Origin of the sequence: Amycolatopsis sp. VS8301801F10 (genome assembly GCF_046195355.1) — a bacterium.
GTDB lineage: Bacteria > Actinomycetota > Actinomycetes > Mycobacteriales > Pseudonocardiaceae > Amycolatopsis.
The window spans coordinates 2265745-2321708 of sequence record NZ_CP176065.1 but is presented as its reverse complement, the minus strand read 5'-3'; the positions used below and the strand labels follow the sequence as shown (position 1 = coordinate 2321708).

General features: G+C 68.9%; 56 protein-coding genes (2 of these 56 only partly in view). 26 read left to right on the top strand and 30 right to left on the bottom strand.

The window, feature by feature from the left end:
• Positions 1-982, top strand: the 3' portion of a protein-coding gene (locus F9C11_RS11250; protein WP_409184801.1) for an ABC transporter permease. The gene continues 197 nt to the left of window position 1, outside the view; 982 of the gene's 1179 nt are visible here — the last part of the coding sequence; the start codon falls outside the window, past its left edge; it ends in the stop codon at positions 980-982.
• A 12-nt stretch (positions 983-994) separates the two neighbouring features.
• On the opposite strand, the gene F9C11_RS11245 is transcribed toward F9C11_RS11250, so the two are convergent.
• The 4 genes from F9C11_RS11245 to F9C11_RS11230 all read right to left on the bottom strand — a co-directional run bounded on the left by F9C11_RS11245 (position 995) and on the right by F9C11_RS11230 (position 5508).
• Positions 995-2353, bottom strand: coding sequence for a cryptochrome/photolyase family protein (locus F9C11_RS11245; protein WP_409184800.1), 1359 nt, complete (start codon positions 2351-2353; stop codon positions 995-997).
• Positions 2354-2416: 63 nt separating this feature from the next.
• Positions 2417-3733, bottom strand: coding sequence for a citrate synthase (locus F9C11_RS11240; protein WP_051166523.1), 1317 nt, complete (start codon positions 3731-3733; stop codon positions 2417-2419).
• Between the two features lie 190 nt (positions 3734-3923).
• On the bottom strand, positions 3924-4865 hold the full coding sequence (locus tag F9C11_RS11235) for a carbohydrate kinase family protein (protein ID WP_409184799.1): 942 nt from the start codon (positions 4863-4865) through the stop codon (positions 3924-3926).
• A 55-nt stretch (positions 4866-4920) separates the two neighbouring features.
• Positions 4921-5508, bottom strand: coding sequence for a TetR/AcrR family transcriptional regulator (locus F9C11_RS11230; protein WP_037715779.1), 588 nt, complete (start codon positions 5506-5508; stop codon positions 4921-4923).
• A 103-nt stretch (positions 5509-5611) separates the two neighbouring features.
• Here F9C11_RS11230 and F9C11_RS11225 point away from each other — a divergent pair, with 103 nt between their 5' ends.
• Entirely contained in the window at positions 5612-6757 is a 1146-nt protein-coding gene (locus F9C11_RS11225; protein ID WP_409184798.1) for an acyl-CoA dehydrogenase family protein, read from the top strand.
• Here F9C11_RS11225 and F9C11_RS11220 read toward each other — a convergent pair.
• The 4 genes from F9C11_RS11220 to F9C11_RS11205 form a co-directional block, all read right to left on the bottom strand.
• Complete coding sequence (locus tag F9C11_RS11220; RefSeq protein WP_409184797.1) at positions 6754-6882, bottom strand: hypothetical protein; 129 nt, start codon at positions 6880-6882, stop codon at positions 6754-6756. The genes F9C11_RS11225 and F9C11_RS11220 overlap by 4 nt on opposite strands.
• Positions 6883-7073: 191 nt before the next feature.
• Complete coding sequence (locus F9C11_RS11215; protein ID WP_409184796.1) at positions 7074-8294, bottom strand: amidohydrolase; 1221 nt, start codon at positions 8292-8294, stop codon at positions 7074-7076.
• A gap of 11 nt (positions 8295-8305) precedes the next feature.
• Complete coding sequence (locus F9C11_RS11210) at positions 8306-8818, bottom strand: GNAT family N-acetyltransferase (RefSeq protein WP_409184795.1); 513 nt, start codon at positions 8816-8818, stop codon at positions 8306-8308.
• The gene (locus F9C11_RS11205; RefSeq protein ID WP_409184794.1) at positions 8785-9690 is read right to left on the bottom strand and encodes an aldose 1-epimerase family protein; all 906 of its coding nucleotides are present in this window, start codon (positions 9688-9690) and stop codon (positions 8785-8787) included. Before F9C11_RS11205 ends, F9C11_RS11210 begins: the two co-directional genes overlap by 34 nt.
• A gap of 88 nt (positions 9691-9778) precedes the next feature.
• Between F9C11_RS11205 and F9C11_RS11200 the strand changes: the two genes are divergently transcribed.
• Genes F9C11_RS11200 through F9C11_RS11185 form a run of 4 tightly spaced genes read left to right on the top strand, consistent with a single transcriptional unit; the run spans position 9779 to position 12775 of the window.
• Entirely contained in the window at positions 9779-10354 is a 576-nt protein-coding gene (locus tag F9C11_RS11200) for a TetR/AcrR family transcriptional regulator (protein WP_409184793.1), read from the top strand.
• Positions 10354-11169: an MBL fold metallo-hydrolase gene (locus F9C11_RS11195; RefSeq protein ID WP_409184792.1), complete on the top strand. Its 816-nt coding sequence runs from the start codon at positions 10354-10356 to the stop codon at positions 11167-11169. Before F9C11_RS11200 ends, F9C11_RS11195 begins: the two co-directional genes overlap by 1 nt.
• Positions 11166-12014 (top strand): MBL fold metallo-hydrolase, encoded by an 849-nt coding sequence (locus F9C11_RS11190; protein ID WP_409184791.1) that lies wholly within the window; start codon positions 11166-11168, stop codon positions 12012-12014. Before F9C11_RS11195 ends, F9C11_RS11190 begins: the two co-directional genes overlap by 4 nt.
• Positions 12015-12022: 8 nt before the next feature.
• A complete protein-coding gene (locus F9C11_RS11185; RefSeq protein WP_409184790.1) occupies positions 12023-12775 on the top strand; it encodes an MBL fold metallo-hydrolase in 753 nt (250 codons plus the stop codon).
• Here the strand turns inward: F9C11_RS11185 and F9C11_RS11180 are convergent.
• On the bottom strand, positions 12762-13487 hold the full coding sequence (locus tag F9C11_RS11180) for an SDR family oxidoreductase (RefSeq protein ID WP_409184789.1): 726 nt from the start codon (positions 13485-13487) through the stop codon (positions 12762-12764). The two genes, F9C11_RS11185 and F9C11_RS11180, sit on opposite strands and share 14 nt — an antisense overlap.
• 87 nt (positions 13488-13574) lie before the next feature.
• On the opposite strand from F9C11_RS11180, the gene F9C11_RS11175 reads away from it, so the two are divergent.
• Positions 13575-14138 (top strand): TetR family transcriptional regulator, encoded by a 564-nt coding sequence (locus F9C11_RS11175; RefSeq protein WP_409184788.1) that lies wholly within the window; start codon positions 13575-13577, stop codon positions 14136-14138.
• On the opposite strand, the gene F9C11_RS11170 is transcribed toward F9C11_RS11175, so the two are convergent.
• On the bottom strand, positions 14139-15569 hold the full coding sequence (locus F9C11_RS11170; RefSeq protein ID WP_409184787.1) for an amino acid permease: 1431 nt from the start codon (positions 15567-15569) through the stop codon (positions 14139-14141).
• A gap of 9 nt (positions 15570-15578) precedes the next feature.
• Positions 15579-16721, bottom strand: a complete 1143-nt coding sequence (locus F9C11_RS11165) for an aminotransferase class V-fold PLP-dependent enzyme (RefSeq protein WP_409184786.1) — start codon at positions 16719-16721, stop codon at positions 15579-15581.
• A gap of 256 nt (positions 16722-16977) precedes the next feature.
• On the opposite strand from F9C11_RS11165, the gene F9C11_RS11160 reads away from it, so the two are divergent.
• The gene (locus F9C11_RS11160; RefSeq protein WP_409184785.1) at positions 16978-17775 is read left to right on the top strand and encodes a cyclase family protein; all 798 of its coding nucleotides are present in this window, start codon (positions 16978-16980) and stop codon (positions 17773-17775) included.
• On the top strand, positions 17772-19400 hold the full coding sequence (locus F9C11_RS11155) for a thiamine pyrophosphate-binding protein (protein ID WP_409184784.1): 1629 nt from the start codon (positions 17772-17774) through the stop codon (positions 19398-19400). Before F9C11_RS11160 ends, F9C11_RS11155 begins: the two co-directional genes overlap by 4 nt.
• Here F9C11_RS11155 and F9C11_RS11150 read toward each other — a convergent pair.
• The 4 genes from F9C11_RS11150 to pdxH all read right to left on the bottom strand — a co-directional run bounded on the left by F9C11_RS11150 (position 19360) and on the right by pdxH (position 23774).
• Positions 19360-20733 (bottom strand): APC family permease, encoded by a 1374-nt coding sequence (locus F9C11_RS11150; RefSeq protein WP_409184783.1) that lies wholly within the window; start codon positions 20731-20733, stop codon positions 19360-19362. The two genes, F9C11_RS11155 and F9C11_RS11150, sit on opposite strands and share 41 nt — an antisense overlap.
• A 46-nt stretch (positions 20734-20779) precedes the next feature.
• A complete protein-coding gene (locus F9C11_RS11145) occupies positions 20780-21340 on the bottom strand; it encodes a hypothetical protein (RefSeq protein WP_409184782.1) in 561 nt (186 codons plus the stop codon).
• Between the two features lie 36 nt (positions 21341-21376).
• Positions 21377-22654 (bottom strand): MFS transporter, encoded by a 1278-nt coding sequence (locus F9C11_RS11140; protein WP_409186874.1) that lies wholly within the window; start codon positions 22652-22654, stop codon positions 21377-21379.
• A 454-nt stretch (positions 22655-23108) separates the two neighbouring features.
• Entirely contained in the window at positions 23109-23774 is a 666-nt protein-coding gene (pdxH, locus tag F9C11_RS11135; protein WP_409184781.1) for a pyridoxamine 5'-phosphate oxidase, read from the bottom strand.
• Between the two features lie 246 nt (positions 23775-24020).
• Between pdxH and F9C11_RS11130 the strand changes: the two genes are divergently transcribed.
• The gene (locus tag F9C11_RS11130; protein ID WP_409184780.1) at positions 24021-25697 is read left to right on the top strand and encodes a purine-cytosine permease family protein; all 1677 of its coding nucleotides are present in this window, start codon (positions 24021-24023) and stop codon (positions 25695-25697) included.
• On the opposite strand, the gene F9C11_RS11125 is transcribed toward F9C11_RS11130, so the two are convergent.
• From F9C11_RS11125 to F9C11_RS11100, 6 genes are read right to left on the bottom strand one after another with little or no spacing between them, the layout of a single operon-like run.
• Complete coding sequence (locus F9C11_RS11125; RefSeq protein WP_409184779.1) at positions 25662-26390, bottom strand: urease accessory protein UreD; 729 nt, start codon at positions 26388-26390, stop codon at positions 25662-25664. The genes F9C11_RS11130 and F9C11_RS11125 overlap by 36 nt on opposite strands.
• Positions 26387-27088 carry an urease accessory protein UreG gene (gene ureG / locus F9C11_RS11120; protein WP_409184778.1) on the bottom strand — a complete coding sequence of 234 codons (702 nt, stop codon included), beginning with the start codon at positions 27086-27088 and terminating at the stop codon, positions 26387-26389. Before ureG ends, F9C11_RS11125 begins: the two co-directional genes overlap by 4 nt.
• Positions 27078-27764: an urease accessory protein UreF gene (locus F9C11_RS11115; protein WP_409184777.1), complete on the bottom strand. Its 687-nt coding sequence runs from the start codon at positions 27762-27764 to the stop codon at positions 27078-27080. The genes ureG and F9C11_RS11115 overlap by 11 nt, the downstream gene beginning before the upstream one ends.
• Positions 27764-29485 carry an urease subunit alpha gene (locus F9C11_RS11110; protein WP_409184776.1) on the bottom strand — a complete coding sequence of 574 codons (1722 nt, stop codon included), beginning with the start codon at positions 29483-29485 and terminating at the stop codon, positions 27764-27766. Before F9C11_RS11110 ends, F9C11_RS11115 begins: the two co-directional genes overlap by 1 nt.
• On the bottom strand, positions 29485-29790 hold the full coding sequence (locus tag F9C11_RS11105) for an urease subunit beta (RefSeq protein WP_409184775.1): 306 nt from the start codon (positions 29788-29790) through the stop codon (positions 29485-29487). Before F9C11_RS11105 ends, F9C11_RS11110 begins: the two co-directional genes overlap by 1 nt.
• Before the next feature lie 10 nt (positions 29791-29800).
• Entirely contained in the window at positions 29801-30103 is a 303-nt protein-coding gene (locus F9C11_RS11100; protein ID WP_409184774.1) for an urease subunit gamma, read from the bottom strand.
• 154 nt (positions 30104-30257) lie between these two features.
• Between F9C11_RS11100 and F9C11_RS11095 the strand changes: the two genes are divergently transcribed.
• From F9C11_RS11095 to F9C11_RS11085, 3 genes are all read left to right on the top strand, one after another.
• Entirely contained in the window at positions 30258-30764 is a 507-nt protein-coding gene (locus F9C11_RS11095) for a hypothetical protein (protein WP_409184773.1), read from the top strand.
• The gene (locus F9C11_RS11090; protein ID WP_409184772.1) at positions 30761-31312 is read left to right on the top strand and encodes a DUF3558 family protein; all 552 of its coding nucleotides are present in this window, start codon (positions 30761-30763) and stop codon (positions 31310-31312) included. Before F9C11_RS11095 ends, F9C11_RS11090 begins: the two co-directional genes overlap by 4 nt.
• Positions 31313-31789: 477 nt before the next feature.
• Positions 31790-32929 carry a citrate synthase 2 gene (locus F9C11_RS11085; protein ID WP_409184771.1) on the top strand — a complete coding sequence of 380 codons (1140 nt, stop codon included), beginning with the start codon at positions 31790-31792 and terminating at the stop codon, positions 32927-32929.
• Positions 32930-32970: 41 nt separating this feature from the next.
• On the opposite strand, the gene F9C11_RS11080 is transcribed toward F9C11_RS11085, so the two are convergent.
• Together F9C11_RS11080 and F9C11_RS11075 are read right to left on the bottom strand one after the other, a co-directional pair.
• On the bottom strand, positions 32971-33552 hold the full coding sequence (locus F9C11_RS11080) for a TetR/AcrR family transcriptional regulator (protein WP_409184770.1): 582 nt from the start codon (positions 33550-33552) through the stop codon (positions 32971-32973).
• Positions 33553-33566: 14 nt separating this feature from the next.
• Positions 33567-35273, bottom strand: coding sequence for an SDR family oxidoreductase (locus F9C11_RS11075; RefSeq protein ID WP_409186873.1), 1707 nt, complete (start codon positions 35271-35273; stop codon positions 33567-33569).
• 152 nt (positions 35274-35425) lie between these two features.
• Between F9C11_RS11075 and F9C11_RS11070 the strand changes: the two genes are divergently transcribed.
• The 7 genes from F9C11_RS11070 (at position 35426) to sepH (ending at position 42694) form a co-directional block, all read left to right on the top strand.
• Complete coding sequence (locus F9C11_RS11070; protein WP_409184769.1) at positions 35426-36265, top strand: ABC transporter ATP-binding protein; 840 nt, start codon at positions 35426-35428, stop codon at positions 36263-36265.
• Entirely contained in the window at positions 36262-37077 is an 816-nt protein-coding gene (locus tag F9C11_RS11065; protein ID WP_409184768.1) for an ABC transporter permease, read from the top strand. The genes F9C11_RS11070 and F9C11_RS11065 overlap by 4 nt, the downstream gene beginning before the upstream one ends.
• On the top strand, positions 37056-38243 hold the full coding sequence (locus F9C11_RS11060) for a sensor histidine kinase (protein WP_409184767.1): 1188 nt from the start codon (positions 37056-37058) through the stop codon (positions 38241-38243). The genes F9C11_RS11065 and F9C11_RS11060 overlap by 22 nt, the downstream gene beginning before the upstream one ends.
• Entirely contained in the window at positions 38240-38863 is a 624-nt protein-coding gene (locus F9C11_RS11055; protein ID WP_409184766.1) for a response regulator, read from the top strand. Before F9C11_RS11060 ends, F9C11_RS11055 begins: the two co-directional genes overlap by 4 nt.
• A 23-nt stretch (positions 38864-38886) precedes the next feature.
• Positions 38887-40233 (top strand): serine hydrolase domain-containing protein, encoded by a 1347-nt coding sequence (locus F9C11_RS11050; RefSeq protein WP_409184765.1) that lies wholly within the window; start codon positions 38887-38889, stop codon positions 40231-40233.
• 250 nt (positions 40234-40483) lie between these two features.
• Positions 40484-41608, top strand: a complete 1125-nt coding sequence (serC, locus tag F9C11_RS11045; protein WP_409184764.1) for a phosphoserine transaminase — start codon at positions 40484-40486, stop codon at positions 41606-41608.
• A gap of 249 nt (positions 41609-41857) precedes the next feature.
• Positions 41858-42694 carry a septation protein SepH gene (sepH, locus tag F9C11_RS11040; RefSeq protein WP_409184763.1) on the top strand — a complete coding sequence of 279 codons (837 nt, stop codon included), beginning with the start codon at positions 41858-41860 and terminating at the stop codon, positions 42692-42694.
• A 40-nt stretch (positions 42695-42734) separates the two neighbouring features.
• Here the strand turns inward: sepH and F9C11_RS11035 are convergent, their stop codons facing one another.
• From F9C11_RS11035 to F9C11_RS11025, 3 genes are read right to left on the bottom strand one after another with little or no spacing between them, the layout of a single operon-like run.
• Positions 42735-43088 carry an MmcQ/YjbR family DNA-binding protein gene (locus tag F9C11_RS11035; protein ID WP_409184762.1) on the bottom strand — a complete coding sequence of 118 codons (354 nt, stop codon included), beginning with the start codon at positions 43086-43088 and terminating at the stop codon, positions 42735-42737.
• Between the two features lie 18 nt (positions 43089-43106).
• Positions 43107-43697 carry a DUF2537 domain-containing protein gene (locus F9C11_RS11030; RefSeq protein ID WP_409184761.1) on the bottom strand — a complete coding sequence of 197 codons (591 nt, stop codon included), beginning with the start codon at positions 43695-43697 and terminating at the stop codon, positions 43107-43109.
• Positions 43698-43729: 32 nt separating this feature from the next.
• Entirely contained in the window at positions 43730-44551 is an 822-nt protein-coding gene (locus F9C11_RS11025) for a TrmH family RNA methyltransferase (RefSeq protein WP_409184760.1), read from the bottom strand.
• Between the two features lie 217 nt (positions 44552-44768).
• On the opposite strand from F9C11_RS11025, the gene F9C11_RS11020 reads away from it, so the two are divergent.
• From F9C11_RS11020 to F9C11_RS11000, 5 genes are all read left to right on the top strand, one after another.
• Positions 44769-46265, top strand: a complete 1497-nt coding sequence (locus F9C11_RS11020) for a glutamate-cysteine ligase family protein (protein ID WP_409184759.1) — start codon at positions 44769-44771, stop codon at positions 46263-46265.
• A 52-nt stretch (positions 46266-46317) separates the two neighbouring features.
• On the top strand, positions 46318-46920 hold the full coding sequence (locus tag F9C11_RS11015) for a TetR/AcrR family transcriptional regulator (protein ID WP_409184758.1): 603 nt from the start codon (positions 46318-46320) through the stop codon (positions 46918-46920).
• Positions 46921-46998: 78 nt separating this feature from the next.
• On the top strand, positions 46999-47673 hold the full coding sequence (locus F9C11_RS11010) for a heme oxygenase (biliverdin-producing) (RefSeq protein ID WP_409184757.1): 675 nt from the start codon (positions 46999-47001) through the stop codon (positions 47671-47673).
• A 114-nt stretch (positions 47674-47787) separates the two neighbouring features.
• Positions 47788-48411, top strand: coding sequence for a superoxide dismutase (locus F9C11_RS11005; RefSeq protein WP_409184756.1), 624 nt, complete (start codon positions 47788-47790; stop codon positions 48409-48411).
• Between the two features lie 80 nt (positions 48412-48491).
• On the top strand, positions 48492-49298 hold the full coding sequence (locus F9C11_RS11000; RefSeq protein ID WP_409184755.1) for an arylamine N-acetyltransferase family protein: 807 nt from the start codon (positions 48492-48494) through the stop codon (positions 49296-49298).
• A gap of 251 nt (positions 49299-49549) precedes the next feature.
• On the opposite strand, the gene F9C11_RS10995 is transcribed toward F9C11_RS11000, so the two are convergent.
• From F9C11_RS10995 to F9C11_RS10985, 3 genes are all read right to left on the bottom strand, one after another.
• Entirely contained in the window at positions 49550-50806 is a 1257-nt protein-coding gene (locus tag F9C11_RS10995; RefSeq protein ID WP_409186872.1) for an MFS transporter, read from the bottom strand.
• A 164-nt stretch (positions 50807-50970) separates the two neighbouring features.
• Positions 50971-51402 (bottom strand): MarR family winged helix-turn-helix transcriptional regulator, encoded by a 432-nt coding sequence (locus F9C11_RS10990; protein ID WP_009083883.1) that lies wholly within the window; start codon positions 51400-51402, stop codon positions 50971-50973.
• 43 nt (positions 51403-51445) lie between these two features.
• Entirely contained in the window at positions 51446-52909 is a 1464-nt protein-coding gene (locus tag F9C11_RS10985; protein ID WP_409184754.1) for an NCS2 family permease, read from the bottom strand.
• 83 nt (positions 52910-52992) lie between these two features.
• On the opposite strand from F9C11_RS10985, the gene F9C11_RS10980 reads away from it, so the two are divergent.
• Positions 52993-53220, top strand: a complete 228-nt coding sequence (locus tag F9C11_RS10980; protein WP_409186871.1) for a DUF2530 domain-containing protein — start codon at positions 52993-52995, stop codon at positions 53218-53220.
• A 49-nt stretch (positions 53221-53269) separates the two neighbouring features.
• On the opposite strand, the gene F9C11_RS10975 is transcribed toward F9C11_RS10980, so the two are convergent.
• On the bottom strand, positions 53270-55964 hold the 3' portion of the coding sequence (locus F9C11_RS10975; RefSeq protein ID WP_409184753.1) for a sacsin N-terminal ATP-binding-like domain-containing protein. It continues 98 nt past the right edge of the window; 2695 of the gene's 2793 nt are visible here — the last part of the coding sequence; the start codon falls outside the window, past its right edge; its stop codon occupies positions 53270-53272.

Below are 55964 nucleotides of genomic sequence, written 5' to 3'. Positions count from 1 at the left end.
CGCCACGCAGCTGGAGAACAACGCCCGGAACCTCAAGATCGTCCTCGTACAGTCCGAATCGGACGGATTGACCCAGGTCCGCGACGACGAGGTCGACGCACTCGTCTCCGGCAGCGCTTCCCGGCCGCGAGTGGTCGTCAAGTCCACTTTGGACCCTCAGCTGCGGACGACCCTGGACGGCATCGCGCAGCAACAGGTCCTCGACGCTCAGTTGTACTCCGCGAACCTCGACCCCGCCGCCGTGCACCAAGCTGTCTCGGCCACCCATGCCGACGTCCAGGCGCTCGAACCGGCGGATCCGCAAGCCGGGCCGAAACTCGTGACCGGGATCGTGGTCGCGATTTTGCTGTACGTCAGCATCATGACCTATGGGATGTTCGTCGCGCAGGGCGTGGTCGAGGAGAAATCCAGCCGCGTGGTGGAGATCCTGCTCGCGACCGTGCGGCCGGTGCATTTGCTGCTGGGCAAGGTCATCGGCCTCGGCCTGGTCGGGCTGACCCAGCTCGCGATCCTCGCCTTCGCGGGTTTGGTGGCCGGTGGCGTGTCCGGGGTGTTCTCGATCTCCGGCGTCGCGCTGGGGACGCTAGGCTGGGGTCTCGTCTGGTACCTGCTGGGTTTCCTCCTCTACGCGATGCTCTACGGGGCGGCTGGGGCGCTCGTGTCGCGGCAGGAGGACACGCAGACGGTGGTCGGGCCGGTGAATATCGCGCTGGTCATCGGGTTCGTCGCGGGGATCAACCTGCTGACCCAAGCGCCCCAAGGGACAGCGACGCGGGTGGTGTCGCTGATTCCGCTGCTGTCGCCGGTCCTGATGCCTGCCCGGATCGCGCTCGGTACGGTCGAACCGTGGGAAATCGTGCTGTCGCTGGTGCTGACGGTCGCGCTGATCGCTGTGGTCACCTGGGCCGGTGCGCGGGTGTACCGGAATGGAGTACTGCGGGTCGGCAGCCGGGTGCGGTTGGCGGACGCGTTGCGCCGTTAGGGGCAAACCAGACTAAGAGCCCGTAATCGCCCCGTACCGCTGCAGCGCGATCTGCCGCTCTTCGGCATGGTCCACGATCGGCTCCGGATAATCCTCCGGACGCTCCTTCAGCACGTGCACCGCTTTCCCTTCCACGCCACGCAATTCCGGCACATACCGGCGCACGTAATCGCCGTGCGGGTCGAATTTCTGGCCCTGCGTGGTCGGGTTGAAGATCCGGAAGTACGGAGCAGCGTCCGTTCCGGAGCCGGCGACCCATTGCCAGTTGAGCTGATTCGACGCCAGATCACCGTCGACCAGGTGCTTCATGAAGTGCCGTGCACCCCACCACCACGGCAGATGCAGGTCCTTCACCAGGAAGCTCGCCACGATCATCCGGACCCGGTTGTGCATCCAGCCCTCGGCCAGCAGCTGCCGCATTCCGGCGTCGACGATCGGGTAGCCCGTCCGCCCCTCGCACCACCGGGCGAACATCTCCCGCGCGGTTTTCCCGGTGTCGTAGCGCATTCCGTCGAAACGACGATCGTAGTTCCGCCGCGCGGTTTCCGGCCGGTGCCACAGAACGTCAGCGTGAAATTCCCGCCAGCACAGCTCGGAGCGCAGCGCCGACGCGCCCTCGGACCGGTTCCCGGCCAGGTCGGCCAGCATCGTCCGCGGATGGATCGCGCCCCACCGCAGGTAGGGCGAAAGCCTTGTGGTGCCAGCGTGATCCGGACGATCGCGTTCGGTCGCGTAGTCCGCGAGCCCGGCGGAAAGAAACTCCTGCCACGCGGCCAGCGCGGCGTCCTCCCCCGCTGGCGGCAGCTCGCACTCCACCTCCGGAGATTCCGGCAACGGTTCCGACGAAGAAGGCTTGATCCAGTCCACAATAGACACATTGGTGTCCGCCGGGCGAGGCCAGCCATGCTGCGCCCAAGCCCGATAGAACGGGGTGAACACCCGATACGGCGTCCCGTCCGGCTTCGTGACCCGCCCCGGCGACACAGCATACGGAGAACCCGTCGGAACCCACTGAATGCGATGCTCTGCCAACGCGGAAGTCACCGCTTCGTCGCGCTCGCGCCCATATGGTGCGGTATCCGCGGACACATGCACTGCCGCCGCCCGGATTTCCCGTGCCGCGGCGACGACCTCGCGCACCGGATCGCCGTGGCGCACCATCAATCGGCCGGACAACGCTTTATCCAGTTCCCGCAAGGAATTGAGCAGAAACGCGATCCGCGGCGAACCGGCAGGCTGGAGCAATCGGTCGTCCAGCACGTACAGCGCCAGAATGCGCTTGCTGTGCTTGGCCGCCTCGAACAGGGCGGCGTGGTCCCGCAATCGCAGATCCCGGCGAAACCACAGCACGACCGGCGCTTCCATCGTCATGCCGCCCAACGATAAACGCCCCGCCGCGCGAAAGCACGGCGGGGCGTTTCCCTCAGCGGAAGCTCAGCGCTCCGACATCGGGGTGTAGTCCCGGGACGCGTGACCGGTGTAGATCTGGCGCGGGCGGCCGATCTTGGTCTGCGGGTCGTTGATCATCTCGCGCCAGTGCGCGATCCAGCCGGGCAGCCGGCCGAGCGCGAACAGCACGGTGAAGAACTTCGTCGGGAACCCGAGCGCGCGGTAGATGAGACCGGTGTAGAAGTCCACGTTCGGGTACAGCTTGCGCTCGACGAAGTAGTCGTCGGAAAGGGCGGTTTCCTCGAGCTTCTTGGCGATGTCGAGCAGCTGGTCGCCGCCCTTGAGCTTGCCGAGGATCTCGTCCGCGGTGTTCTTGATGATCTTCGCGCGCGGGTCGTAGTTCTTGTAGACCCGGTGCCCGAAGCCCATGAGCTTGACACCTTTTTCCTTGTTCTTCACGCGGTTGACGAACGTCGCGACATCGCCGCCGTCGTCGCGGATGCCCTCGAGCATCTCCAGCACCGCCGCGTTCGCGCCGCCGTGCAGCGGGCCGAACAGCGCGTTGATGCCCGCCGAGATGCTGGCGAACAGGTTCGCCTCGGACGAGCCGACGAGCCGCACGGTCGAGGTGGAGCAGTTCTGCTCGTGGTCGGCGTGCAGGATGAACAGCAGGTCGAGCGCCTTCGCGATGTCCGGGTCGACCTCGTACGGCTCGGCCGGGAAGCCGAACGTCATCCGCAGGAAGTTCTCCACCAGGCCCAGCGAGTTGTCCGGGTACAGCAGCGGCTGGCCGACGGACTTCTTGTACGCGTACGCCGCGAGCGTGGGCACCTTCGCCAGCAGGCGGATGGTGGACAGCTCGACGTTGGGCTCGTCGAACGGGTTCAGCGAGTCCTGGTAGAAGGTCGACAGCGCGGAGACGGCGCTGGAGAGCACCGGCATCGGGTGCGCGTCGCGCGGGAAGCCGGAGAAGAACGCCTTGAGGTCCTCGTGCAGCAGGGTGTGCCGCTGGATCCGCTCGGTGAAGTCGGCCAGCTGGGCCTCGGTCGGCAGCTCGCCGTAGATGAGCAGGTAGGACACCTCGATGAAGGTGGACTTCTCCGCCAGCTGCTCGATCGGGTAGCCGCGGTAGCGCAGGATGCCCGCATCACCGTCGATGTAGGTGATGGCCGACGACGCGGCGCCGGTGTTGACGAACCCGGGGTCGTAGGTGATGTACCCCGTCTGCGCCAGCAGCTTTCCCAGCTCGATCCCCGGCGCGCCCTCGACCGGGTTGACGACCTTGAACTCGTGCTCGCCACTCGGCAGGCGCAGCGTCGCGGTTTCGCCGCCGGACTGCCCCGCATTCGTCGCGTCGGACATGCAGGTCCCTCTCACGTTGGGCACGGGGCGGCGGCGCCTGCAGGTTCCGCAGTAGCCACGTGTTCACGCGAGGAAACACGCGCCTCGCTGCACACCGCCCCGCTGGGTATGAATTCACCACTACGCTAGTCGAAGGGTGGGTCAGTCCGCACTCGCTGCGTTGCCCCAAAAGGCCCCATTGGGACCAGATTCACACGGTGGCCGCCATGTCCGCCGCGGTCGGCGGCTCCGCTCCGCTGCGGGAGACCGTGATCGACGCCGCTTTCGCCGCATAAGCAAGCGCTTCGGTCCACGCGCCCGCGTCGAGTGCGGCCAGGTCGCGCACGGTGCGCTGGTGCAGCCAGGCCAGCAACGCGCCCTGCACGGTGTCGCCGGCGCCGATCGTGTCCGCGACCTCGACCTCGCGGGACGGAACGTGGGCCAGCTCACCAGCCGAGGTGATCACAGACAAGCCGTCCGCGCCCCGGGTGAGCACGACGGCGTCCACACCGGACTCCACCCACGTTTTCGCGGCGGCCACCGGGTCGGCTCCTTCGGCGAGCCACGCGGCGTCGTCGTCGGAGATTTTCAGCAGCCGCACGTCGGGCAGCCAGGAGGCGAAGCGCGCGCGATAGGCCGCCGGGTCGGCGATGAGCGCCTCCCGGATGTTCGGGTCGAGCACGGTCAGGGTCCCCCGCGCGGATTCGCGGCGCAGAATCCGTTCGTACGCGCTCGCGCCGGGTTCGAGCACCATGCCGAGCGTTCCGAGCGACAGCGCGGTGGTTTCTTCCGGCAGCGCACCAGGATCGGACACCAGCCGATCGGCGGTTCCCTCGACGTAGAACGTGTATTCGGCGGCACCGCGTTCGTCGAGCGCCACGACGGCGAGCGTCGTCGGCTCGTTGCCGCGCTGCAGCAACGAAGTGTCGACGTTCGAGGCGGAAAGGCGATCCACCAACGCGACGCCGAACCGGTCAGTGGAAATCCGGGACAGGAACGACGCGGGAACGCCGAGCCGGGCCGCGGCGAGCGCGACGTTGTATGGACCACCGCCGAGCCGGGGCAGCAGCGCGCGCACCCCACCGTCCACAGTGGAATCCAACGGTTCACCCGGAACGAGGTCGACCAGCGCCTCTCCACCCACCACGATCACAAGCGGCGAGTGTAGAGGAACCGGCGCTGACAATTCCTGTCCCGATGCGGACAAATCAGTTCTTGTCGAGTCCGCCGAGCAGAAGTTCTCCGAGCGCGGTGAACGCTTCCGCGTCGGACACGTCGGTGCGGCGGCCGAGCACGCCGGTCTGAATGCCCTCGATGATCAGTCCGGTCATTTCGGCGACGAGCCGCGCGTGCACGTCGCGGAACACTCCGTCGGCGACGCCCTTGTCGATGAACGCGCGGATCCGGCGCGCGGCGGCGCGGCTGTTGAGCTGATAGGTGTCGCGGGCGGGCGCGAAGGCGGCGATGTCGGCCATGAACTCCGGCGACGCCCGGTTCAGGTGCTCGGAGACCCCGGAGAGGTACTCGCCGATCAGCTCGCGCGCGTCGTCGATGCCCGCGATCCGCTTTTCCAGGCGTTCGGCGGCGTCGCGGAAGAAATGCGCGACGACCTTGACCGCGAGCTGCTCCTTGCTCGGCGCGAGCGCGTAGAGCGTCGACTTCGAGCAGCGGAGGCGGGCGGCCAGGTCGTCGAGCGTGAAGCCGGCGAAGCCCTCCGCCAGGAACAACGCCTCGAGGTCGCGCAGCAGCGCCTGCTGCCTCGCGGTGGGCCGGCGACGGGCTTCAGGGGTGGACATCACGTCACTATCTCCTACCGATCAGGGACAGTCCCGCTCCGCATACGGTACTCTCAATCATCCGTCAGTACTGTTTTCAGTACCGCCGTCTGGGAGGAAAGCCATGCCGGTCGACCGTCTGCTGCCGACGCCGGAGTCCGAAGACCTGCTCGCGCTCGTCACGGAAATCGCCCGTGACGAGCTGAAACCGCGTGCTTCGGCGGACGAGGAGGCCGAGAAGTTCCCGCGCGACCTGTTCACCCTGATGGGCAAGTCCGGCCTGCTCGGGCTGCCGTACCCGGAGCGCTGGGGTGGCGCTGAGCAGCCGTACGAGGTCTACCTGCAGGCGCTGGAGGAGATCGCCGCCGCGTGGATGAGCGTCGGCGTCGGGCTGTCGGTGCACACGATGTCCTGCTACGCGCTCGCGCACTACGGCACGGAAGAACAGCAGGACCGCTGGCTGCCGGACATGCTGGGCGGCTCGCTGCTCGGCGCGTACGCCCTGTCGGAAACGCACGCCGGCTCGGACGCGGCGGCGCTGTCCACCCGCGCCCGGCTTACCGGGGACGAGTACGTCGTCAATGGCACGAAAGCGTGGATCACCCACGCCGGCGTCGCGGACTTCTACACGACCATGGTCCGCACGAGCGACGACGGCGGCCGCGGCATCTCGTGCCTGCATGTCGACTCGTCGACTCCGGGCCTGTCGGCGGCTCCGCGCGAACGGAAGATGGGCCTCACCGGGTCGCCGACCGCGCAGATGCTGTTCGAGGACGCCCGCGTCCCGGCCGACCGCCTCATCGGCGGCGAGGGTTCCGGGTTGAAGATCGCGCTGTCGTCGCTCAGCTCCGGCCGGCTCGGGATCGCCGCGTGCGCGGTGGGCCTGGCGCAGGCGGCGCTGGACGAGGCCGTGGAGTACGCGAAGGGCCGCACGCAGTTCGGCCGCCCGATCGCGGACTTCCAGGGCTTGGAGTTCCTGCTGGCGGACATGGCGGCGACGGTCGAATCGGCCCGCGCGACCTACCTGGACGCCGCCCGCCGTCGCGACCGCGGACTGGACTTCCAGCGGCAGTCGTCGATCGCGAAACTGGTGGCGACGGACGGCGCGATGAAGGTGACGACGGACGCCGTCCAGGTCCTCGGCGGCGCCGGGTACACGCGGGACTTCCCGGTGGAGCGGTACATGCGGGAGGCGAAGGTGCCGCAGATCTTCGAGGGGACGAACCAGATTCAGCGGATGGTGATCGCGCGTTCCCTGAAGAGCGCCTAGTCTTTTCCGTCGTCGTAAGCCGCGCGGGCGGCGTGGATGCGGTCCGCGTCGGCTTTCGACCAGTCGGCGAGCGCGCCGGACAGCACTCCGACGTTTCGGCCGAGGCCGGTGAGCGCGTACTCCACGCGCACCGTGCGGCAGGTCTGCGTTGACGGAAAGTGTCGTACCCCTCGCTTACCGTGAGCGGCATGGACACCAGGACATTTCCGCGGCAGCTGCTCTCGATCAAGGAATGCCCCCGGCCCAGGGCACAACCGGGCGACCGAACGCCACGCTGCTGGGTTGAGGCGGCCGAGCAGGCCGCCTCAACCCAGCCTCAGCGAGATTCCCGGTACCGCCGGTCCGCCGAAACACCCTCGCCGGTCGACTCGTCGAAGTGGTAGACCTCCTGGCCCCGCACGAACACCCGCATCGCGCGGTTCATGACGTCCAGCGGGTCGCCCGACCACAGCACCACGTCCGCGTCCAAGCCGGGCGTCAGGGTGCCGATCCGGTCGTCCAGGCCGAGCATCTGCGCCGGGTGCAGGGTCAGTGCCTTCAGCGCCGTCTCCGGGTCCAGGCCGTCCTTCACCGCCAACGCCGCCTGGTACACCAGGAAGTTGATCGGGATGACCGGGTGGTCCGTGGTGATCGCGATCTTCACCCCGGCCCGCGCGAGGATGCCCGCCGAGCGCAGGGTTCGGTTGCGCAGTTCCACCTTGGACTTCGTGGTGAACAGCGGGCCCAGGATCACCGGGATGTCGCGTTCGGCCAGCAGGTCCGCGATCAGGTGGCCTTCGGTGCCGTGGTTGATCACCAGTTTGTAGCCGAATTCGTCGGCGAGCCGGATCGCGGTCACCATGTCGTCGGCGCGGTGCACGTGCTGGTCCCAGTACAGCTCGCCGTCCAGGACCTTCGCCAGCGTTTCGTTGGTCAAGTCCGTTTCGAACGGTTTGCCCTCGGACCGCGCGTGCTCCCGCTTCGCCTGGTAGTTGCGCGCCTTCGTGAACGCCTCGCGCAGGATCGCGGCCACGCCGAGCCGCGTCGACGGGGTGACCTTCTTTTCGCCGTAGACGCGTTTCGGGTTCTCGCCCAGCGCGCTCTTCACGCTCACCTGCTCGGCGAACGTCATGTCCAGAATGGACCGGCCCCACGTCTTCACGCCGATGGTCTGCCCGCCGATCGGGTTGCCCGACCCCGGTTTGATCACCACGCTCGTCACGCCGCCGGCCAGCGCGTCGTCGAACCCCGGTTCGTACGGGTCGATCCCGTCGACCGCGCGGAAGCGCGCGCCGTTCGGGTCGGTCATCTCGTTGGTGTCGTTGCCCGCCCAGCCTTCGCCGTCCTCGTGCACGCCGAGGTGCGCGTGCGCGTCGATGAATCCCGGCAGGACCCAGCTGCCGGACGCGTCCACCAGTTCCGCGTCCTCCGGGACCTCGACGTCGGCCTCAGTCCCGACTCGCGAGATCCGGCCGTCTTCGATGAGCACAGTGCCGCCCTCGATCGGAGCGGCGCCGACGGGGACGACATAACCACCGACAATCGCCTTGTAAGCCATAGTTTGACACGCTAACGAACTCGCCCCGGTTCGCGCATCCGGGGTTTTTCCAGATGCACCAACTGATAGTCCGCTTCCGGCGAGCGGTGCGTTTCGCGGTAACCGAGCTTTCCGTACAAATAGAGCGGCCCGGCCGAACGCTCACCGGTGAACAGCCGGAACACCGTCACCTCCGCCGGGGTCGCCTCCTCCGCGGCGGTCAGCAGCGCGGTACCGAGTCCCTCGCCCTGGCGATCCGGTGCCACCACGAGCCGGCCGATCTCGCCGACCTGACCGTCCACTCGCATCCGCACGCTCGCCACCAGCCGGCCGCCGTCGCGGAAGCCCCAGACCGTGGTCGACGGGTCGGCGATGGCCGCGCGCACGTCGTCGAGGGTGTCCAGCAACGGCGGCAGGTCGAAGTTCTGGTGCGCCCGCGCCTCGGTGACATAGGCGGCCTGCTGCAAGGTCAGCAGTTCGCCCGCGTCGGCGTCGGTCAGCGGTTCGAGGTTCACCGGACCCGGATTCCCCAGCTGCCCGTCCACGACGTGGCCGGTTCCAGTTCGATCAGGTCGGTGCGCGTGTTGAGCGCGTCCGCCGGGCAGGTCATCGGCTCGATCGCCACCGCGCGGCCGCGGCCGACCAGGTCGTCCGGCGTGAACACCTGCACCCAGCGGAAGTCCGGACCGGTCCAGACCACCAGCTGCCGGTCGCCGTGGGACAGCACGTAGTGGTGGGTGCCGTCGGCCGCCAGTTCCAGCCGGCCGAACGCGGTGTCCAGGTTGACGCCTTCGAGCAGCTTGCCCTGCCGGAAGTCGTATTCGGTGCCCTCGACGTCCTGCTCGTCCGCGTACGGCATCTGCTGGTCGCCCTCGTACGGCCGGACGCGCGTGGCGGGCAGCGTGAGGGTCAGCTCGTCGGTGGGCGCGTCGCCGATCCGGAAGTACGGATGGGTCCCGACGCCGACGCCGATCGGCTTCTCCCCCTCGTTGCGGATCTCGTGCGTCACGACCAGCTCGCGCGGCTGCAGGTCGTACGTGATGGTCGCGCGCAGCGGGACCGGCCAGCCGGGCTGGACCTCGACGTCGACGGCGAGCGTGATCGACGTTTCGGCGTGTTCCAGCAGCTCCCACTCAAGGTGCCGGGTCAGGCCGTGGATGGCGTTGCCGCGCGCCTCCTCGGTGATCTCCAGCTGCTGCTCCACGCCTTCGAACTCCCACTTGCCGCCCTTGGTCCGGTTCGGCCACGGCAGCAGCACCTGGCCGAGCCCCTTCGGCGGCTTCTCGTCCTCGGCGAACGTCTCGACATACGGCACTCCGCTGATCTCGAACGCGCGCAGCCCGGCACCGATCTCGGTGATGACGGCGCGCGCGTTGCCGCGGGTGATCTCGAACTGCTCTCCGGTGGGGTTCGCCATGGCGCTGAGGTTACCGATCGTCCGCGCCGCGCGGGCAGGCCGCGAAACTAAATAGACCGGTCGTCATAGTTTGAGCTACGGTGGGCACATGGTCAACCGCACCGACACGCGCCGCCGGATGCTCGAATCGGCGGCGGAGCTGTTTCGCACCCAGGGCTACCACGCCACCGGGATGACCCAACTCGTGTCCGAAAGCCGGGCCCCGAAGGGATCGCTGTATTTCCATTTCCCTGGCGGCAAGGAACAGCTGGCCGCCGAAGCGGTGCAGCTTTCCGGCGAGCGGCTGGCCGGGCAGTTCCGCGAAATCACCGCTGGCGCATCGGATCCGGCCACCGCCATCGATCTCATCGTGACCGCGCTGGCCGCCTCACTGTCCGAATCGGACTATCGCTGTGGCTGTCCGATCGCGACTGTCGCGTTGGAAGCCGCGGACAGCGAGCCCATCCGCGAAGCGTGCGACCAGGGTTACGAAGGCTGGCTCCGCGAAATTTCCGGTTACTTCGCCAAATGCGGCCTCGCCGAGGATCGCGCCGCTTCGCTGGCGACCGTCGTGCTGTCCGCGGTCGAAGGCGCGCTGCTGCTCGCCCGTACTCGGCGGGATACCGCGCCGCTGCGAGCCGTCGCCGCTCATCTGCACACCACCGTCGAACGGGAGTTCGCCTAATGCGCGTACACCACTTCAACTGCGGCACCATGCGTCCGATCGGCGGCAGGCTGATCGACGGAAAGCCCGGACTGCTGCGCCGCGCCACCCTCGTGTGCCACTGCATGCTGGTCGAGACCGGCACCGGATTGACGTTGGTCGAGACCGGAATGGGGTCGCCCACCGTCACCGACGCCGAGCGCTGGCTCGGTTCGCGCTTTCTGCGGGCCTCGAACCCGATGCGGGACGAAAACGAAACCGCGCTGAGCCGCATACGCGCGCTGGGCTTCGACCCGGCCGACGTGCGCGACATCGTCCTCACTCATCTCGACCTCGACCACGCCGGCGGGCTCGTCGACTTCCCGCAGGCCCGGGTGCACGTCTACGGCAAGGAACTCGACGCCTACCGCGCCGGAAACCCGCGCTACCGCGACGTCCAGTTCCGGCACGGTCCACAGTGGAAGTCCTATTCGGACGCTGGCGACCGTTGGTTCGGCCTCGAAGCGGTCCGCGAGCTGGACGGCGTCGAGGGCGTCGCGCTCGTGCCGCTCGCCGGGCACACCGCCGGACACGCCGGGGTGGCCGTCGACACCGGGTCCGGCTGGGTGCTCAACGCGGGCGACGCGTATTTCTTCCACCAGGAGATCGACGCCGAGCCCTATTGCCCGCCCGGATTGGCTATGTTCGAACGGCGGGTCCAGACGCTGCCCGGGCCGCGGCGCGAGAACCAGCGCCGGTTGCGCGAGCTGCGCCGGGACCACGCCGACGAGGTGACCGTGTTCGCCTCGCACGACCTGACCGATTTCGTCCGGCTCAGCGAGAGGAGCACGGTATGAAGGTGCACCACCTCAACTGCGGCACGATGCGCCCGCTCGGCGGCAAAGCGCTCGACGGCCGTCCCGGGATGCTGCGGCGCAGCACGATCGTGGCGCACTGCCTGCTCGTGGAGACCGCCGATTCGCTCGTGCTGGTCGACACCGGATTCGGCACCCGCGGCGTCACCGACTCGCGGCGCTGGCTCGGCGGTCCGTTCATGGCGATGGTCGGCGCGAAGCCGACCATGGAAGAAACCGCCGTGGCGCAGATCCGCGCGCTGGGCCACAATCCCGCCGACGTGCGGCACATCGTGATGACCCACCTCGACGTCGACCACGCCGGCGGACTCGCCGATTTCCCCGACGCCACCGTGCACGTCCGCGCTACCGAGCGACGGGCGGCGGACAATCCGAAGAGCTTCCCGGAGAAAACGCGGTACCGCGCCGAGCAATTCGCGCACAGTCCACTGTGGAGCACGTACGACGAGGCAGGGGACAAGTGGTTCGGCTTCGACGCGGTGCGGCCGTTGCGCGGTCTCCCGCCGGAGATCCTGCTCGTCCCGCTGCCCGGCCACACGCACGGGCACTCCGGCGTCGCGGTCGACACCGGCGACGGCTGGCTCCTGCACGCCGGCGACGCGTATTTCTTCCACGGCGAAGTCGCCCCGGTGCATCCGCATTGCCCGCCCGGCATGCGCGCGTTCGAGGCGATGAACCAGATGGACGGGGCCACCCGCCGCGCCAACCTCGCCCGACTGCAGGCCCTCGCCCGCGAACACCAGGACGAGGTGTCGGTGTTCAGCGCGCACAGCCCGGTCGAATTCCAGGCGCTGCGCCGGAATACCGCACAGCCGTCCGCGAGTTGACTACCCGCATGACGCGCATCCGGTACGTCGGCGGCCCGACCGCCCTCCTCGAGTACGGCGGGACCCGCCTGCTCACCGACCCCACCTTCGACGACCCCGGCGATTACCCGATCGGCACCCGCAAGCTGGCGAAAACCGCCGGACCCGCGGTCACCGCCGCCGAGATCGGCGCGGTGGACGCGGTGCTGCTGTCGCACGACCACCACCCGGACAACCTGGACGCGGCGGGGCGGAAGTACGCCCTCGACGCCCCGCTGGTCCTGTCCACCGCCTCGGCGAGGGAGCGGATCGGCGACCCCGTTCGCGCGCTGGCCAACTGGGAGTCCTACGACCTCGGCGGCGTCCGCGTCACCGGCGTGCCCGCGCAGCACGGGCCGGACGGCAGCGAGCATCTCGTCGGCGAGGTCACCGGTTTCGTGCTGGAAAGCGAGGGCCAGCCGACCGTTTACGTCAGCGGCGATAACGCTTCGCTCGACGTGGTGCGGCAGATCGCGGACCGTTTCGAGCGGATCGACATCGCCGTCCTGTTCGCGGGCGGGGCGCAGACTCCGCTGGTCGGCGACGCGTACCTCACGCTGCCCAGCGACGGCGCGGCCGAGGCGGCCCGGATCCTCGACGCGCGCCAGGTCGTCCCGCTGCACTTCGAGCAGTGGGCGCATTTCACCCAGGGCCCGGACACGCTGGGCCCAGCGTTCGAGCAGGCCGGGCTGGCCGACCGGCTGCACCTGCTCAAGCCCGGCGAACAGGTCAGCTTCCGGTAAGCACGAACCCGCCGTCGACGGTGATTACCGCGCCGGTGACGAAACTGTTCTCCATCAAGTACACATTCGTCGCCGCCACCTGATCCGCCTCGCCGACCGACTTGGTCAGCGTGCGCGCGGTGAACGCGGCGACCATCGCGTCCAGTTGCGGTTGCGGCAGGCTGTCCCACATCGGCGTGTGGACCGGCCCCGGGCGGACCGTGTTGACCCGCACCGGGGCCAGGTCGACGGCCAGGCCGCGCGCCAGTCCCTCGACCGCGCCGACGGCACCGGCCGCGAGCGCCGCGCCGGGCGTCGGGCGGAGGCCGATGATTCCGGACGTCAGCACGATCGAACCGCACGGCCGGATCCGCGGCGCGGCATGCTTCACCGCGCTGACGACACCCCAGTAACGGACGTAGAACCCGCCCTGCGCGTCGTCGAGCGACAGGTCAGCGAGCGGCTGCTGCTGGGGTGCGTCGCCTGCGGTGTACACGAGGTGGTCCAGCGCGCCGACGTGCTCGAACAGCGCCGCCACGTTCGCTTCGTCGCGTACGTCGGTGACGAATCCTTCGCAGTTATCCGGCAATTCGGCGAGTGCCGCGTCCAGTCGTTCCTTGCCGCTCGCCGCGATCGTGACGGACGCGCCTGCCGCCGCGGCGGCCCGAGCGGTCGCCAATCCCATTCCCGAACTGCCGCCGATGACGACAACCCGCTGGTCAAGCAAAGACATGAGGGGTCCTTCCGGAAGGTGATGACTCAGTGAGACATCAACAGTAGCAGTGATGTCCCACTGAGTCATCACTGTTAGGATCACCGCATGCCGCGCTGGGACCCCGAAGCCAAGGAGCGGCTCCGCGCGGCCGCGCTGGAGCTGTTCGCCGAACACGGCTACGAGAACGCCACGGTCACGCAGATCACCGAACGGGCCGGGCTGACCCGGCGCACGTTCTCGCGTTACTTCGCGGACAAGCGCGACGTGCTGTTCGCCGGGTCGGAGCGACTCCCGGACGCGATGGCCGACGCGGTCCGGCGCGCCGACCCCGCGCTTCCGCCGTTCCCCGCGCTGCTGGCCGCGCTCGTCGACGCTGGCGAGTTGTTCGCGGGCTTGGTTTCGCATGCCGCGCAACGCCGCGCGATCATCGCGTCCAGCCCCGAACTGCAGGAACGCGAGCGCACGAAACTGGCGGCCGTCACCGCGGCCGTGGTCGAAGCGTTGCAGGAACGCGGCGCGACCGAATCGAGCGCGAAAATGCTCGCCCAGGTCGGCATCGCGATCTTTCAGACCGCGTTCGAGCGCTGGAGCGAACAACCCGCGGGCCCGGAGTTCTCCGCACAGGTGCGGGAGGCGGCAGCCGAACTCGCCGCCCACCTGACCCGGTGATCAAGCCTTTTCGCGGACCAGCGTCGAATCTTCCAGTTCCGTTTCCGCGCCCCGGTTCGCGCGGCCGGTCATCCGCAGCACTAGATAGGCCACCACGAGCAGGACGAAGAACGGGATCCCGAACTTCCAGGCAGGGTCGAGCCCTTCGATCCAGAACGTCGAAATCAGTACCGCGGCAAGGAAAACGATCACCACGACGTTCACGACTGGCGCACCCCACAGCCGCACCGGCGACGGCGGCAGTCCGGCTCGGCGACGGCGAATCCGGAACGCCAGGTGCGTCACCAGAATGATCATCCACACCACGAGCGCGGCGAAGATCGAAATGCCGAACAGCACGAGGTACGCGCCGGAATCGGAATTCTTGGACAGGATGGTCGCGATCACCAGGCCCGCGGTGGACAGCACGAGCGCGTTGCGCGGTACTCCGGACCGGGTCAGCCGTCCGGCCCAGGCCGGGGCGAATCGATGCTCGGCAAGGGAATGCAGCATCCGCGTAGTGAGGTAGAGGTTGGTGTTCGCACTCGACAACGCGGCGGTCAGGACCACGAAGTTCATGATCGTCGCCGCCGCGGGGACTCCGGCGGCCTGGAAAACGCGGACAAACGGGCTGGCGGTGATCGAGCCGCCTTCGCCGGTGACCGTCCACGGCACTACCAGCACCACGACGAGCATTGCCGCGACGTAGAAGATCGCCAGCCGCACCACCATAGCCCGGGCCGCGCGCGGAATGTCGCGGGTCGGGTTTTCGGATTCGGCCGCGGTCACCGAAACCACCTCGGTGCCGATGTAGCTGAACAACACGAACACCATGGCCAGCAACAGTCCAGACACGCCGTTCGGCAGGAATCCGCCGCCCGCGCTCAAATTCGCGAAGCCGGGAGCGGGCGCCTTCGGCAAGCCGAAGAAGACGAGAATCAGGCCGAGCGCGACGAACACCAGGATCGCGCACACCTTGATCATCGCGAACCAGTATTCGAACTCGCCGAAAATGTGCACCGCCGCGCCGTTGACGACGATCACCAGCAGCGAGAACACCGCGACCGGCACCCACAACGGGATCTGCGGCCACCAGAACTGGACGTACACGCCGGCCGCGATCGTTTCGCCGCCGATCGCGATCACTTGCATGGCCCAGTACGCCCAGCGCACCACGAATCCGCTGCCCGCGCCGAGATACTTGTGCGCGATGCTGCCGAACGCGCCCGCGGCCGGGTGTACGACCACCATTTCCGCCAGTGCCCAGGAAATCACCAGCGCGACGAGTCCACAAAGGACGTAGGCGAGCACGACGGCCGGTCCGGCGTGCGAGATCGCCAGGCTCGAGCCGAGGAACAGACCGGTGCCGATGGCCCCGCCGATTCCGATCATCGTCAACTGCCTGCCGCGCAGCCTCCGCCGCAACCGGTTCGGGGACGGGGACTCGGCCATGTCTGCTCCCTACTGGCTCGCCCGGTACTCGGCGATCGCCGCGACGACGGCGTCGAGATCGGACTCGACGTTGTAGTAGTGCAAGGACATCCGCAGCACGTCGCCGCGGGCACTGCACACGATCCGCCGCCCGGCGAGAAACGCCGCCAGCGCGTCGGGATCCCGGTCGGCCAGCGCGACGAGCGGACCGCGCCGCGCGTCGTCCAGCGGAGACCGGAGCTTTTCCCCCGCCTCGAGCAACCGCTGCTGCAGCTGCCCGGTCAACCCGCCGAGGTGGTCCCGCACCCGGTGCGCGTCCACCTGATGCACCAGTTTCAGCCCGGCGACCGCGCCGTATGCGGACGGAATCGACGGCGTCCCGGTCTCGAAGCGGCGGGCGTGCTCGGGATAGTCGAGATGCCTCGGGTCGAATTCGAACGGGTTCGTGCGGCCGAACCACCCGGTCAGCGTCGGGGAAACCGCATCGCGCAAACCCGGGCGCACATAGAGGAACGCGATCCCGGAGATGCCGAGCAGGTATTTCAAACTGCCGCTGACGAGGTAGTCGCAGCCGAGTTCGGTCACGTCAACGGGCTCGACGCCGAGACCCTGGTAAGCGTCGACAAAGCTTCGGGCCCCGTTTTCCCGGGCCAGCGCGGCGACTTCGCGCACCGGGAACCGCAATCCATTGGCGTAGCTGACCAACGGGACGGAGACCAGTCGTGTCTGCTCGGTGATGAGCGCGGCGTAATCCTCGGCATCGACCAGCCCGTCGTGGTTCGCGACGAATCGGACGTCCGCGCCGCGACCCTGCTGCGCCAGCCAAACATGACCCAGCGACGGGAATTCGAGGTCGGTCGTGACAATTCCCGGCCGTTCGGACCACTCCTGCGTGGACGCGACCTGATACGCCCCTTCGGACGCGGACGGCACCACGGCGATGTCGTCCGCATTCGCACCGATCAGCCGAGCGAACAACGCCCGCGCCTCGGCGACCTTCGCCATCCACTTGTCCCACGGCGCCCCGTGTTCGCGGATCGTGTGCTGGAACTCGAAAAGCCCCGCGGTCAGCGCGTCCGAGAGCGCTCCCTGGCTGCAGCTCGCGAGGTGCACCGAGTCGGCGAAGGCGGGGAAATGCGCCCGGAAAGCGGCTGGGCTGGGCTGGTCGGTCACGACACTCCGTTCCTTGGCTGGCGGGCGAGACCGGTCCGTTCGCCACCGTAACGGCGCGAGCACCATGCGTCGATGCTCCGACCGGCGGCTGTGCTTCTCCGGAACCCCCGGCCGAGGATCCGTGTTCACCCTGACTGATCTCTGGCGGCTATTCCGTCAGTACTGCTGAAACCGGTACTGTAGATAGGGCCTTCCGCGCTGTCAACGACCGTCAAGGATCCGCAATAGCGCGCCCCGCGACCGAGAGGACGCACCGATGAGCACCCCCGCCGAAACCGGGGTCGACCAGCTCCTGACCCAGCTGGCGCAGGGCCGGCTGCAGGTCGTCGACCTCACCAACAAGCTCAGCGCCGCCACTCCGACCCTCCAGCTGCCCGAGCCGTTCGCGAACCTGATCGACTTCAGCCTCGAACCGGTCAGCGAATTCGACGATTCCGGACCGCTGTGGCGGCACAACAACATCCACACCGGCGAGCACATCGGCACCCACCTCGACGCGCCGCGGCACTGGATCTCCAACCGCGACGGCGCGGACGTTTCGGAGCTGCCGGTCGGCAGGCTGATCGGTCCCGCGCACGTCCTCGACATCTCCGCGCGCGTCGCCGGCAATCCGGACTTCCTGCTGGAGATCGCCGACATCCAGGCTTGGGAAGCCGAGCACGGGCCGCTGCGCGCGGGCGGCTGGCTGCTCGTGCACTCCGGCTGGGATCGTTACGCGCAGGACCGCGACGCGTTCCTCAATTTCTCCGACGGCACCAGCCACACTCCCGGCATCTCCGCCGCCGCGGCGAAATGGCTCGCCGAGGAAACACCGATCGCCGGCTACGGCGTGGAAACCGTCGGCATCGACGCCGGGAACGGCTTCGCGCTCGACCCGCCGATGCCCGCGCATCACCATTTGCTCGGCGCGGACAAATACGGCATTACTTCCTTGCAGAACCTCGGTTCGCTGCCGCCGACCGGCGCGCTCGTCGTGGTCTGCCCGCTGCCGATCGTCGGCGGCACCGGCAGTCCGGCGCGGGTGCTCGCGGTGACGCCGGGAGTCCAGTCGTGAATGTCGCCCAAGCCGTCGGGATCGCGTTGGCGCGCTTCGGCGTCCGCAAAGCGTTCGGCGTGGTGGGGAGCGGGAACTTCCACTTCACCAACGGGTTGATTCAGGGCGGGGCGGAGTTCGTCGCGGCCCGGCACGAGGGCGGCGCGACCACGATGGCCGACGCCTACGCGCGGTGCAGCGGCGAGGTCGCGGCGGTGTCGGTGCATCAAGGGTGCGGGCTGGGCAACGCGACCACCGGGATCGGCGAGGCGGCGAAAAGCCGGACCCCGCTGGTCGTCGTGACCGGCGAGGCGACTGATCCGCTGTCCAACTTCCACATCGATCAGGACGCGCTGGCCCGGTCCGTGGGAGCGAGCAGCGTGCTGGTGCGGTCAGCGAAAACCGCGCTGGCCGACGCAAGGCGGGCGTTCACGCAAGCCCGGCGCGATCGGCGGACTGTCCTTTTGCGACTCCCACTGGAGGTGCAGGCCGAGCCGTTCGAGGAAAGCCTTCTCGACGGGCTGACCGCCATTGCGCCACTGCCGCAACCGCGTGCCGCGGAAGCGGACGTGAAGGCGCTCGCTGCGCTCCTGCAACGCGCCGAGCGACCGGTATTCCTTTGTGGACGCGGTTCTCGGGACGCCCGCACGGAATTGGTCGCGCTGGCGGATCGCTGCGGGGCGCTGCTCGCCGAGGGCGCGGTCGCGAAAGGACTGTTCGCGGGCGAGCCGTGGGGGATCGGGGTGTCCGGCGGGTTTTCGTCTCCGCTGACGACCGAGTTGATCCAGGGCGCGGACGTCGTCGTCGGCTGGGGTTCCGCGCTCAACGACTGGACCACCGCGCATGGCCGGCTGCTTTCGCCGGGAATCACCCTGGTGCAGGTCGACCTGGAATCCGCCGCGCTGGGCCGCAACCGGCCGGTCGATCTCGGCATCGTCGGCGATGTCGCCGGTACTGCCGCGGCAGTCGCGGAACTGCTCGACGTCCACAGTGGATACCGCAGCGACGGGCTCAAAGACCGGATTTCCCGGGAAATCCGCTGGCGCGACAACGACTACGAAGACCGCGGAACCGCCGAGACCATCGACCCGCGCACGTTGTCCGCCGCGCTGGACGAACTCCTCCCCGCCAACCGGGTCGTCGGCGTCGATTCCGGGAACTTCATGGGCTACCCCACGATGTACCTCGACGTCCCGGACGAGAACGGTTTCTGCTTCACCCAGGCGTTCCAGTCGATCGGACTCGGACTGGCCACCGCGATCGGCGCGGCGCTCGCCCAGCCGGGCCGCTTCCCGGTCGCGGCGTGCGGGGACGGCGGATTCCTGATGAGCATCGCCGAATTGGAAACCGTCGTCCGGTTGAAGCTGCCGATGCTGATCGTCGTCTACAACGACCACGCCTACGGTGCCGAGGTCTACTTCTTCGAACCCGGTGGACATCCAGCCGACACGGTGACCTTCCCGGACACTGACCTCGCCGCCATCGCGCGCGGCTACGGCTGCGACGCGGTCACCGTCCGCGCCAAGGAAGACCTCGACGAGGTGGCGACGCGGGTCGCCGCCGGGCTCGACCGTCCGCTGGTGGTCGACGCGAAGACCGCCGGGTTCAGCGCTTGGTGGCTCCAGGCCGCGATGACGCACCACTGAGCGCCCGCTTCACCAGGAGGTTGACCACCCACAACACGAGGCCGACGGCGAGCAGGATGCCAGCCACCTGGTAATCCTGCGCCGGGCGGCCGGACAGCGGGCTGACCAGGTACAGGCAGAACACCGCGGCCAGCACCGGCACCGCGGTCGGCGCGCGGAAATGCTTGTGCGCCACCTTGTCCTTGCGCAGCACCAAAAGCGCGATGTTGACGATGGCGAACACCACGAGCAGCAGCAACGCGGTCGTCCCGCCGAGCGCACTGATGTCCACAAAGGACACGAGACCGATGGCGATCACGCTGGTGAAAATGATCGACACCCACGGCGTCCGGCGAGTCGGATGCACCCGCCCGAAGACCGGCGGCAGCACGCGTTCGTTCGCGAGGCCGTACAGCAACCGGCTGGCCATCAGCATGTTGATCAGCGCGGAGTTGATCACCGCGAACAGCCCGATGGCGGAGAAGATCTCCCGGGGGAAGCCCGGCGCGCCGACGTCGAGCACCTTCAGCAGCGCGTCGCTCTTCGCGCCGGCCAGCTCGGCGGCCGGAACCAGCAGCGACGACGTCACAGAGACGAGCACGTAAATCGTCGCGGCGATCACCATGCCCCACAGCATCGCGCGCGGGAAAATCCGTACCGGGTCATGGCATTCCTCGGCCATGTTCACCGAGTCCTCGAAGCCCACCATGGCGAAGAACGCCAGCGACGTCGCCGAGGAGATGGCGACCAGCCACGTCTTGTCCGCGGTGTCGATCTCGACCAGCCGCGCCGGTTCGCCGTCCCCGTTCAGCACCGCCCACACGCCGACGCCGATGATGATCAGCAAGCCGGACAGCTCAATGCAGGTGAGGACCACGTTGGCCTTCACCGATTCGCCGATGCCGCGGAAGTTGATCAGAGCCAGCAGCACGACGAACGCGATGCCCACCAGCACCGTCGGCAGCTTCACGAACGCCGCGAGATAAGTCGCGCCGAACGCCACCGCCGCCGACGACGCCGACGTGATCCCGGAGCACATCACCGCGAACGCGACCATGAAGGTCAGGAACGGCACCCCGAACGCCTTGTTCGTGTACAGCGCCGCGCCGGCCGCGCGCGGATACTTGCCGACCAGTTCGAGATAGCTGAACGCGGTCATGAAGGCGACCACGAACGCCAGCAGGAACGGCAGCCACAACGCGCCGCCGACGCGTCCGGCTACCTGCCCGGTCAGCGCGTACACGCCGGTGCCGATGATGTCGCCGACCACGAAGAACAGCAGCAGCTTCGGGCCCATGACCCGCAGCAGTGCCGGTTCGGCGGCCTTGACTGTGCCCTCGCTCACGTCCGTCATGGGCGATTAGTGTGCCTTGTCCGGACGCGTACGGAAAGTCGCCTGGTCAGGCCTTCGCGACCGCCGTGTGCACGAGCGGGGTCATCATTTCCTTGGTCATCTTGACCGGTCCGGTGTAGTTGACCAGCACCGGAACGCCGTTGGACACCTTGGCCGCGGCGAGCGTAGCGGTCTTCTGCTCGTCGGTGTAGAAAACCGCGCCGTCCGGGAAGCCCGGCACGTCGACCGCGCCCGGCTTGGCCTTCTTGATCGCGGCGATCATGTCGGCGGGCTTGGCCTTGCGGCCCTCGTAACGGGTCACCGCGAGCGCGCCCGCGGTCTTGCCTTCGACGACGTATTCGCAGCTCGTGGCCTTGCCGCCGTTGGTCGGGTTGTCGTGGGCGGGCCCGGCCTTGGAGGTGATGTTCGGGATCTTGATCGCCTTGCTGACGTCGTCGGACGGCAGCAGGGAGCAGGTGTCGGCGGTCTTGGCGGCCGGCGCTGACGAGGAGGCCGGGGCCTTGCTCGCGGGCGGCGGAGTCGGTGCGGCGGCTTTCTGCTCGCCGGAAGAGCAAGCGGTAAGGACAGCGGCGGCGGAGATCAGCAGAGCGATCGAATATGCACGCATATCGGACATGCTATTCCGAACGGAGTAACACTACCGTCAGTGGCCCTCTTCGACCGGTGCCCGATACCGCCAGAACCCAGGCAGAACGACCAGCGAAGCCACTACCAGCACGATCACCAGCAACCCGCCGCCGGTCGCCGCGACCGAGGTCCCCCACGCCGCCGCGGACCAGCCGTGCGTGAGGTCGGCGATCCGCGGCCCGCCCGCGACCACCACGGTGAACACGCCCTGAAGCCGTCCGCGCATCTCGTCGGTGGTGGCGGTCTGCAGGATCGCCTGCCGGTACACCGAGCTGACCATGTCCGCCGCGCCGCCGAGCGCCATGAACACGACGGCCAGCCACAGCGAATGCGCGAGCCCGAACGCCGCCATCGCCGCACCCCAGCAGCAGATCGCGATGACGACCGCCGCGCCTTGGCGCCGCACCCTGTGCAGCCACCCGGAGAACAGCCCGATCAGCATCGCGCCCGCGGGCAGCGCGGCGTACAGCAGGCCGAGCGCGGGCCCGCCGCCGGGCGGATCGCCGAACGTCCGCTCGGCCATCTCCGGGATCAACGCGCGCGGCATGCCGGCGACCATCGCGATAATGTCGACGACGAAGGACGCCAGCAGCACTTTTTGGTGTGCCAGATAACGGAATCCGTCGATGACCGAGCCGATCCCCGCCTTGCGCGCCCCCTCGCCGAGCGGCGGAATCGAGGGCAGCCGCCACACCGCGATCAGCGTGATCGCCAACGCGCAGACGTCCACCAGGTACAAAGTGGACAGTCCGATCACCGGGATCAGCGCCCCGCCGAACAGCGGCCCGAACACCGCGCCGAACGTGGCCATCGTGGTGCTGAGCGCGTTCGCCGACGGCAGGAGCGAGGCAGGCACCAGCCGCGCGACGACCGCGCCGCGAGTGGGCATGTTGATCGCGAAGAACGCCTGGTTCGCGGCGAGCAGCCCGAGCACGAGCCACACCGAATGCATCCCGGCGAACGCCTGCAGCCACAGCAGCGCGGAGGTGACCGCGACGCCAACGTTGGTGACGAGCAGCAGCTTCCGCCGGTCAACCGCGTCCGCGATCGCCCCGCCCCACAGCCCGAACACGAGCAACGGCACGAGCGCGACCGCGCCGGTCAACCCGACGTAACCGGACGATCCGGTAATATCGAAAACCTGCTTGGGCACCGCGACCGCAGTAAGCTGCGACCCGACCGCGGTCACCGCGGTGGACATCCACAGCCGCCGAAACGCCGGAATCCGGAGCGGCCGAGTATCGACGACGATCCGACCGAGGAGCTTGCGAGCCCCGGTACGGGGCGGGCGTATCCCCGGTTCTGAAGTCACGAGCTATCAGCTTAGTTGCGCTAACGAAGCTGGCGCAGGTGATTTTCCCCGCACGCAACTCAAGGCGCCCACCCCACGGCGACGAAGCGGTCCGCGAGGACCGCCAGTCCCCCGCGAACCGCGAACCGCAGCCGATGCACCCACAAGCGAGGCACCCACCCTACGGCGACGACGCGGTCCGCCAGGACCGCCAGTCCCCGGGAACCGCGAACCGCAGCCGATGCACCCAACAAGCAAGGCACCCACCCCTCCCCCGCCCCCGATACACAGCCAAAAACACGGCGCTGGGGTGCTTGTCAAGGCATCTTTCCCGCCTTGACAAGCACCCCAGCGCCGTAGTCACACTAAAAAATCGGGGGGCCCACGCACCCACTAACCCCGGCAATGTCGCCCGCCAGGGCGACGAGCCGAACAGATCAGAACAGATCAGACGAGATCAGGGAGCCAACCTCTCCACCTGCCACCCGTCAAGCGTCCGATGAAACCGAAGCCGATCGTGCATCCGATCCTCGCGCCCCTGCCAGAACTCGACGAAGTCCGGCCGAATCCGCCACCCGCCCCAATGCGGCGGAGCCGGAATCTCCTCCACCTCGGCGAACCGACGCTCAATATTCCGAAGCGCGTTATCCAACGCCCGACGCCCCTCGACCACCCGCGACTGCGGCGAAGCCCAAGCCCCCAACTGCGACCCACGCGGCCGCTGAGCCCAGTAGGCAGCCGTCTCGTCCGCACTAACCTTCTCGACCTCGCCCCGAATCGTCACCTGACGATGCAACGGATACCAGGGAAAAGTCGCCGACGCATACCGCGTAGCAGTCAGGTCATGGCTCTTCGCCGACGTGTAGTTCGTGTAGAAAACCACCCCGCGGTCGTCAAAGCCCTTGCACAGCACCGTCCGCGAAGACGGCCGTCCCTCGGCGTCGGCGGTCGCGAGCACCATCGCGTTGGGTTCCGCGAGTGCTTCGGACACCGCCTGGCTCAGCCAGCTTTCCAGCTGCTCATGCCACGTGGCCGCGAGCGCGGACTCGTCAAACGGCGCGCTGTCGTAGGCCACCCGCATGCCAGGCAGCCGCACGACCGCCTCGTCGATCTCCGGTGTCATCCGGCCCAACCTCCGTTACCCCTGGTGAGGGTGTCGAATCACGGCTATCCAGCGACGGTATTGGGTCGCCGGTCCCGGCGAAACCCACCGAACGGTGACTCCTGCCACGCCCGGCCCGCCATCGGGCCGTAACCGCAGGACGCCGAGTTGTAACGCGCCGTTCACGGGCTGGTCCCTGATCGATACAGGCCACACCTACCTTTCGACCTGCTCCGGCACCCGTCCCCAGTCACGGAGGCAGGCCAGATGACCAAAGCTCTGTCCGAACGCGACGGCACGCGAAAGCCACAACGCACCTACGCCGCGCTCGCCGCCAACGAAAACCGCGAGGACTACTCGCTGCGCTTCGCCGCGCAATCGTTCCGGCGCTGGTCGCCGTTCGTCGTCGCGACGACCGCGCTGGGCGGGATCGCCTACCTCGCCGACTTCGCCATCGGCGCCAGCATCGTGCTGTCCTACGGCTTCACCTCGGGAGTGCTCGCCATCCTGGCCGCCGCGGTGGTGATCTTCGTGACCGGCGTACCGATCGCGCGCGCCTGCGCGACCTACGGCGTGGACATGGACCTGCTCACCCGCGGCGCCGGATTCGGCTACTTCGGATCCACCCTCACCTCGCTCGTCTATGCCAGCTTCACCGTGATCTTCTTCTCCCTTGAAGGCTCGATCATGGGTCAGGCGTTCCAGCTGGCGCTGGGCATTCCGCTGCCGATCGGCTACTTGCTGGCGACGCTGATCGTGCTGCCGTTCGCGCTCTACGGGATGGGCGCGGTCGCGAAGATGCAGACCTGGACGCAGCCGATCTGGATCGCCGGGCTGGTGCTGCCGTTCGTCGTCGTGCTCGTGCGGGAACCCGGACGGTTCGCCGAGTTCGCGACGTTCGGCGGCATCGACGGCGCGGGTTCCGGATTCTCCGCGGTCGGCTTCGGGTTCGGGATGGGCATCGCGCTGTCGCTGATCGGGCAGATCGGCGAGCAGGCCGATTACCTGCGCTTCATGCCGGCGAAAACGGCGGAGAACAAGCGCTCCTGGTGGGCCGCGGTGCTCGCCGCCGGGCCGGGCTGGGTGGTGCTCGGCGCGGCCAAGCAGATCGGCGGTGCCCTGCTGGCCTTCCTCGCGCTCGGGGCGGTCGGCAAGACCGCGGCGCTGGAACCGATCGCGCCCTATCTCGAAGCGGTGCGGCCCGCGCTCGGACCGGCCGCGCTCACCTTCGCCGCGTTGTTCGTGGTGGTTTCGCAGATCAAGATCAACACGACGAACGCCTACTCCGGCTCGCTGTCCTTCGCGAACTTCTTCTCTCGCGTCCTGCACCGTCATCCGGGCCGTGCCTGGTACGTGCTGGTCGACTGCGGAATCGCGCTCGCGCTGATGGAATTCGGCGCGTTCGGTTTCCTGAACAAGATCCTCGGCTTCTACTCGAACGTCGCGATCGCCTGGATCGGCGCGGTGTGCGCGGACCTCGTGATCGCGAAACCGCTCGGCCTTTCCCCGCGGTATATCGAGTTCAAACGGGCTTACCTGCACAAAGTCAACCCGGTCGGGTTCGGTGCCATGGTGCTCGCTTCCGCGGTGTCGATCGCGGCGTATTTCGGCGCGTTCGGCGAATATCTGGCGGCCTTCAGCCCGCTGCTGGCGCTGGTGATCGCCGTCGTGTTGGTGCCGGCGCTCGCGGTGGCCACCCGCGGCCGGTACTACTTGGTGCGGCCCAACCTCGTTTCCGGCCCTGACGTCGACCAGGACCGCACTGCTACGCACACCTGCTCGGTTTGCGGCGACGCCTACGAACTGCCGGACATCGCCGACTGCGCCAACCAGGGCGGCGCGATCTGCTCGCTGTGCTGCACGCTCGACAGCAGCTGCCACGACATGTGCCGCACCGCCGGCCCGGTCTCACTGCCCGAGCCGACTTTCCGCACCGCCGGGTAAACCGAGTCTCGACGCGGTCACCACATCCGGGGCCAGCGCGGTCGTCAGGGTGCCGCCCGCGGCCAGCGGAGTCCGCGACGACCACGGTCCGGACTCCGCGAGCTGCGACGGCCCGCCGAACTCGACTTCGGTCACCAGCACCCGCTGTCCGGCCAGCACCGCGAGGCTCGAGTCCAAGGAGGCGTCGCCGACGGTCTGCGTCTGCCGGAGTGCCGGGACTCCTCCGCGAGTCACGTGCACTGTGGAGGACAACCGGCCCGGGCGTTCGCCCTCCCGGCCGAGGACGAGGACTTCCCGGGTGCGGAACCGGGCGTCGGCGGCCAGGTCGGCGCGCAGCACGGCGACATGCTCGGCGCGGGCGGTGACGACGGTCGGCTCCGGGGGGTATTCGAAGGAACCACCGTCCTCGACCGTGACCTCCACAGTGGACAAGCTGGGCACGTCGCGCAGGCCGGGCAGTGCGAGGGTCGCCGCGACGCCGGACAGGTTCAGTTTCGCACCCGCCTCGACGCGGATCTCGAGCCGCAGCTCGTCCCCGCCGAGCGGCGCGGTGGCCGAGTTGACCAGGTGCACCACCGCGCCCGGACCGCGCTGGCGACGCGGGACGAGCGTCAGCGGCGCCATCGACTTCAGTTCTCGCAGCACAGTCCGTCCGTCGTCGAGGACGGCGACCAGGCGGGCGTGCGCCTTCACCCCTGCCGGACCGGCACCAGCGAGCGCACCCAGTCCGCGACGGCCGGGGCATCCGGAGTGTCCACTAGGGACTGAGTGAACACCGGCAGGTCGCCCCGCATGTGGTGGGCGTCCGAGGTCATCACGGTCAGGTCGGCTCCGACCAGCGGGGCGAGGTCGGTTTTGTTGATCACCAGCAGGTCCGCCGTCGTGACGCCGGGGCCGCCCTTGCGCGGCACTTTGTCGCCGCCCGCGACGTCGACCACGAAAACCTGGCTGTCGGCCAATCCGCGGCTGAACACCGCGGTCAGGTTGTCGCCGCCGCTTTCCACGATGACCAGTTCCAGGCCGGGGAATTTCTCCTCGAGCCGTTCCACCGCGTCGAGATTCGCGGTGATGTCGTCGCGGATGGCGGTGTGCGGGCAGGCGCCGGTCTGCACCGCCTCGATCCGTTCCGGGTCCAGCACGCCTGCTCGGCGCAGGAAATCGGCGTCTTCGGTCGTGTAGATGTCGTTGGTGACCACGGCCAGGTTCAGTTCTTCGCCGAGTGCGCGGCACAGTGCGGCGGTGAGCGCGGTCTTGCCGCTGCCGACCGGGCCGCCGATGCCGATCCGGTACGCCCGGCCGGCGGTCGGCGCCGCGTCGTAGTGGTCGGGTTCGGTGGCGGTCGGGTCGAAGTTGACCGCGTGGAAATGCCCGTGACCGTGTTCAGCTGGCAAAGAGACGCACCTCTTCCTGGTGATGCCGAGCGTGTTCCTCGGCGAACAAATCCAGCGCCGGCGACGCTGGAGCGGGCAACTCGGCCGGGTCCGCACCGGCGGTTTCGGCGGCCTGGGCGCTCACTTCCCGCAACGGTCCGGCGAGCCGCGCGACCACCGCGTTCACCGCGAACGGGTCCAATCCAAGGAGACGAACCGCCGCGCTCGCCGGACCGCTCACGGCGAGGTAGGCGACCGCCATGGCCGCGTCGAACGGACTGCCGCCGCTGATGCCGACGAGCGCGCCGGTGATGATCGGATGGTGCGGGCGCGGGGTTTCGGCGAGCAGTTGGGACAGCACTGGTGACGGCCACGCGGCACGTCCGGCGCGCGCTGTCCCCCGGCCTTGTGCGCGCGACGCTTCCCGTTGCGCGAGCGAAGGCGTACGGGCGTCGAGTTCTTGATCGAGCCGTCGCCAATGGACACTCTCGACGGCTCGCGCCGCGGCGTGCGCTGAGGCGGCGGCAAAGGCGGCTCCGAGCAGGCCCGCGGTACGCAACCGTCCAAAGAGGAATCCCGGCAAGTCGCGTTCGGACCGGACGAGACGCCGGGCGGCCACCTCTTCGAAGCCGCCGGAATGCACGTGTCCGCCGCCCGGGAACCGGGAGTCGGCGAGAATGAGCGCGACCGGGTCCATCAGAACAGGAAATACCGTTGCGCCATGGGCAATTCGGCCACGGGATGCGGTTCGATCAGTTCCCCGTCCACCCGCACCGCGAAACTGTCCGGATCCACGCGCACCTGCGGGGTCGCGTCGTTCAGCACCATGTCCGCTTTCGTCCGGCGGCGGGTGTTGGCTACCGGCACCAACGGCCGGGTGATGCGGAATCGTTCGGCCAACCCGGAATCCAGCGCTTCCGGAGCCACGAAATGCACGCTGGACGCGGCCGCCACCGCGGGTGTGGCACCGAACATCGGCCGCGCGAGCACCGGTTGCGGCGTGGGGATCGAAGCGTTCGCGTCGCCCATCGCCGCCCATGCCGGGAACCCGCCCTTCAGCACCACATGCGGGCGCACGCCGAAAAACTTCGGTTCCCACAACACCAGATCGGCGAGTTTGCCGACCTCGACCGAGCCGATTTCCGCGTCCATTCCGTGGGCGATGGCCGGATTGATCGTGTACTTCGCGACGTAACGACGGGCGCGTAAATTGTCCGCCGCACCGTCGCCGGGAAGCGCGCCGCGACGGCCTTTCATCACGTGCGCGGTCTGCCAGGTCCGGATGATCACCTCGCCGATCCGTCCCATCGCCTGCGAATCGGAACTCATCATCGAAATGGCGCCGAGGTCGTGCAGCACGTCCTCGGCGGCGATCGTGCTCGGCCGGATCCGGCTTTCCGCGAAGGCGAGGTCCTCGGGCACCGACGGGTTCAGGTGGTGGCAGACCATCAGCATGTCGAGGTGCTCGTCGAGGGTGTTGACGGTGTGCGGGCGCGTCGGATTGGTCGACGAGGGAAGGAAGTTCGCCATCCCGGAGACCTCGATGATGTCCGGCGCGTGCCCGCCGCCAGCGCCCTCGGTGTGGTAGGCGTTGATCGACCGGCCGCCGATCGCCTCCACAGTGGACTCGAGAAACCCGGCCTCATTGAGGGTGTCGGTGTGGATCGCGACCTGCACGCCGGATTCGTCGGCGACGGTGAGACAGGCGTCGATCGCGGCCGGCGTCGAGCCCCAGTCCTCGTGCAGCTTGAACCCGCCCGCCCCGGCGGCCAGCTGTTCCCGCAATGCCTCCTGCCGGACAGTATTCCCCTTGCCCAGCAGCAACACGTTCACCGGCTGACCGTCCATTGCGGACAGCATCCGGCCGAGGTTCCACGCACCGGGAGTCACCGTCGTCGCCTTGGTGCCCTCGTTCGGACCGGTGCCGCCGCCGACCAAAGTGGTCAGTCCGGCCGCGAGCGCGGTGTCGACCAGTTGCGGGCAGACGAAATGCACGTGACAGTCGATGCCGCCCGCGGTGAGGATCTTCCCGTTGCCCGCCAGCACTTCCGTGGACGGCCCGATCACCAGCGCCGGGTCCACACCGTCCATTGTGTCCGGATTACCCGCTTTGCCGATGCCGACGACGCGCCCGTCGCGGACGCCGACGTCAGCCTTCACCACGCCCCAGTGGTCGAGAATCACCGCGCCGGTGATCACCAGATCGGGCGCCCCCTCGGCGCGGGTGGCCATGCCCTGGCCCATCGACTCGCGAATCACCTTCCCGCCGCCGAAAAGCACCTCGTCGCCGCTGCCGCCGGGTCCGATCGACCAGTCCTCGGTCACCTCGATCAGCAGCTCGGTGTCCGCGAGCCGGATCCGGTCGCCGGCAGTCGGGCCGAACAGCTCGGCGTAGCGGACGCGGTCGATCTCCGGCATCAGAACTCCCCGGCGTATTCGGCCCGCAGCCCCGGCACCCGCCGACGCCCGCTGAGCGGAACCAGGTCGACCTCGCGGTCAATGCCCGGCTCGAACCGCACCGAGGTCCCAGCGGGCACGTCGAGCCGGTGCCCGCGAGCGGCTTCGCGGTCGAACTCCAGGCCCGGATTGACCGCGGCGAAGTGATAGTGCGAACCGACCTGCACCGGCCGGTCGCCGAGGTTGCGCACGCGCAGCCGCACCCGAGCGCGCCCCGGATTCAACGGCACCGGCTCGTCGCCGGGAATGATCTCGCCTGGCCGCACGATGTCCTCCTCAGGCAATCGGTTCGTGCACGGTGACGAGCTTGGTGCCGTCCGGAAAAGTGGCTTCCACCTGCACGGACTCGACCATTTCCGGCACCCCGTCGAGCACCTGGTCCCGAGTGAGGACGCCGCGCCCGCCCGCCGCCAGCTCACTGACCGTGCGCCCGTCGCGAGCGCCCTCCAGGACGTAGTCGGTAATGAGCGCGACGGCTTCGGGATAATTGAGCCGAAGACCGCGTTCGAGCCGCTTGCGAGCAACGTCCGCCGCGACGTGGACCAGCAGTTTGTCGCGTTCCTGCGGGCTCAGGTGCATGGCCAAGGTCTACCACCGGAACCCCCGCTCCGCCTGATTCGGCAACACAGTGTTTACCCACCGGGCAGCTGTTTCGATCGGCTGACAGCACGCGCGGACACCCGATACCCTCCGTGGTAGAAGGCGCACGAAGCGAACCAGCGGAGGGGGGAACATGACGGGCGCGCACTTCGGCGAGCCGGGCGTAGGCACTGGCCAGGCTCCCAACACCGACGTGGACAAGACCAGCGCTGATCTGTTCGCCAACATCGAACGCGCCCCTTATGACGCGAAGGCGGCGGAGCAAGTGCGTGCCGGAGGCGCTCACCTCAAGGCCCTCGCGCAGAACGGTTCGTTCGCGGTCAACGAGGCGGGGTTCCGGGCGTACCTCCACGCCTGCAACTTCTTCCTCGACGGCTACGGCCGGATGTTCAGGGAGCTCGGGATTCTTACCCAAGCGGCCAAAATGGGCTCCGCCGAGTACGCTCAGGCGGTCGCGGACTTCAACGTCAAGGTCGCCGACGGGGACGCGAGTTCGCTGCTGCCGAACCTTGATCTCCTGAGACAAGGCATTGAACAAGCAAAGGACGCCCTGGAGATCGCACGCAGGAACTACCGCGAAACCGAAGCCGCGCACACCGTTTCATTCGCCGAACTCAGCAAGGAATCGGCTGTCCAGTGAACATCCTCCGAGCGAAGGTCGCTCTCGTGATGCTCGGCGCGCTCGGGACCGTGCTCGCCGGATGCTCCAGCCCGGTTGCCGGCACCCCTGAACCCAACCTGCCGTCGACCTCGGCCGGTGCGCCGTCCAAGCCTGCCAATCCCTTCGCGGCGCGGAACCAATGCGCCCTCCTGGATCAGATCCTCGCAGGTCAAGGCTTTCCCCAAGGCACTCCGACCATTGCTGACCGCAATCGGTCGTGCGCGGCGCAAAAACCCTCCGCCGGGATGACGAGCGGCATCGATGTCGCCGTGATCTTGCAGGACGGCCAGCCGTACACCGACAACGTCAACCACCCGGAAACCGCTCGGCGCGGAGACGTCAACGGACGACCTTCGATCGAACAGCCCGAGCCGCTGAATTCGCCGGGACAGTGCCAGGTCGGCATGGCTGTCGAACCCAGCTCACGGGCACTGGTGCTCGTGACGTCCGGTTCCGACACCAAGGCCGCTTGCGCAGCGGCGGAAAAGTACGCCACCGCGCTGGAACCTCTCCTGCCGAAGAGCTGATCCGGCCCCAGGGTCCGTCACTGAGCGCGACGACTTCTTGGTGATTGATGCGACAAAAGCAGTGTTTGCGTGGCCCGAACCGCGCTCGCATACCGAACTCGAAAAGGATTCGGACAACCCGGCAACGATTCTGCATTTCGGCTCAGGACCAGCCACTCCCAGAGCACGCTCAGTATCCAACCTGATCACTGAAGGTAATCACTGTCCGTCTCTGGCAAGCCGTGATTCACCTCGAGTCCACCGGGGTACCAGTCTGCGGTCACCTCTCTGGACGGGAGAAAGTCGCGTCCCAGGCTCACCTGGACTGAATCGTTCTCGTAATCGTGACCGAAACCACGACATCTTCCGTTGCCCCAGCCGGGCAAAGGGAGCATGGTTTGTCCCACCGTGCGATGAGGCGCGCAAGGAGCCAGCGTGTATCCCGTCCGCGCGTGCACAACACAGCCGGGGAATGCGCATCGAAAGGGTTCGCGAAGAGTGACTACCTCCACGATCAGCAAGACCAACGAAGCCGACGACGGGTTCCGGCCTGGCCTCGAAGGCGTCGTCGCGTTTCGGACCGAAATCGCCGAACCCGACCGGGACGGCGGTGCGCTGCGCTATCGCGGCGTGGACATCGAGGACCTCGCCGGGAAGGTGACCTTCGGCGACGTATGGGGCCTCCTGGTCGACGGCCGGTTCGGGACCGGGCTTCCGCCCGCCGAGCCGTTCCCGCTTCCGGTGCACACCGGCGACGTCCGGGTCGACGTCCAGGCCGCGCTCGCCATGCTCGCCCCGATCTGGGGGTACCGGCCGCTGCTCGACATCACCGACGAAGAGGCGCGCGACCAGCTCGCCCGCGCTTCGGTGATGGCGCTGTCCTACGTCGCGCAGTCCGCGCGCGGCATCGGCCAGCCCGCGGTGCCGCAGTCCCGGGTCGACGAGGCCAAGTCGATCACCGAGCGGTTCATGATCCGCTGGCGCGGCGAGCCGGACCCGGCGCACGTCAAGGCGGTCGACGCGTACTGGGTTTCCGCCGCCGAGCACGGCCTCAACGCCTCCACCTTCACCGCGCGCGTCATCGCCTCCACCGGGGCGGACGTCGCGGCCTCGCTGTCCGGCGCGATCGGCGCGATGTCCGGCCCGCTGCACGGCGGGGCCCCGGCGCGCGTGCTGCCGATGATCGAGGAGGTCGAGCGCACGGGTGACGCCCGCGCGCTGGTCAAGGGCATCCTCGACCGCAAGGAGCGGCTGATGGGCTTCGGCCACCGCGTGTACCGCGCGGAGGACCCGCGCGCCCGCGTGCTGCGCCGGACCTGCAAGGAACTGGGCGCGGAACGCTACGAGGTGGCCGCCGCGCTGGAGCAGGCCGCGCTGGCCGAGCTGCGCGAACGCCGTCCGGACCACCCGATCGAGACCAACGTCGAGTTCTGGGCCGCGGTGATCCTGGACTTCGCGAAGGTGCCGCCGCACATGATGCCGGCGATGTTCTCCTCCGCGCGCACCGCCGGCTGGGCGGCGCACATCCTGGAGCAGAAGCAGACCGGCCGCCTGGTCCGTCCGTCGGCGAAGTACGTCGGCCCCGGCCCGCGCACGCCGTCCGAGGTCGAAGGCTGGGACAGCGTCACCCAGATCTGACACTCAAGTCCGTGAAGGCCCCCTGGTACTCAAGGGGGCCTTCACGGCTTTCTGGCCAGGTGCGCGTCGGTGGCGGCGAGCATCGCGGTGAGCTGGTCGACCAGCCAGCCGTCCAGCGCTTCCCGCGGGACGGTGCCTTCTTGAAGCCACGACAACAAAGCGCCCTCGACCACCGCGGTCCAGCAGCGCAGCGTCAGCAGCACCAACGGCGACGGTTCGGGCAGAGCCAGCGCCTCCAGGATCAGCTCGACGGCCCGGTTGCGAACCTCGTCGATCGCCGCGTCCGTCTCCGAAGTGGCGATCACTGAACCGCTGCGCAACAACGCGACATAGCCTTCGCGGTAATGCGCGGCGACATCGACCAGACCGCGTACGGCCGCGCGCAGCCGTTCTTCCGGCGGGCCTTCCTCCAGGGTCGCGAGCCGGTCGACCAAACCGTCGGTGACCGTGCGCAACGCCTGCATTTGCAGTTCCCGCAGGCTCGGGAAATACCGGTAGAACAACGGCCGGGACACCTCGGCGCGCGCCACGATGTCGTCCACCGTGACCAATTCCGGGGCCCGGGTGCCGAACAGGTCCAACGCGGCCGCGATCAGGTCGTCCCGCCGGGCCTGTGCGGTCATCCGGCGCGGACGGTTCACGGCGTGACGTCCAGTTTCGCCGCCGCCCGCAGCAAACCCGGCGTCAGTCGCGAAAGGACCAACGCGACCTTCGCCTCCGGAGTGGACGGTTGGATCGCGACGTTCTTCTCCACCGCACGCAGAATGTCGCGCGCCACTCGTTCCGGGCCGAAATTGCGCCGCGCGTAAAGCTTCGACGATTCCTTCTGCCGCCGCTTCTCCTCCACCTCGTCGACGCCGACAAACCTGGTGGTCTTAGTGATGTTCGTATTCACCAGTCCCGGGCAAACCGCCGTGACCCCGATTCCCTCGGAAGCCAGCTCCGCGCGCAAACCATTGCTCAACGCCAGCACGGCCGCTTTCGTGGTGCCGTACGCGGTGAGGATCTTCGACGGCAGATAAGCCGCGGCAGAAGCGAGGTTGACGATCTGCCCGCCCTCAGCGCGTTCCTTCATCATCGGCGCGAACGCGCGACACCCGTGGATCACGCCCCACAGGTTGACGTCCACGACCTTCTCCCAGTCCTCGATCGTCGTGTCGAGGAACGGACCGGACATGCCGATCCCAGCGTTGTTCACCACGATGTCCGGCACGCCGAACTCGTCGCGCACCTGCTCGGCGAACCGGGCGACCGCTTCGCCGTCCGAAGAGTCCACTGTGTACTCACCGGCGTCGACCCCGCGTTCCCGCACCAGTTTCGCGGTTTCCGCGGCCGAATCGCCGTTGATGTCGCTGACGACCACGTCCGCGCCCTCGGCGGCGAACGCCAGCGCGGTCTCCCGGCCGATCCCGCTGCCCGCGCCGGTCACCACCACCAGATGGTGCGCGAAGCGACCGCCTCCGCCCCCGATCCGCGCACGGCGCAACGCACGGGTTTCCTCGCCGGTTTCCACCGACGCGATCAGCTCAGCCGCCGCGGCGGCGACCACTTCCGGCTTGGTCCGGGTGATCCAGTGCGACCCGATCACGCGCCGGACACGCAGATCCGGCACCCAGCGCTCGACCTCGGTCTGCAGTGGCGCGGTGACGTACGAATCGCCGGTCGGCGCGAGCACCTGCACCGGGATCTCCGCCGGACGCGGGCGCGGCCGCGACAACCGCGGTCCCATGTTCGCCCGGTACAACTTCAGGCCGTGCACGCCGTCGGACGTCTTCGGCGAGGATTCGGCGGGCTCCAGCTTCCGGATCATCGTGCGCATGATTCCCGTGCGCCACAACAGTTCCGGAATCAACGGCACCTGGAACGCGACGATGTAATACGAGTGCAGGAACTGCCGCACCGCGTGCCCGAGCCGACGCGGCGTCGGCCGGGTCAGCTGAGCCCGGAACCACGCGCCCGCGTGATCGAGGCTGGGCCCGGAAAGCGAGGTGTAGGAAGCGATGCGGCCGCGCAGCCGGTCGCCGGTGACCGCGTGCCACGCCTGGATCGAACCCCAGTCGTGCGCGACGAGGTGGACCTTGCCGAACGGCTGCACCTCGTCGACCACCGCGGCGAGGTCGTCGGCGAGCTGGTCCAGCCGGTACGCCCGGCGCGCCCGCGGCTTGTCGGATTCGCCCGCGCCGCGCACGTCGTAGACGACCACGCGGTGCTCGCGGCGCAGCTCCTCGGCGACGCCGTCCCACATCGAGCTGTTGTCCGGATATCCGTGCACGAGCACGACCGTGGGCCCGTCCGGGTTGCCGCTCACCCGGACCGAAAGGCGGACTCCGTCGCTGGCAGTCACCTGCTTGTGAGACATCTTGTCATGTTAGACAACTTGTCAACAGCGAGCGCCGTGGTTCCACGGGAAACCAGCGTGTCCACCGTTCGGTGGACAGCCGGATTCCACTGCCCGGACGTCCCGCGAACCGCCCTCGCCACCGCACGCTGGAGCCCATGAGCACAGCAGTGCGAGTGCGCGGACTGCGCAAGGAGTACCCGGGCCACCTCGCTGTGGCCGGGATCGATCTCGACATCCACGACGGCGAGGTGTTCGCCCTGCTCGGGCCCAACGGCGCGGGCAAAACGACCACCGTCGAGATCCTGGAGGGACACCGGCAGCGGACGGCGGGGGAAACCACTGTCCTCGGCGAGGACCCGGGCACCGCGGGCCGCGCGTGGCGCGCCCGCCTCGGCATCGTGCTGCAAACGGCCACCGATGCGGCGGAACTGACCGTCGCGGAGACCGTGCGGCACTTCGCGAAGTACTACCCGAATCCCCGGGATCCGGAAGAGGTGATCGACCAGGTCGGCCTCACCGCGAAGGCGGGCGCGCGGGTGAAGTCGTTGTCCGGCGGGCAGCGCCGGCGGGTGGACGTCGCGCTCGGCATCGTCGGCCGTCCGGAATTGCTATTCCTCGACGAGCCCACCACCGGTTTCGACCCCGAGGCGCGGCGGCAGTTCTGGACGCTGATCGACGGGCTCGCCCACGAGGGCACCACGATCCTGCTGACCACGCACTACCTGGACGAGGTCGAAGCGCTGGCCGACCGGCTCGCGGTGCTCGCCCGAGGTTCGGTCGTCGCGGAGGGGACGCCGGCGACGCTCGGCGGCCGCGAACGCGCCGAGGCCGTCGTGCGGTGGCAGGACGAACGCGGCAGCCACGAGGAACGCACGCCGTTCCCGACGAAACTCGTCTCGCAACTCGCCGCCGAGCGCGGGGAACTCGCCGGGCTGACCGTGACGCGCCCCAGCCTGGAAGACATCTATCTCGACCTGATCGGGGAACAACCGTGACCACCACACTGGCCGTGCCGGGGACGTTCCGCCTCGGCCTCGCCCGCGGCGCGCTCGAGCTGCGGCAGTTCTTCCGCAACCGCGAGCAGGTGGTGTTCACCTTCTCGCTGCCCGCGGTGCTGATGATCCTGCTCGGCTCCATCCTCGACGGCCCGACCGGGCAGACCGGGGTGTCGTCCGGGCAGCTGCTCGCCGCCGGGATGATCGGCGCGGGCATCGTGTCGACGTCGTTCAACAGCGTCGGCATCGGCATCGCCGCGGACCGCGAAATCGGTGCGCTGAAACGATTGCGCGGCACGCCGATGCCCGCGCCGGCCTATTTCGTCGGCAAGATGGTGATGGTCGCGGTGAGCAGCGTCGCGCAGACCGTCCTGATGGCCGCGGTGGCGATGCTGCTGTTCCGCCTCGAGCTGCCGGCCGACCCGGCGAAGTGGCTGACCCTGGTCTGGGTGCTGCTGCTCGGGATCGTCTCCTCGACGCTGCTGGGCATCGCGATCAGCTCGGTGACCCGCACCGCGAACGGCACCGTGGCGCTGGTGCAGCTGGTGTACTTGGTGCTGCAGTTCATTTCCGGGGTGTTCGTCACGCCGATCACGCACCTGCCGCGGATCATGGTCGACGTCGCGTCGTTCTTCCCGCTGAAATGGATCTGCCAGGGCTTCCGCTCGGTGTTCCTTCCGCCGGAGGCCGCGACCCAGGAAATGGCGGGGACATGGGAGCTTCCGAAGGTGGCGCTGGTGCTGGCGGTGTGGTGCGTGGTGGGCCTGGTGCTCGCGAGGGTGACGTTCCGGTGGACGAACGAAGCGAAGTGAACCAGGCCGACGCGTGGGAGCGGTCGTACTGGTCCTGGGAGGTGCTGTTCGCGGTCGCCTGCGCGGCGACCGCGGTCCTGGTGCTGATCAACGACGGTTCGGCGGCAGCGAAGATCACCGCCGAGGCCGCGCTGGGCGCGATCGCGATCGGGTACCTGGCCGTGGGACGGCGCGTCGTGCACGGCGAGGACAACGACCCCGCCCGCGTCGTCGCGGCGGTGGCGCTGATCGCGTTGAGCGCCACCGCCATTCTCGCGACCACCGCGGCGAGCTTCGTGCTGTTTCTCGCCTGCCCGCTGGTGTTCATGCTGCTGGAGCTGCGGCCGGGGGTCGTCGCGACGACGCTGTTGATCCTGCTCGAACCCGTCTCCGCGGTGGTGAACGGCGGCTGGGACAACCAGTTGCTGTCGGTGCTGCTGCCGATGACCGCGATCCTCGTCGTCTTCAGCGTGCTGGCCGGGAAGTTCACCAGCGACGTGCTGAAGCAGAGCCGGGCCCGCGCCGAGCTGATCCGCGAACTGGAATCCAGCCAGGCCGAGGTCGCCCGGCTGTCAAGGGAAGCGGGCACCGCGGCCGAACGCGAACGCCTGGCGCGGGAAATCCACGACACGCTCGCCCAAGGCTTCACCAGCATCATCACGCTGACCCAGGCGATTGAGTCCGAACTGGACACTGACCTGTCCGCGGTGCGCAAACACGTCGCGCTCGCCGGCCGCACCGCGCGCGAGAATCTCGCCGAGGCCCGCGCGATGGTGGCCGCGCTCGCACCGTCCGATTTGGCCACCGGTTCGCTGCCGGAAGCGGTGCAGCGGCAGGCAGATCGGCTCGCCGAGGAGCTCGGAATTCCGGTGGAGTGCGATGTGGACGATGCGCTGCCGCCACTGTCCACTGCGGTCGAAGTGGTGCTGCTGCGCGCGGCGCAGGAAGCATTGTCGAACGTACGCAAGCATTCCGGCGCGACGCTCGTCCGCGTGCGGCTGTCCGCTGTGGACGGAGCGATACGGTTGCACGTAGCAGACAACGGGTGCGGCTTCCGGCCGGACGCTGCCGGAGCCGGATTCGGGCTGCGCGGCATGCGTTCCCGGGCCGAGCAGGTCGGCGGCACCCTGGAAGTGCGGACCGGCGCGAACGGCGGCACCGAACTGGAACTGGAGGTGCCCGCGTGATCACCATCATGCTGGTCGACGACCATCCCGTGGTGCGCGAAGGACTGCGCGGCATGCTCGAAGCCGAGGACGACCTGACGGTGGTCGGCGAAGCCGGTTCCGGTGCCGAAGCGGTGGCGCTCGACCGCGTGAAACAGCCCGACGTCGTCCTGATGGACCTGCGCATGCCAGGTCTCGACGGCGTCGGCGCGATCCACGCGATCCTCAAGGAGGCGCCCGCGCGCCGGATCGTCGTGCTCACCACTTACGAAACGGACGCGGACATCCTGCGCGCGGTCGAGGCTGGTGCGTCGGGGTACCTGCTGAAAGACGCGTCGCGGGCGGAATTGGCCAACGCGATCCGGGCCGCGCATCGCGGCGAAACCGTGCTGGCACCGTCGGTCGCGGGCAAGCTCGTGCACCGGATGCGAAACCCGGAACCGGTCTCGCCGCTGTCCGCGCGCGAGGTGGAAGTGCTGCGGCTGGTCGCGAAGGGCCGCACCAACGCCGAAATCGGCCGCGAGCTGCACATCGGTGAGGCGACGGTGAAGACGCATCTGCTCCGGGTGTTCTCGAAGCTCGGCGTTTCCGACCGCACCGCGGCGGTGACGACGGCGCTGGACCGGCAGCTGCTCGGCTGAACTGCCCGGGCAGAATGACGGCCATGCTCGACACCACCGAACTCGCCCTGTACCGACGGCTCGCACACGAGCAGTCCGTCAGCCGCGCCCCGTCCCTCGTCGCCGCTGTCGTGCGAGGCGGCGAGGTCGTCTGGTCCGGAGCCCGCGGCCGCGTCGGCGGCCAGCGCCCGGACGACGACACGCAGTACCGGCTGGGGTCGATCACCAAAACGATGATCGCGACCGCCGTCATGCGGCTGCGCGACGAGGGCAAACTCGACCTGACCGATCCGCTGGAGCGGCACCTGCCGGGCACCGCGTTCGGCTCGGTCACCATCGCGCAGCTGCTGTCGCACACCTCGGGTCTCACGTCGGAATCGCCCGGCCAGTGGTGGGAGCGCGCGCCCGGCGCGGACTGGGCGGCACTCGTCGCGAGTCTGGAAAAGGGCGCGACGAAGCTGCGTCCCGGCTCCAAGTTCCATTATTCGAACGTCGGCTACGGCGTCCTCGGCGAACTGGTCGCCCGGCACCGCGAGCGGCCGTGGTTCGACGTCGTGCGCGACGAAATCCTTACCCCGCTGGGCATGAACCGTACGACCCCGCATCCGGAAGGCGCGCACGCCGAGGGATTCGCCGTGCACCCGTTCGCCGACGTGCTGATGCCGGAGAAGTGGCCGGACGCCGGCGCGATGGCCCCGGCGGGCCAGCTCTGGTCCACGATCACCGACCTCGGCCGCTGGACGTCGTTCCTCGGCGGCCACACCGGCGGCGTGCTGTCCGAGGACACCGTCGACGAGATGCGGACGATGAACACCGTCGACGACACCGAGGTGTGGTCGACCGGATTCGGCCTCGGCCTGATGGTCGTGCGCTACCAGGGCAGGCACCTGGCCGGGCACACCGGCTCGATGCCCGGCTTCCTCGCCGCGACCCTGGTCGACCCGCGCAGCGGCACCGGCGCGCTGTGCCTCGCCAACTCCACTGGAGGCGTCGGCATCACCCAGCTGTGCCTCGACCTGCTCGCCACGGCCGACGACCTCGAACCGGCACTGCCCGAAGAGTGGCTGCCGTCCACTGTGGACCCGGACCTGCTCGCGCTGACCGGGCTGTGGCACTGGGGCCCGTCGCCGTACTTCCTGCGCGTGCAGGGCGACGGCCTGATCTCCCTGAACCCGGCAGTCGGAACCGGACGAGCCTCGCGGTTCCGCCCCGAGGGCCCAGACACCTGGATCGGCCTGGACGGCTACTACGCGGGCGAAACGCTCACCGTCGGCCGCGCCGCGGACGGGACGGCGAACCACCTGAACCTCGCGACGTTCATCTTCACCCGCACGCCGTACGACCCAGCCGCACCCATCCCGGGCGGGCTGGACGAGGCCGGGTGGCGCTGAGTCTCTCCGCTTCGACCTGGACGCCGGTCTCGTCGGCGTCCAGGTCGGCTGCTCGGCCGGGAACAGCCGCGCCTCGCGGGGAGAGGCCGATCAGCGCAGCGGAATCCCGCGGGTGCACCAGCGCCGCCGAGCCGAAGAGCGCAACCCTCCCCCACGCGCCCGGTCACCGTGCGTTTCCGGCACGATTCCACATGCCGGACAGGCCCCAACCGCCGTTACCTGCGTTGTCCCGACCTGAGAGACTAAGCACATGACCGACGCTGAGTTGACGATCCCAGCAGACCTCAAGCCGGCCGACGGCCGCTTCGGCTGCGGACCCTCGAAGGTTCGCGAAGAGCAGCTCGCCGCCCTCGCCCGGTCCGGTTCCACCTACCTCGGCACCTCGCACCGGCAGAAGCCGGTCAAGTCGCTCGTCGGCCGCGTGCGCGCCGGGCTGTCCGAGCTGTTCTCGCTCCCGGACGGGTACGAGGTCATCCTCGGCAACGGCGGCACGACCGCGTTCTGGGACGCCGCCGCGTTCGGCCTCGTGCGCGAGCGCGCCCAGCACTTCACCTACGGCGAGTTCTCCTCGAAGTTCGCCACCGTCACGAACAAGGCCCCGTTCCTCGGCGAGTCGATCGTGGTGAAGGCCGACCCGGGCAGCGCTCCGGAGATCGCCTACTCCCAGGGCGCGGACCTCGTCGGCTGGGCGCACAACGAGACCTCCACCGGCGTCGCGGTGCCGGTTCAGCGTCCCGAGGGCAGCGACGGCGCGCTGGTCGCGATCGACGCGACCTCCGGAGCCGGCGGCCTCCCGGTCAAGGCCGAGGACTTCGACGTCTACTACTTCGCGCCGCAGAAGTCGTTCGCGTCCGACGGCGGGCTGTGGATCGCCCTCGCCTCGGCCGCGGCGATCGAGCGGATCGGCGAGATCGGCGGCGGCGACCGCTGGATCCCCGAATTCCTGTCGCTCACCACGGCGCTCGACAACTCGCGCAAGGACCAGACCTACAACACCCCCGCCGTCGCCACGCTGTTCCTGCTCGCCGAGCAGATCGAGTGGATGAACGGCCAGGGCGGCCTGGCCTGGACCACCGCGCGCACCAAGGAATCCTCGACCCGGCTGTACGAATGGGCCGAGAAAACCTCGTACACCACGCCGTTCGTGGCGAACCCGGAGCTGCGCTCGCAGGTCGTCGGCACGGTCGACTTCGCCGACGAGGTCGACGCGGCCGCGGTCGCGAAGGCGTTGCGCGCCAACGGGATCGTCGACACCGAGCCGTACCGGAAGCTGGGCCGCAACCAGCTGCGCGTCGGCCTCTTCCCGGCGATCGACCCGGACGACGTCACGAAGCTCACCCAGAGCATCGAATACGTCGTGGAACGGCTCGGCTGACCAGAAAACGCCCAAACCGCCCCGCCAGCCACCCGGCTCGCGGGGCGGTTCGCGTTCACGACCACTCGTTCGTGACACACCGTGGTCGGCGTGTCACGGCGGTCCCGGATCTCCGGCCCGGCGAAGATGACCGGGAAAGTGCCGTCGGAGGGAATTCGGATGGGTGAGGCGTCGGCGCGCCTCGCACGTCAAGCCGACGCGCCGTTCTAACGTGGGCACCCACAAAGGTGAACACCGGGGAGGCGAGAAATGCGGGCGTTGCGGGTGGTCGGGCTGCACGAGGACGGGAAGTCCCTCGTGCTGGAGGACCCGGCGAGCCGTACCCGCTTCCTGCTCCCGGCCGACGAGAGACTGCGTGCGGCGGCGAGGGGGGACATAGCCCGGCTGGGCCAGATCGAGATCGAGTTGGAGAGCCAGATGCGGCCACGCGAGATCCAGGCGCGAATCCGCGCGGGCGAGTCCGTCGAGCAGGTCGCGAGCAGCGCGGGCGTCTCGACGCAGCGGGTGGAGCGGTTCGCCTACCCGGTGCTGCTCGAACGGTCCCGCACGGCGGAACTCGCGCAGTCGGCGCACCCGGTCCGCGAGGACGGGCCCGACGTCCAGACGCTCGGCGAGGTCGTCGCCTACGCGTTCGGCGTCCGCGGCCACGACTACAACCAGGCCACCTGGGACGCCTGGCGCGGCGACGACGGCAAGTGGGTCGTCGTGCTGCGCTGGAAGGCCGGCCGCTCCGACAACCGCGCGCACTGGTCGTTCTCGCCCGGCGCGCACGGCGGAACGGTGCACGCGCTCGACGAGAACGCCGAGGTCCTGCTCAACCCGAACTCGTACGTCGCGCCGCGCACCGTGCGCGCGCTGGCTCCCGCCCGCGATTCGGTGGTGCAGCCGACCCTCGACGCCGTCGAGGAGCCGCGCGCCATCGAAGGCCCGGACGAGGGCGACGAGGAGACCCGCGAAATCCCGCGCGTCCCGGGCGAGCCCGACGGGGACGAGGCCGAGCAGCCGCGCACGAAGGCGAAGAAGAACCATCCGATCGTGCCGTCCTGGGAGGACGTGCTGCTCGGAGTCCGCACCCAGCGCGGCTGACCCGCGATGGGTGCGTGAGGGAACCCGGGCCCGGCCAGGTTCACTCGTCCAGCAGAGCGGCCAGTTTCTTCGGCGCGACGTGCCGATACGCCTCGCGCACGATCTGCTCCACCTCGGTCCAGTCGACGTCCACGTCGAGCCGCACCCCGAGCCACCCGTGCACTCCGACGTAGGGCGGCCGGAAGAACCGGTCCGGTTCGGTGCGCACCAGTTCCTCCTGCACGCCTGGCGGCGCGGGGCACCAGAACGCGAGTTTGTCGTCGTGGTGCCGGTCGGCGAACATCGCGAACGTCTTGCGGCCGCGGACGAACCACGTCGGTTCGCCGTGGCTGAGCCGTTCGGTGGCTTCGGGCAGGGCGAGACACAGCGCGCGCAGCTTGTCGAGCGGGGCCATCGCGCCAGTATCCGCGAGTCAGAACACCGTGGCCAGCACGCCGATCCACGCGAGCACCAGGCCGCCGCCCGCGCCGTACACCGCCCAGCGCAGGATCGGCACCTTCCGGCCCAGCCAGAGCGACGGCGCGACCCCGCCGGTCACCACCAGCGACGCGATCAGCGCGAGCCACGTGCTCGTCTCGCGCGCGAGCGTCCCGGCCAGCGCGAGCATCGCCACGATCACCACGGCAGCCGCGAACGCGGACACGGTAAGCCCAGTGGCCCACGGCGTCGGCTCGTCCGGGGTTCGCGCCCGCGCGGGCTGATCCGGCCGCGGCGGCGGTTCGACCACTGTCTCCACGCCGGTCACCGGGTCGACAAAGCGCACCTCGGTGCCCATCACCGCGGCCAGGCGCGCGGCGAGCTGCCGCCCTCGCTGCGACACGACTGAACCGGCGACGTCGACGTCCGAGTCGGAGCGGGCGACCGCCGACGCCACGCGTGCCCATTCGTGCAGCGCCTGCGCCAGGTCGGCACCGATCGCGAGCCGGCGCGGGTCGACCTCCCGCGCGTGCTCGCCGCCCGGACCGGCGAGCACCGCCTGCTCGCCGCGGATCCGCAGCTCCATAGTGCCCCTCCCCGCGAGAAACGTGCCGGGGGTCACTCTAGCGGGGCGGCCCCCGCCGAGACTTCGTGGAACGCGATCGCCGCCGCGGTGGCGACATTCAGCGAGTCGACGCCGGGCACCATCTCCACCCGGACCGCGACGTCCGCGGCCTCGATCGCCTCGTCGGTCAGTCCCGGCCCCTCGGCGCCGAGCAGCAGCGCGATCGGGCCCGGCACCTTCTCGCGCAATCCGCGCAGCGGTACGGAATCCGTGCGCGGCGTGAGCGCGGCCACCGTGAAACCCCGTGCCCGCAGCACATCCAGGCCGCCGGGCCAGCTGTCGAAAGTCGCGAACGGGACGCGCAGCACGTGTCCCATCGAAACGCGCACACTTCGCCGGTAAAGCGGATCCGAACAACCCGGACCGAGCAATACCCCGCCCACGCCGAGCGCGGCGGCATTGCGGAACAGCGCGCCGAGATTTTCGTGATCGCCGACACCTTCGAGCACCGCCAGAATCTGCGCGCTGTCCACGATTTGGGAAACCGTCGGCGGTTCCGGGCGGTCCGCGACCGCGAGCACGCCGCGATTGAGGTGGAAACCGACGACCTCGGCCATGGTTTCCGCCGACGTCACATACGCGGGCACGTCGACGCCGGCGAGTTCGTCTTCCAATTCCCGCAGCCGTCTCTCCACGCCGAGCAGCGCTCGCACCGGATAACGCGACGCGAGCAGCCGTCCGACCACGACGGTTCCCTCGGCGATCACCAGCCCGCGCCCGCCGGGGCGGTCCGGGCGACGGTCCGCTGTGGACAGGTCGCGGAAGTCGTCGAGCCCCGGATGCGCCCGGTCCTCGGTGAAGATCAGTTGAGCCACATCGGACAGTCTCGCACCCGCCCGAACCCGTGCCCATTGGTCCGAACGCGCGGCCCGCTTTGGTACGAATGGCGTAGTTGTCCGCAGGGTCAACCGCCGGTGACGGAGAGCACCAGTTTGGCCGCTAGCCCATGGCGACGCGCTGTGCGACGGTGGTCTGCCTGGCGACCTAGCCGCCCAGACCACTGCGGACAGCAGCCAAGGAGCGCGTCGAACCATGGGTACGGATCTCTCGGCACACCCCGGCCGGCTCGATCGCGGACGGTACCGCCGGAAGGTCCAGCGGTGCCTGGACACCCTGGCGCGGATGCTCACCGACGGCAGTTTTTCCTTTCCCCGCAAGAACATCGGGCTCGAGGTCGAGCTGAATCTGGTGGACGGGCAGCTGAGCCCCTCGATGACCAACTCGGTCGTGCTGGAGGCGCTCGACGACGCCGCGTTCACCACCGAACTCGGCCAGCACAATCTGGAGCTCAACGTGCCGCCGCGCCCGCTCGCCGGGGATTCCGCGCTGCGGCTGGAAGAAGACCTGCACTCCTACCTCGCGAAAGCGCAGGACAGCGCGGCGCACACCGGCTCGTCGGTGGCCATGATCGGCATTCTGCCGACGCTGGGACCGGAGCATTTCGATCAGAAGTGGCTTTCCCACAAAACGCGGTATTCGTCGCTGAACGACGAGATCTTCGCCGCCCGCGGCGAGCGGATCGCGCTCGCGATGGACGGCCCGGCATTGCCCGGAGGCCAGCCGGAGCGGCTGCGGCACTACGCGGAGTCCATTCTCCCGGAGGCCGCCTGCACTTCGGTCCAATTGCATCTGCAGGTCGCCCCTGAGGAATTCGCCGCGCACTGGAACGCCGCGCAATGCCTGGCAGGCGTCCAGATCGCGCTCGCCTCGAACTCGCCTTTCCTGCTGGGCAAGGCGCTGTGGCACGAAACCCGGATCCCGTTGTTCCAGCAGGCCACCGACACCCGGCCGGAGGAGCTGAAAAACCAGGGCGTCCGGCCGCGCGTGTGGTTCGGCGAACGGTGGATCACGTCGATCTTCGACCTGTTCGAGGAAAACGTCCGCTATTTCCCGGGTCTGCTGCCGGAGACCGATCTCGAGGACCCGATCGAAGCGCTGGAATCCGGGCAGGCGCCGAAGCTTTCCGAACTGCGGCTGCACAACGGAACGATCTGGCGGTGGAACCGGCCGGTGTACGACGTAGTCGACGGCCTGCCGCATCTGCGCATCGAAAACCGGGTGCTGCCCGCCGGTCCGACGGTCGCCGACATGGTGGCCAACGCGGCGTTTTTCTACGGCGCCCAGCGCGCGCTGGCCGAGCAGGACCGGCCGGTGTGGTCGCAGATGTCGTTCCAGGCCGCGGAAGAAAATTTGTACGAGGGCGCGCGCAAGGGCTTCGACGCGCAGCTGTACTGGCCCGGCATCGGCTGGATCCCGCCGGACGAGCTGGCGCTGCGCGTGCTGCTGCCGCTGGCGCACGAAGGCCTGCGCCGTTCGGATGTGTCCGACGAAGCCCGCGTGCGCTACCTCGGCATCATCGAACGCCGATGCCTCGCCCGGCGCAGCGGCGCGGCCTGGCAACGCGACTACGTGCTGCGCGCGCACGAACGCGGCGCGGACCGCGAAACCGCGCTCAACTGGATGCTGCGGCGGTATTTGGAGCTTTCGGAAGCCGGCGAGCCGGTGCACACCTGGACGCTCGACGGCTGAGCTCTTTTGCGCGGTCCCCTAAGGTGTTTCGCACGGGAAGGGGGTGGCGCGCGTGCCGAAGGTGCTGGGCGGTTCGCTCGAAGCGCACCGCCGCGAAGTGCGGTCACGAGTCTTCGAGGTCGTCCGCGCGCAGCTGTACGAACGCGGGTTCGACGCGATCACGCTCGCCGGAGTCGCCGCGGAGGCCGGGCTCGGCCGCACCGCGATGTACAACCACTTCCCGGACAAGGAAAGCCTGCTCGTCGCGTTCGTGGAGGACGAGGCCGCGCGGTATGTCGAGCGGCTGCGCGAGGCGGTGGACGCCGAACCGGACCCGGTCGCCCAGCTGGCCACGTTCGTTCGGCTGCAGCTGCGCGTGCTGGCCGAGCACCACCTCCCGCCGGGCACCGCGTTGGAATCCGCGCTCGCGCCCGCGGCGTACCAGCGGATCAGCGCGCACGCCGACCCGATCACCGAACAGCTGCGCTCGGTGCTGCTCGCCGGAGTCGACGCGGGCAGCTGGCCCGCGCAGGACCTCGCCGTGGTGGTTCCGATGATCACCGCCGCGCTCGGCAGCCGGCAGGTCATCGATGTGCCCGCGGACCAGCTGGAAGACGCCATCGAAGCCGCCGTGCGGTTCGTCCGGCGGGCGGTCGGTTCAAGGGACGAAGCTTGATTTTAGGCTAGCCTAAGTCGTGATCCTGGCCTACAGTTCTTTCTGACAGCTTGTCATAAAGACGTCGGGAGGCCCTTGATGACGGTGACCGCGGACCTCGAAGCCAGCCCGTTCTCCGGACGGCTGCGCGCGTCCACGAGGGCGGTGCACGACAAGGCCAACCACTCGACGTACATGAACGCGCTGCTCGGCGGCGAGCTGACGCTGGAGGGCTACGCGGCGCTGGCCGCCCAGTACTACTTCATCTACGAAGCCATCGAACGCGCCGGCGACGCGATGGCCGGTGACCCGGTCGGCGGCCAGTTCGTGTTCGAGGAGCTGCGCCGGCTGCCCGCGCTGGAACGCGACCTCGTCCGGCTGGTCGGGCCCGGCTGGCGCGCCGAGATCGCCCCGCTCGCCGCCACCGCGGCCTACACCGCGCGGATCGCCGAGGCGGCGCGTTGGTCCGGCGGGTTCGTGGCGCACCACTACACGCGCTACCTCGGCGACATCGCCGGCGGCCAGATCATCCGGCGGCTGCTGGAGAAGAAGTTCGACCTCGCCGAGGCGGGCACGCTCTTCTACCGCTTCGACCAGATCGGCAGCGCCCCCGCGTTCCGCGACCGCTACCGCGCGAAGCTGGACGAGGCGCCGTGGAGGGAGGAAGACCGCGCCCGGGTCATCGACGAATCCGTGGTCGCCTTCGAGCACAACGTGGCGGTATTCGACGAACTGGCGCTCGACCTCGACCGGTACCGCGACGCGGCGGCATGAGCCGGGTCACAGCCGGTTGACCTCCACCTAGCTTGAAGTACGACGCTCGGTTTCAGAAGGTTCCCGCGAGGGAAGCCGCCTAGAAAAACCGCGCGTCGATCAGAAGGAGGGCCCATGGCCCGGTACGAGCTGCCCGAACTCGATTACGACTACGGTGCTCTCGCGCCGTACATTTCGGGTGAGATCAACGAGCTGCACCACAGCAAGCACCACGCGACCTACGTGAAGGGCGCGAACGACACGCTGGACAAGCTCGCCGCCGCGCGGGAGGCGGGCGACTTCGGCTCGATCGTGGGGCTGGAGACGACGCTGGCGTTCAACCTGGCCGGGCACGCCAACCACGTCGTGTGGTGGAAGATCCTCTCGCCGGAGGGCGGGGACAAGCCGACCGGCGAGCTGGCCGCGGCGATCGACGAGGCGTTCGGCTCGTTCGACAAGTTCAAGGCCCAGTTCACCGCGGTGTCCACCACGATTCAGGGCAACGGGTGGGGCGCGCTGTCGTGGGACCCGATCGGCAAGACGCTGATCACCCAGCAGCTGCGCGACCACCACAACAACCTGATCCTGCCGACCGTGCCGATCCTGCTGGTCGACGTCTGGGAGCACGCGTTCTACCTCGACTACAAGAACGTGAAGCCGGACTACGTCAACGCCCTCTGGAACGTCTTCAACTGGGCCGAGATCAGCAAGCGCTTCGACAACGCCGTCGCCGGCGGCAACGGCCTCCTGCTCAGCTGAGCCCCGGGGCCCGGCCGACCGCGGCCGGGCCCCTTATTTCGCTTGACCTGGAGTGCACTGGAGGTGTGAGAGTGGAACCCATGGACGTCGACGCCTACCTCGCTCGCCTGGACCTGCCGGTGCCTCCGGCGGCCGACCTGGCCGCGCTGCGCTTGCTGCAGGAGCGGCACCTGATGCACGTCCCGTTCGAGAACCTGAGCGTGCACCTCGGGGAACCCATCGAACTCACCGAAGAAGCGCTTTTCGACAAGCTCGTGCGCCGTCGGCGCGGCGGTTTCTGCTACGAGCTGAACGGTCTTTTCGTCGCGCTGCTGCGAGAGCTGGGCTTCGCCGCGACGCTGCACGCCGCCCGCGTCTTCGACGACGCCGGCGTGCCCGGTCCGCCGCTGGACCACGCCGCCATCCTTGTCCAGCTCGAGGACGAGCAGTACCTGGTGGACGTCGGCTTCGGCAAGTTCAGCCGCCAGCCGCTGGCTCTGTCCGCGGTCGAGCCGCAGAGCGACCCCGAGGGCGAGTTCCTGCTCTTGGACGCTCCGTACGGCGACGTGGACGTCCTGCGCGACGGCAAGCCCGAGTACCGCTTGGAGCGCCGCCCACGGCAGCTGTCGGACTTCGGCCCGATGGCGTGGTGGCAGGCCACTTCGCCGCAGTCGCATTTCACGCAGAGCCTGACCTGCTCCCGCCCGACCGCCCAAGGCCGCGTGACGCTGTCCGGCGACCGGCTGATCGAGACGGTGGACGGCGTGCGGCACGAGGTGCTGCTGCCGAACGACGAAGCCGTGCGGATGGCGTATCGCGTCTACTTCGGCCTGCGCCTGCGTCGGCTTCCGATGCGTCCCGGCGAACATCCGCTGGAAGCCTCGAAACCGAGTGCGCATCCGTCCTGACGTCGGGAACGGCCTTGCCCTCGCGGCGAAGAGCCCCGACCATGAACAGAGCCCCGCCTCCCGGGGTTCCCAGGTTGCGGGGCTCTGTCCGTTCCCGAACTGACTGCCGCTCCCACCACGAAGCGGACATGTATGAGGTTAGCCTAACCTCACCAGCGACGGCAAGACCGTCCCCGCGGAGACCTCGACCTCACCCGCCCGAGTGACAACTTTCGGCTGCCCGCCCGCCCTCGGCCAGCCATTTCCGCAGGTCAGACCCGTTCCCGAGACAGGATCCGCAGGCCGTTGCCGAGCCGTTTGGGCATCCGGACGCCGCCGCGCCGGATCAGCACCACCGCGCACACCACCGCCGCGATCGCCGAAACCGCGCCGCCGATGTAGAACGGCGACCGGCCGCCGAACGCGTCGGCCATCCAGCCGGTCATCGGCCCGCCGATCGGGTTGCCGCCGATCAGCACCAGCACGTAGATGCCCATCACGCGGCCGCGCATCTCCGGCGACACCGACGTCTGCACCAGCGCGTTCGCCGTGTTCAGGAAGGTGATCGTGGCGAACCCGAGCGGGATCAGCCCGATCCCGAAGGCCAGGTACGTCGGCATGAACGCGGTGATCAACTCGAACACCCCGAGCAGCGCCGCCGACGCCAGCATCAGCCGCACCCGGGGACGGCTCTTCGCCCCGCGCCGCGCGGACGCCAGCGCGCCGGTGAAGGTGCCCACCGCGACGAGCGTCGAGAGCAGGCCATAGCCGTCCGCCTGGGTGTGGAAGACGTTCGCGGCGACGATCGGCAGCGACGTGAAGTAGGTGATGCCGAACGTGCTGACGAAGAACATCAGCACCATGACGGTCACCAGGTCCGGCCGCCCGCGCACGTAACGCAGGCCCTCCATCAGCTGGCCCTTCGCGCGCGGGATCGCCGGACCGCGGAACAGCTTGGCCGGGTTCATCATCGCGACCCCGGCGATCACCGCGAGCGTGCTCGCCGCGTTCGCGATGAACAGCCAGCCGGTGCCGACCCAGGTGATCGCGAACCCGGCGATGGCCGGTCCGACGATGCGGGCCATGTTGAAGATCGACGAGTTCAGCGCGACCGCGTTCGCCACCTGGTCGCGGCCGACCATCTCCGCGACGAACGACTGCCGCGTCGGCACCTCGATCGCCGAGGTCGTCCCGAGCATCACGCACAGCAGGTAGACGTGCCACAGCTGGGCAACGCCAGTCAGGTCGAGCACGCCGAGCAGCACGGCCTGCAGGCAGTTCACCGACTGGATCAGCATCAGCAGCCGGCGCTTGTCGACGCGGTCGGCGAGCACGCCCGCCCACAGCGACAGCAGCAGCGTCGGGATGAACTGCAGCGCGACCGCGACGCCGAGCGCCACCGGGTCGTTGCCGGACAGCGTGAACACCAGCCAGTCCTGGGCGATGCGCTGCATCCAGGTGCCGATGTTCGAGATGACCTGGCCGCTGAAGAACAGCCGGTAGTTCCGCACGCGCAGCGACGAGAACATCGTGCGCCGGGTCTTGGTTTCCTGGGTTTCCGCCTCGGAAGACGATTTCCTGGCGGTGGACGAGGGGCCGGGCGGAGCGGAACCGGACGGCGGCGGCGCCGTGTCCCGGGTAGCAGCGGATTGGGCCGGACATCCTGTTTCGCTACCCGTGGTGGTCACCTGTGCTAGTTCCCCGCCATCCTGTCGATGATCTCCGCGGCCCGGGAGAGCACTTCGAGCTCTTCCTCGCCGAGTTCGGCCAGTTGCCGGTCCAGCCACGCCTCCCGCACCGAAATGGCCTTGCGCACGAACGCGAGCCCGTCGTCGGACAGCTCGACGATGGCCTGGCGGCCGTCGGTCGGGTGCGGCCTGCGCTCGACGAATCCCATCTCCTCGAGCGCGGCGATGACCCTCGTCATCGAGGGCGGCTGGACGCCTTCCTTCGCGGCGAGCTGACCGGGGGTCAGCGGACCGCACTTGTGCAGGGTGGACAGCGCCGCGATCTGCGTGAGCGACACGTCGTCGGCCACCCGCTGTGCCCGGAGCCTGCGGTTGAGCCGCACCACCGCGAGACGCAAGCGGCTCGCCAGTGATCGCTCGTGCGGGTCGCCGGACATATAGTTAGCATACCTCACGACCTGGGCCGGGTGTTTACGCCGGTCAGGCGAGTGCGGCCTGGATCGGTCCGACGGCGAAGTAGGCGACGAACGCCACCGCGATCACCCACATCAGCGGGTGCACCTTCCGGGCCTTGCCGGTGACCGCCTGGATCACGACGTAGCTGACGAATCCGGCGCCGATGCCGTTGGCGATCGAGTAGGTGAACGGCATGACCACGATGGTCAGGAACGCGGGCAGGGCGATCCTGAAATCGGTGAAGTCGATGTCGCGGACCTGCGCCATCATCAGCGCGCCGACCACCACCAGCGCCGGAGCGGCCGCCTCGACCGGCACGACCTGGTACAGCGGGGTCAGGAACATCGCGGCGAGGAACAGCAGGCCGGTCACGACGTTCGCCAGCCCGGTCCGCGCGCCCTCCGCGATCCCGGAAGCGGATTCCACGAACACGGTGTTCGAGCTGGCCGAGCCGAACCCGCCGGCCGCGCCCGCGAGCCCCTCGACGAACAGCGCCTTGCCGACGTTCGGCAGCTGGCCGTCCTTGCCGACCAGGCCCGCTTCCTTGCCGAGGCCGGTCATGGTGCCCATGGCGTCGAAGAAGTCCGCGAGCACGAGGGTGAAGACGAGCAGCACCACGGTGATGATCGGCAGCCGGGTCCACGCGCCGAACGAGACGTCGCCGACCAGCGACAGGTCCGGCAGGCCGACGACCTTCTGCGGCAGCGCCGGGTAGCCGAGGTTCCAGCCCTTCGGGTCGGTGCCGTTCGACGGCCCGGCCTTCACGATCGCCTCGACCACGATGGCCAGCACGGTCGAGCCGAGCACGCCGATCAGGATCGCGCCCTTGACCTTCTTGGCCACGAGCACCGCGGTGAGCAGCAGCCCGACGACGAACACCGCGGTCGGCCACGAGGCGATCGAACCGCCGATGCCGAGCCCGACCGGCACCGTGGTGTGCGCGTCGTCCGGAAGCCGGCGCACGAACCCGGCGTCGACCAGGCCGATCAGGCAGATGAAGAGCCCGATGCCGACCGCTATCGCGGATTTGAGCGCGGGCGGCACGGCGCGGAACACCGCGGTGCGGAAGCCGGTGAGCACGAGCAGGACGATGATCACGCCCTCGATGACCACCAGGCCCATCGCCTCCGGCCAGCTCATCTGCGGCGCGATGGTGACCGCGAGCAGGCTGTTGATGCCGAGCCCGGTGGCGATGCCGAACGGGTAGTTCGCGACCAGCCCCATCAGGATCGTCAGCACGCCGGCGACCAGCGCGGTCACCGCGGCGACCTGCGGCACCGGAAGGATGTGGCCGAGCACGTCCTTGTGCGCGGACGGGGTGTCGGCCGCGAAACTGCCGATGATCAGCGGGTTGAGGACCACGATGTAGGCCATCGTCACGAACGTGACCACGCCGCCGCGGATCTCCCGCCCGGTGCTCGACCCGCGTTCGCTGATCCGGAAGAAGCGGTCCAGTGTGGACCCGGCCCGTTCGCGCTGCTCCGCCATTTCCCCGCCTGTCTCGCTGTTCCGTCCCGGGTAAGCTCAGCACCGTGGACGAACCGACCAGTGCTCCGGACGCTCCGGCTGCTTTGCGGCACACGCCGGACCTGCCGAAGCGGCTCACCGACCTGACGCCGGTGGTGATCGTAGGTACTGCGCTCTGGCTTGTCGCGCTCGTGGTGCTCTTCTTCACGAGCGGGGGTGTGTGGGTGTGGACGTGTGTGGCCGGGGTGGTGCTCGGGTTTATCGGGTTCGGGATTATTTTCTGGCAGCGTGCGGCGGCTCGGCGCGGGTCCAAGTCGGCGCAGCGGCTTTAGGGCTCGTGAGTGCTGCTCACGGTTCTAACCGGGACCAGCACTCACAACGTCAGTTCAGCAGCGTGCGCGGCGCGGGGTCTTCCAGCAGCGCGGTGATCCGGTAACGCTCCGCCCAGCGGTCGCTCGCCCACGCGAAGGCGCGCGCCAGCCCCTCGGACGTGTCCGCCGCGTGCAACCGGTCGTCTAACCACCACGGCACGTCGGCCGTCTCGCCCTCGACCGACACGGTGAGCGAGTCGTGCAGCAGCACGCCACCGTCCGGCAATGCGATGCCGAGCTGGTCCGCGGCGAGCGCGACGGCGGGCAGGCCGGCCCACGCGACGTACTCGCCGGTGCTCTCGACCTCGGCTTTCAGGCTGCTCGCGACCGGTACGTCGAGGAGTTCCGCCAGCCGCTCGGGTTCGGCGGGCGCGACGAGGAGCTTCGCCGGATCGAGTGCCGCCGCGACCCACGGCACGTCCAGCACCACGGCGTCCTCGACGACGCTTCCGTCCGCCGCGCGGACGCGAGCGGGGGCGTCGACGTCGGAGATGTCGATCGGCGCGGCCACCAGCGCCGCGTGGGCGCGAGCCACCAGGCCCGGCGTCGGCGTGCGGTCTGGATCGCCGAGTCGTTCGAGCAGGTCGGTGACGTCTTCCGCGGTCTCCAGATCCAGTCCGGTGCGGACTCCCACCGCGCGGAGCAGATCGTCGCTCAGGTCGAGATCCGGCACCGGGTCGTACAGCCCGGCCAGCGCGGTCGCCGAAGCGAGCCGCCAGGAGCCGGGCGCTTCGCCGGCCAGCAGGGCGTACCGCGCGAGCCACCAGCCCGCGTGCCCGTCCGGGCTGTGCAGTGCCTGCCAGGTTTCCGGGCGGGACGCGATCAGCCGGAGCGCGTCCGGCCAGGCGTCGTCCGCGACGAGGTCGAGGTCCCGGATGGACACGACGGTCGTCGGCGGCTGCTCGAACGAATCCCACCACTGCTCTTCGTCCGGAAGCTGATGGTCGGGTTCGTGCGGTTCCTCGTCCAGCACGACCGCGAACGAATCGAGCACCTTCGCCGCGACGAGGGTTTCGGTCGGCCAGTCCTCCGCGAATTCCTCGTCCAGCACGGAAAGCGCGCCGCCGGGCTCGAACACCTCGGGGTCGAGCACGTCCAGCAACGGCGACGTCGGCAGCACCAGCTCGTCCGCGCGCCGCCAGCCGTCCTCCGCGGGCAGCGCCAGCGCGCCGATCCACTCCGGAGCCTGGTCGCCGCAGTCCGCGACCAGCCGCAGCACCGCGCCGGCGAGGTTCATTCCGTCCAAACCGGACTGAACGTCGGCGACGCTGTGCTCCACCGCGTATCGCAGTTGCTCCGCTTCGAGCAGCTGGCGCGCGTCCGCGTGCTTGGCCCCCAGCAGTTCCAGCAACTGATGCGCCGCACCCGGGTGTACCAGCCGAAGCCCCGGAACATCCACATCGGACAGAAGTTCGCGGAGTTCGCCGCTGCCGTCGACCAGCAGCGCGCCCTTGACGCCCGGCAACGTCCGCCCGTCCGACAACGGAACCGGCAGGCCGTCCAGCTGATTCGCGCTGATGGCATGGCTCTCGACCGCGACCGCCAGCTCCGCGTACAGCTTTTGCCACCAGCCGGGTTCGCGGTCGATGCCGGTCAGGACTTCGAGGACGTCCCCGATGCTGAGGATGTTCGCGGACACCGGCTTCAGCAACCGCGGATTCGCCTGCACCAGACCGGGAATGACGTCGGCAAGCAGCGGAGCCAGCCCGTCGATGTCGAGCACCCGCGCCTGCTGCCCGGAGACTTCCCGACCGTCCACTGTGGCCAGCCAGGGCTCCTGCGCGAGCGCGGTGTACACGAGGTCTTTCAGCTGTGCGTCCACAGTGGACTGCGGAAAACCCGCGGCGGGGACCAAGATCGGCCGGTGCTCGGCTTTTACCGCACGGACCAGCTCGACGTATTCGCTCGCCGCCTTTTCCAGCGCGCGAGCGAGTTCCGCGCCAGGAAGCACTCGGCGGCGAGACGGTTCCAGCGGCACCTCGGCGATCAACCGAGCCGGGAGCGAAAGCCCTTCGTCGGTCGGCGTCGGCGCGTGCAGCAGATCGTCCTCGAGCGGCTGCGGCACTCCGTCGGCGTCGACCGGGACCGCCCAGACTCCGTGCTTCAGCCACCGCCGTCGCCCGGTCGGCGAAGTGATCTCGACGATCTCCTCGCCGCTTCGCGTCCACGTGCGACCGTCCACTTCGGCTTCGGCGAGCCACGGCAGGGCCAGCAGGAGGTCTTCGATCTCGTTCGCCAGGCCGTCGAGCAGCCCCTGTCCGGATTCCCGGAGTGGCAACCGCACTTCGGTGGCGAACCCCTCGGCCGGCTGTTCCGCGACGGGGAACGGCAGCCGCAGCACCGGAACGTCGCCGTCCCGGCCGGATTCCTCCCGCGTGCGCTGCGCGGAGAACGCGACCCCGCCCGAGGTGGAGACCACGCGCGGCTCGTCGGTGACGGTCAGCACGGCCGCGAACCCGACCCCGAACCGGCCGACGGTTCCTTGTTTGGCCGACGCCCGCAGCGACGCGAGCGATTCGACTCCCCGGGCGTCCAGTGGCACGCCGGTATTGGCGAACCGCAGTTCACCGTCCACAACGGACACTCGGATCCGCCCCGGTTCGCCCGCGAGCTGCGCGGCGTCGGCGGCGTTCTGCGCCAGTTCGACGAACAACCGGTCGCGATAAGCGCCCACGCGCAGGTCGCGTTCGGAGTTGGTGTCCTCG

What these genes read in the sequence shown, in the direction of transcription:
- F9C11_RS11245 (WP_409184800.1), bottom strand. Translation starts at nt 2,353, where the DNA reads ATGACGATGGAAGCGCCGGTCGTGCTGTGGTTTCGCCGGGATCTGCGA.
- F9C11_RS11240 (WP_051166523.1), bottom strand. Translation starts at nt 3,733, where the DNA reads ATGTCCGACGCGACGAATGCGGGGCAGTCCGGCGGCGAAACCGCGACG.
- F9C11_RS11230 (WP_037715779.1), bottom strand. Translation starts at nt 5,508, where the DNA reads ATGTCCACCCCTGAAGCCCGTCGCCGGCCCACCGCGAGGCAGCAGGCG.
- F9C11_RS11225 (WP_409184798.1), top strand. Translation starts at nt 5,612, where the DNA reads ATGCCGGTCGACCGTCTGCTGCCGACGCCGGAGTCCGAAGACCTGCTC.
- F9C11_RS11215 (WP_409184796.1), bottom strand. Translation starts at nt 8,294, where the DNA reads ATGGCTTACAAGGCGATTGTCGGTGGTTATGTCGTCCCCGTCGGCGCC.
- F9C11_RS11205 (WP_409184794.1), bottom strand. Translation starts at nt 9,690, where the DNA reads ATGGCGAACCCCACCGGAGAGCAGTTCGAGATCACCCGCGGCAACGCG.
- F9C11_RS11200 (WP_409184793.1), top strand. Translation starts at nt 9,779, where the DNA reads ATGGTCAACCGCACCGACACGCGCCGCCGGATGCTCGAATCGGCGGCG.
- F9C11_RS11195 (WP_409184792.1), top strand. Translation starts at nt 10,354, where the DNA reads ATGCGCGTACACCACTTCAACTGCGGCACCATGCGTCCGATCGGCGGC.
- F9C11_RS11190 (WP_409184791.1), top strand. Translation starts at nt 11,166, where the DNA reads ATGAAGGTGCACCACCTCAACTGCGGCACGATGCGCCCGCTCGGCGGC.
- F9C11_RS11185 (WP_409184790.1), top strand. Translation starts at nt 12,023, where the DNA reads ATGACGCGCATCCGGTACGTCGGCGGCCCGACCGCCCTCCTCGAGTAC.
- F9C11_RS11180 (WP_409184789.1), bottom strand. Translation starts at nt 13,487, where the DNA reads ATGTCTTTGCTTGACCAGCGGGTTGTCGTCATCGGCGGCAGTTCGGGA.
- F9C11_RS11175 (WP_409184788.1), top strand. Translation starts at nt 13,575, where the DNA reads ATGCCGCGCTGGGACCCCGAAGCCAAGGAGCGGCTCCGCGCGGCCGCG.
- F9C11_RS11170 (WP_409184787.1), bottom strand. Translation starts at nt 15,569, where the DNA reads ATGGCCGAGTCCCCGTCCCCGAACCGGTTGCGGCGGAGGCTGCGCGGC.
- F9C11_RS11160 (WP_409184785.1), top strand. Translation starts at nt 16,978, where the DNA reads ATGAGCACCCCCGCCGAAACCGGGGTCGACCAGCTCCTGACCCAGCTG.
- F9C11_RS11150 (WP_409184783.1), bottom strand. Translation starts at nt 20,733, where the DNA reads ATGACGGACGTGAGCGAGGGCACAGTCAAGGCCGCCGAACCGGCACTG.
- F9C11_RS11145 (WP_409184782.1), bottom strand. Translation starts at nt 21,340, where the DNA reads ATGCGTGCATATTCGATCGCTCTGCTGATCTCCGCCGCCGCTGTCCTT.
- pdxH (WP_409184781.1), bottom strand. Translation starts at nt 23,774, where the DNA reads ATGACACCGGAGATCGACGAGGCGGTCGTGCGGCTGCCTGGCATGCGG.
- F9C11_RS11130 (WP_409184780.1), top strand. Translation starts at nt 24,021, where the DNA reads ATGACCAAAGCTCTGTCCGAACGCGACGGCACGCGAAAGCCACAACGC.
- F9C11_RS11115 (WP_409184777.1), bottom strand. Translation starts at nt 27,764, where the DNA reads ATGGACCCGGTCGCGCTCATTCTCGCCGACTCCCGGTTCCCGGGCGGC.
- F9C11_RS11110 (WP_409184776.1), bottom strand. Translation starts at nt 29,485, where the DNA reads ATGCCGGAGATCGACCGCGTCCGCTACGCCGAGCTGTTCGGCCCGACT.
- F9C11_RS11100 (WP_409184774.1), bottom strand. Translation starts at nt 30,103, where the DNA reads ATGCACCTGAGCCCGCAGGAACGCGACAAACTGCTGGTCCACGTCGCG.
- F9C11_RS11095 (WP_409184773.1), top strand. Translation starts at nt 30,258, where the DNA reads ATGACGGGCGCGCACTTCGGCGAGCCGGGCGTAGGCACTGGCCAGGCT.
- F9C11_RS11080 (WP_409184770.1), bottom strand. Translation starts at nt 33,552, where the DNA reads ATGACCGCACAGGCCCGGCGGGACGACCTGATCGCGGCCGCGTTGGAC.
- F9C11_RS11070 (WP_409184769.1), top strand. Translation starts at nt 35,426, where the DNA reads ATGAGCACAGCAGTGCGAGTGCGCGGACTGCGCAAGGAGTACCCGGGC.
- F9C11_RS11050 (WP_409184765.1), top strand. Translation starts at nt 38,887, where the DNA reads ATGCTCGACACCACCGAACTCGCCCTGTACCGACGGCTCGCACACGAG.
- serC (WP_409184764.1), top strand. Translation starts at nt 40,484, where the DNA reads ATGACCGACGCTGAGTTGACGATCCCAGCAGACCTCAAGCCGGCCGAC.
- sepH (WP_409184763.1), top strand. Translation starts at nt 41,858, where the DNA reads ATGCGGGCGTTGCGGGTGGTCGGGCTGCACGAGGACGGGAAGTCCCTC.
- F9C11_RS11035 (WP_409184762.1), bottom strand. Translation starts at nt 43,088, where the DNA reads ATGGCCCCGCTCGACAAGCTGCGCGCGCTGTGTCTCGCCCTGCCCGAA.
- F9C11_RS11030 (WP_409184761.1), bottom strand. Translation starts at nt 43,697, where the DNA reads ATGGAGCTGCGGATCCGCGGCGAGCAGGCGGTGCTCGCCGGTCCGGGC.
- F9C11_RS11020 (WP_409184759.1), top strand. Translation starts at nt 44,769, where the DNA reads ATGGGTACGGATCTCTCGGCACACCCCGGCCGGCTCGATCGCGGACGG.
- F9C11_RS11010 (WP_409184757.1), top strand. Translation starts at nt 46,999, where the DNA reads ATGACGGTGACCGCGGACCTCGAAGCCAGCCCGTTCTCCGGACGGCTG.
- F9C11_RS11005 (WP_409184756.1), top strand. Translation starts at nt 47,788, where the DNA reads ATGGCCCGGTACGAGCTGCCCGAACTCGATTACGACTACGGTGCTCTC.
- F9C11_RS11000 (WP_409184755.1), top strand. Translation starts at nt 48,492, where the DNA reads ATGGACGTCGACGCCTACCTCGCTCGCCTGGACCTGCCGGTGCCTCCG.
- F9C11_RS10995 (WP_409186872.1), bottom strand. Translation starts at nt 50,806, where the DNA reads ATGTTCTCGTCGCTGCGCGTGCGGAACTACCGGCTGTTCTTCAGCGGC.
- F9C11_RS10990 (WP_009083883.1), bottom strand. Translation starts at nt 51,402, where the DNA reads ATGTCCGGCGACCCGCACGAGCGATCACTGGCGAGCCGCTTGCGTCTC.
- F9C11_RS10985 (WP_409184754.1), bottom strand. Translation starts at nt 52,909, where the DNA reads ATGGCGGAGCAGCGCGAACGGGCCGGGTCCACACTGGACCGCTTCTTC.